Origin of the sequence: Candidatus Aquicultor sp. (assembly GCA_036504445.1) — a bacterium.
Classification (GTDB): Bacteria; Actinomycetota; Aquicultoria; order Aquicultorales; family Aquicultoraceae; genus DASXVE01.
Map to the genome: position 1 here is coordinate 1 of DASXVE010000013.1, position 43,022 is coordinate 43,022.

The window sequence follows — 43,022 nt, forward strand, 5'->3', positions numbered from 1 at the left end:
GTCGAGCAGATCGCGGCAATCAGCGAAGAGACCTCGGCGACCGCCGAAGAAGTCGCCGCATCGACCAGCCAGGTAGTAAATGCCGTTGACTCGATTGCGGCTTCAAGTGAAGAGGCGGCCGCATCGGCCGAAGAAGTTTCAGCTTCAACAGAGGAAACCTCGGCCAGCGTTCAGGAGATCGCGGCCCAAGCCCAATCACTCTCGGCGATGAGTGAGGAACTCGATGCCTTGGTCACTAACTTTAACCTCTAGAACGAGCAACAATATAAAAGCGTTATAAAAAAACAGCCCTCATGCGAGGGCTGTTTTTTATGTGCTTTATAGGTATGTGTGCATACACACAATGCACAGTGCTAAGCAACCGGTTTTACAAACGATCATGCAGCTGCGTGAAGCTCCTAAAAATGCATAAACATGCGTACAGCGTAGCTGCCCCATGCCCTCACTATCCGACGTATATAAAGATATGGGCATGGTAAAAGAGTTTTGATGGTCTTCTAAATGCAATGGGTTTGCGCAAGCTATGCCGGCTGCGCCTGTGTGATGATTCGTGTTTTCTTGAATAACAACCGGCTTAACACGAGGGGTACTAGAAAGAGAATGCCCAGCGGAATAAAGATTAGTTTCTGTTGCCCGGCAAGCGTTTTATTAACTGTTTCAAGGGACATATCAATGCCGATGATAGCAACGGCACGGCCCGAGCTATCATATATCGGCGCATAGCCGGAGAGAAATGTTCCCCACTCATCGGTATACGGTTCGCTGTCGGCAAGAGCACCGTCAAATCCTTGAGGGATTATTCCTGATACGTCGTATGGATCACCAAGATGAGATACGAGTTTCGGATCTTCTTCGGCATCGACAATAAATTGTAGTTTGTTCGGGTCGTTTGTATGAGCCATTGTGTAGGCATAACGGATCTTAGGATTTGCATCCCGTACTTCCTGCAACCGTTTCTTTAAGTTGTGGTAGAGGGGTGAACTCTCTGCGCCGCTTTCCTGAAGCTGCCTGTGTTCATCGCCATTGATTGATGCGCCGGCAAGCCGTGCGGTTGATGTAAGTTCATTTTGAAGCCCGTTAAATAATGACTCATATGTTTGTTGGTAAATGAGATACGAAAAAGATGCAACGATAAGATAGAAAGCCGCTATTACGGCGAGCATAAACCTATTTTCCCGGATAAAGGTAAAGCTTAATGCTAAAAAGTGGCGCAAACGCTTCATCATTTCTCCTCACGGCTGGTTTCTAAGATTCTGTCTTGTTTTCTACATCGGCAACTTAACCAGCAGCTTAAGATATTAAACTGTATGTATTAAGCACGAACGATCTTTTTCCGATATAACCAATAATCACCTAATTAGGAGTTACTTGTTGAAAAAGCGGCTGACCATCGATGTTAAAGCAAACGTAATTATTGTCATTATCGCCCTGATACTCTTGGCAACGGCTGTTGTCTTCTTGTTTGCAACAAATAAGCTTATCGGCACGGTGAGTAATATTGCACAAGATTCATCCAGTCTAGAGCGCATCAGCCACTTGCAGCTGATGGCCCGAAGCATGACGCTGCCGGCCCAAGATTTCCTGCTGAATCACAACAGCGATAATATTCGCATGTTTAATAACCTGGCCACCGATTTTGATACTAAGTTGAAAGATACCCGCGGTAAAACACTTAACGGCAATCACCAGGCGCGGGCCGATGCTGATAAAATCAATGCAAGCCTTGCACAAATCCGCCACACGGCAAATCAGCTATTCCACACCACCGGTAGCTCAAGAGACGCTATGGTACTTAAAGATACGCTCGATAAACAAATTAACAAGCTCGTTAATGAGGTGAACGAGCTGCATGCGCTGAGCCTCAACAACATATCAACGAAATCCTATGACAGTAAACAAATCGGGCAGCAGATCAGGATTATACAGATTTTTGTTGTTTGTATTGCCCTTATTACCTTGCTATTCGTACCAATCTACATGCACCGGTTTGTGGCCAGCCCGATGCGGCGTTCGTTTAACCTTATAGTCGATCTTGCATCGAGTTTGGCAACATCATCAAACGGACTCAACGAAAACGCTACTTCGATTAATGAAACCGCAAAGGAAGTTGTACAAGTTCTCGGCGAAGTTGCCGAAGCGGCGGGTGAGCAAAGCAATAGCGCAGAAGAGCTCTCGGATATTGCGACAAGTATTAGTTCTGCGATTGATGCGGCGGCTGAAGGCTCAGGAACGCAAGCAACGCGCATAGGTGAAACGGTCGAGCAATTACGCAAGCTTACCGAAGCCATTGACACTGTTACGCAGAATGCTGAACTTGTCTCTAACGTCGCCAACGACGCAACTAAAACCGCGACTCATGGTAAAGGTGCGGTAATAGATATCATCACCGAAATGGAGCGCATCAAAGATACCACACTCTCCTCTGCAGAAAAAATTCAGGCACTCGGTGAGAAATCAAAACAAATCGGTGAGATCATCGAAGTAATCGATGACATCGCCGGGCAAACCAATCTTCTTGCGCTTAACGCTGCAATTGAGGCAGCCAGAGCCGGCGAGCACGGTAAAGGCTTTGCCGTCGTAGCCGATGAGGTGGGAAAACTTGCCGAACGCTCTACTCGGGCCACAGGCGAGATTGCAGAGCTTATCAAAGGTATCCAAGATGAAACGATTGAGGCAGTTGCATCCATGGAACATGGAACTGCTGAGGTTGAGGCAGGCGTAGAGCTTGCCGGAAAAGCCGGAACGTCGATTGAGCAAGTTATGACCTCTATAAATGATGTAGTAAAGCGAATCAGCCAGGTTGCGGAAGCCGCACAGCAAATGGTCGAGCTTAACAAAGAGGTCGGCGGCGAGATCGACCAGATTGCGGGTCTTGCCGATAATACTAAGGCAGCAACCGTTCAGATAAAAAGCGATATATCAAACGTGACCGACGGTATCGCAATGATTGCAACAATAACCCAAGAAGCCGCTTCTTCAACTGAGGATGTATCGGCCAATATGGAGCAGCAAAATGTAGCGATAGAAGCGATAGCAGATTCCGCGGCCGAGCTTTCCTCAATGTCATCAAGGCTTGAAGAGCTTATGGCCGAGCTGAACATTTAAGCACTGGACAGAACACCTGGCTACGCTCTCCGCCAAAAGCACCAAAACACCCTGGTCTTTTTCAACACCTCCTTCAAATTTACAGAAGACATGCCCTGTTTGAACGCGCTATGATTTGTGCATATACTGACCTTAGTGAATGTAGCTGTGACATCGTGCGTCATGCCGCACGAGTCTCAAATAATCGGACTGCTTATGACAAGGCGAAGGCTCCCCGAAGACGTGGCAATTCCAATACGCATTACACTCGTTTACATAGTCATCAGCGCTGTCTGGATTTTTTTCTCAGACCTCCTGGTTGTTGCGCTCACCAGCAACCCGGCAACGATAGCCCGCCTGTCAACATATAAAGGATTCTTCTTTATCTCCGTATCGGGGCTGCTCCTGTTTTCACTAATACGAAATAACATTCGCGCGCTGGAAGAGTCGACGGCACGACTTAAAGAAAGCGAGGAGAAATTCCGCGAACTCGTTGAGCATACAAGCGATTGGGTGTGGGAGCTCGATGAGAACATGCTTTTTACCTATAGCAACCAGAAAGTTGAAGATGTTCTGGGATATACGCCGAACGAGGTCATAGGCAAGCATCCGACCGATTTCATGGCACCTGATGAGGCGCAACGGGTGTCAACCATAATAGAGGATCTTGTTGTTGAGAAAGCGCCTTTTAACCTTATAGAGAATACTTTAATCCATAAAAACGGGCTGCCGGTTATTGTGGAAGTCAGCGGGCTGCCTATCGTTGACAGCGAAGGCCGGCTTCGGGGATGCCACGGCATTAATCGCGATATTACCGAGCGCAAGCAAGCCGAAGAAGTACTCAGGGAGCGCGATCTTTATGTGCGCCGTGCGTATGCTGACGCACTGGGCGCTGTAACCGGTGGGCGCCTCATCATCATGACGATTGATGAGATACGTGCAGTGCTTGGCGAGCCTATTACAAATTCCCAGACTATCGATTCATATAAAGACCTGGCGTACGTCCGCGCACAACTCATAGCAACACTTGAATCGCAATTTTCGGATAAGGAGCGCGCGAACGAACTATTGCTCGCTGCAAGCGAGGCAATCACCAATGCCGTTAAACATGCAGGCAAAGGCACATACCAAGTTCTTAAGCGCAACCGAACTATACAGCTCATGGTTGAGGATGCCGGGCCTGGGATCGATTTTACGCTCCTACCGAAGGCCACATTGCTTTCAGGCTTTTCAACAAAGCAATCTCTTGGGATTGGATTTAGCGTCATGCTGGAGCTAAGCGACCGCGTACTTCTCTCCACCCAGCCGGGCGGCACCATAGTCGTCCTCGAGAAGAGGCTGACAGCACCGGAGGAAGGTGAAGATATCGATCAATACAAAGCAGTCGACTAAGGTTTTATTTATTGCTTATCGTAAGCTCGGCCGACACCGTATTGATTGCGCACGGTGTCTTAAAAGACTGGGAACGCAGGGCGATTCCCCGCAGCAAAGAACACCCTCTTGAGCCGCCTATCCGTGCCGGGCGTACACCCTCAATATAGATGGGATAGACGCTTGCGCTACGCAGCTTGCCATCGGATAGTTGCATGATAAGCAGCATAGATTGCCTGCCAAGAGAATTCCCCGGTGAGAAAATAAAGTTGCCCAGGCTGTAGGCAACCATTTTTCCTTTGTAGATTTCTATCCCCTGCACCACGTGGGGGTGATGCCCGAGAATTATGTCAGCCCCTTGATCGATAAGCTTGTGAGCTGCGTTGATTTGATCGCGAGAAGGTGTGGTGCTGAGTTCTTTCCCCCAATGTATCGAGATGACGACAACATCGGCCGACCGGCGCGCCTCGTGGAACGCAGCCGCAACGCGGCGGCTGTCGCGTATCGACGCAACGCCGCATGATGAAGCGGTTACGCCAAAACCGGGAGGCATAACGTTTGAAAATGCCAGAAAAGCAACCCGGGTGCCTTTGAGCGTAAGAAAGACCGGCCGATATGCGTCTGCGATACTCTGACCGCTGCCGGCTGAGATTAGCTGGTTATCCTTGAGCATCTTAAGCGTATCGAGAAGCGCTACGGCACCGTAGTCTTTGCTGTGGTTATTAGCGGTAGAAAGCACATCAAAGCCTACCGCTTTCAGAAGCCGGGCGTGTTGCGGCCCTCCGCAAAAAGTATACTTCTTACCGGGGATCGGCGTTCCCCGTGTAGAAAGAGCGCTCTCAAGGTTGCCGAACGTAAGATCGGCGTTCTGCAAAAGGCGGGTTACTGCGCTATGCGGAAATGCATGGGCCTTATTGTAACGCACATCTTTTCGCATAAAGCTAATATCACCTACCGCGCATAGTGTGAGCGGTAGGCTGGGTGCTGTTGTGTTTGCTAGCGGTTTCACCACGGTGTGCTGGGCCGGTGGCACTTCGGCTGTATGCTGCACCGGCAATCGGACTGATACCGAAACAACCCTTTTATTGTGCTGCTTTTCAGGATGCGCATAAAGGGCTAGGGCTGAGCAAACTATAGTAATCAGCATACCGCCGGCAATCACTGCAACAAACACTACCATCTGGGGCCTATTCAAACGACTGGTTCTATTTCGTCTCGATGTTGTTCGCCTAAGGTTGCTTGAAGCCATAGAGAAATAGTAACAGAAAACACCGCAGTATTCACCTGGAAGGTAGCTTTATCGTCTGCTAATCAATATAGGTTGTTCCTACACGCGGATGCGGCTTTGCAGAAGGCTCTTCGTTGGGATATCCTAAGCTGATGCCACAAATGATTTCTCGATCCTCAATGCCGAATTCTTTCTGAATCTGCTCGCCGATATATGGAGGAACAGTGATCCCGCACGCCCCAAGACCTTCAGTGCCGGCCAGCAGCATGATCAGCATGACCTCGCTCATCGCTGCGATATTGGCAAATGAGTATTCCCACCTGCTCTCGTTCGGTATTTTTGGGATCGTAACAAAAACTAAGTTGGGGGCATCGCCGAGGTTCTCATAGTACTCAAGCGCCTTTTTTTCGCTGTCAGGATCCATCATGGCGAAGAGGTCACGCAAAATGACCGTATTCTGCGTGAGTAAATCGGCTACACGGTCGCGGGCATCACCGCTGGCGATAACAAACTCCCATGAACGAAATGCAGCCACAACAGGTGCCCATCGAGAATTCTCAAAAATTCGCTCGAGCGCCTCTCGCGGCACAGGCATTTTTTTGAATTTCCTAATAGCCCGTCTGCTCCGGACTGCTTGTGCGAGTTCCATTTCTAACTCCTTAACTAGCGTTTTGACTCTTTCCGTCTTTTTCGATTAAGTAATTGAGGATCAGCCAGCGCATACTGCGATCATTTAACATCTTGGTAAACTTCTCAATATGCGGTTGCCACGTTTTGCATGGGGAGAATCGGTAGCAAATTGTGGCACCATCATCTTGGTATTGCACAATTTTACATGCCGATAGCTCTGACAAGGCCTGTTTTACCTCGCTTACGCTGCGGCCGACCGATGAAGCGATATCTTCAGGGGATACGAGATCATTTGGGTTGAGCTGCAGGTATGCAATCATATCCCACTTCACGAGGGTGTCTATTACGTTATCGAGTAGCTCTTGTATGTCCTTGGAGATTGGCATTAGGCTCTCCTCTCGCGCGTTTGTTTCTTGTTCTGCGCTACCAGTCGTTTCTTGGCGATCGTAACACCGTCTTTGCCACTGCTTTTAACCTCGTACATAGCTGAATCCGCGTGCTCGATGATCTCTACTATGCTCGTACCCTGGCTCGGATAACTTGCCGCGCCAATACTTACGGTTAGGCCAGGTTCTACAGGGCCATTATTGTCCGGATATGACTCCCGGCGAACGTTTTCTATAATCTTTCCCGCAACAACTGCCGCTTCCTCAAGCCCCGTGTTAGGCAAAATCACCACAAATTCTTCACCGCCATAGCGGGCGGCGACATCTGTCTCCCGACATGAGATCCTAATAGCGTGAGCGATCTTTGCAAGAGCTTTATCACCATTCAGGTGCCCGTAAAGGTCGTTATGCGCCTTGAAATCATCAACGTCAATAATAAGAAGCGACATGTCGTGTTGCTCGCGCTGTGCTCGCTTTATCTCTTCATTTATGCGCTCATAGAAATAACGCTGGTTGTAGAGTCCGGTAAGATGGTCCGTAAGAGACGATTCTCTAACCTTTTCTAAGAGGAGAGCATTATCGATAGCCAGTATAAACTGGCTGAAGGTCGTCTGAAAGATATCTTGTTCGTCGAAGAGTTCTTTGGTTTCGCTGTCTTTTACTAAAAGCACGAAGAGCCCCTGTGAGCCTTGTTGTACCGCGCCAACCGAAAGCTTGAGGGGCCGCAGTAAAGTCCCGGCTGTAAGCGATTCTTTCTTGATCTTTAAGAGATGCTCGAAAAGCATGGTTGTTGTAACGCCGACGTTCGATATAACAAGCGGCTGGCGAATACCCTGATCGAGCATCACGAGAATATGCTCTGTTATGCCGAAAATCCTGCCGACCGTTTCCTGGAAGTATGAGCTTAGTTTTCTTAGGTCGTTAATAGACCCAAGCACCCTGCTCGCACTTATTAATACGGTAACTTTGTTATCAAGTTCATCGTTTAACCGCTGAATCTGTTTTCTATTGCTCGAAACAAGGTTAATGGTAGAGCCGATAAGTATGGCACCGAGCCATACCAGACCTACCCTTAAAACAACCGGGCCATAAAGATACGGCTGCCCGGCAACTTGCTCGATATAACAATAATCGTATGCGGACGTAAACAGTGCCATAGCAACACCGCCTGCTAGGCCAAGCCGTAACGACGAAAAAGCGACAACTGTAAGATATGAATAGATCAAGTAGCTTTCGAGTGGGCCAAGTAGCGAGAAGGCTTTTATCACACAAAGGGCATCTGCAACCGCTATAAGCAAACATGCCCATTTATTAACCAGTTTATAGTTTGCTATGATAAACATTAGGCCTGTTACCATACATGCTGCAAGCCACGATAATAGGACAAAAGTGCTGCTGGAGCTGCTGGATAAGCCGGCGATTAAAACGATTAGCACAATGGCGACCCTCAACCCGATAAAGAGCGATTCGGTCGCAAAACGCCTATCTGTGGTTTTCTGCATTAGTTCGGTAAGCGTTTGTTTCATTGCCCGTCCTACTAAGCCGATCTTACATCGGCATCCTCTTTACTGTCGTGGTGATTCATCGCTCGCAAAAGAGCCTCCACAAGCAGGGGGTCGAATTGTTCTCCTGAACATGCTTTCATCTCGGAAAGCGCTGTTTCGAAACTGCAACCTGCCCTGTAGGGCCGGTCGCTGGTCATCGCGTCGAACGCATCGGCAACAGCAAGAATGCGTGAACCGATCGGTATGTCTTCACCCGCTAAGCCATCGCTATACCCTGTCCCGTTAAAATGCTCGTGATGGTGACGGATAATCGACGCAGCGCGCGCTAGGTTTGGGATTCTTCCGACAATCTGGGCGGAAAGTGCCGGGTGAATCTTTATATGGTCATATTCACTATCAGTCAGAGGACCGGTTTTATTGAGAATCTCTTCCCGGACACCGATTTTGCCGATATCGTGCAGGAGCGCCGCGACATGCAATTCATCCAGCTCATCGACTGAAAGACCTAGCTCCTGCCCGATAAGCAAGGTGTACTTAGCAACATTCTCTGAATGTCCTCGCGTGTACGGGTCCTTCGCTTCTATCGCCTCGACCAGCGCTTTAACGGTATTAAGATGCAGTTCGCGCAACTTGTTATTGACATGTGTGAGCTCATCTTGCGTCGAACGAATTTTGCCAACCATCAAGTTAAATGCATGTGCTAAATCTGCGACCTCATCTCTGGCGGTCATGTCTACTATATATGTGTAGTCACCGTTGGAGATCGCATCGATAGCTTTTGAAAAGACGGCGACGCGCTTACGCACCCACGTAGTGACGAGAGCCGCTCCTGCCAGTGAGAACAATATTACGCACAATGCGAGTGCAAACATGAATGCTTTCAGACGAGTCCTGACTTGCTTGTCCTGTTGCATCGATCGTGCGGCATCCGCACGTGCAAGGTCCAATATCTTTGCCATGGATCGTTCCGGTTTAGTAAACGATGTTTTAAACCTATGTAGCGCCTGGGCATCGAACCGGGATTCCCTTTTTGCTACTACAAGTTTATTCATTGTATTTTTAATCTTCTTAGTGATTTCTGGAAGTTGTGCGATTTCATGATGACATGAATAGCAGTTGCCTTTAAGCGGGGGCTCAACCGGTTTTGATTTAGCCAGTTCGCTTAATCGATTATATGAAGCCTGCGCTTTTCCGGCTGAATCATTCTTAATAGCCAGATCTAGTTCGTGCACCGTTATAATCAATGATGTCGCACGTTGCTTGAGCTCTAGATCTCTCGCCAGCCGCCTAGGTACATGCGCCTTAGCGCCCGGTTGCTGCGCTGATGATGCTTTAATCTCAGCGCGCGCCCTGCGTAACTCATCCTTGGTAAGCGTATCGATCTTGGCGGAGATACGCTTGAGGTTCTGCATATTTTGGTTGACAGCGCGTTGATAGCGGTGAGCGGATGAATCGTCGGAGAGTCGAGCTTTATCAAGCTGCGCCAGGTTCTTCTGCAGCAAACCAAGCTCCGGCTTAAGTGAAATGAATGCTTTATGGCATGTCTTGCAGTCGCCGCTATGTATCGCTGAAGCCTGGTTGTCAATGAGAAGTTTTAGCTCATCGAAGGTTCCCCAGAACGTTTTCTCGTTACTACCGCGTGCAAGAAGTACCGCATACCCTCCTGTTTCGACCTCAGTTATTTGACTGTCGATACGCTCGATATTTTTTAGTACGCCAAGAGCCCTTGCTTGTTGCCCTTCAACCGTATCCGCATCGCTAAACATCCGAATGCCGATAAGGCTTGTTAGGACAACGAATACGATGATGAGACCGACAAAAACCGCCAATTTTTTGTACATATTTCCGGGGCACCTTTCGCTAAGGGTTTCTTGCTTTAAATATCGGTTCCCGGAAATAAACATTTAGCGTTGATATAGAGGCAGCAACTATTATGGGGTACGCTTGGGGTTATTAATGAAGAGGAAATGGGGGCGGATTCAGTTAAAGGCCTTGTTCTATTCTTTCTACCGCTAAGTCCAAGGACTGTTGCCCGCTGGTCAGCTTCGTAAGACATGCTTGCGACAGCTTAGCGTTCTGATCAACCAAAGCCGTAATGAGGTTGTCCATTGCCCAGCTATAATCACGAATCGCTTTCTTTAAACTCATATCGGCGACTTCATGTTCGTGCGGCGGCATGAGCTGTTTGGTTTGGTTTAGAACCGTCTTCATCGAGGTGACCTGGACTTGGACCTGCTGTCTTAGGGCTGGATTGGTGATCGCTGCATCGTCATTCAATAGATAGAGCAGGTTCTCGTTTATAGTCGCGATCTTATCGTAGCTATCTAAGAACGCGCGTTCATATACAAGCGGGGATAGCGGTTGCGGATCGGGCTTAGCGTTGCGCATAAGGATGGAAACGAGCAAAAGGTTCGCCGAGATTATAAAAATGCTGCCGATGAGGAGCGTTTTGATAAGCCAGTGCTGCCGCACCGGCTCGGTCGTCTGGGCTTCTTCATATTTATCGTCTATCTCTAACTCCGACAGGTTTTGTTGATCGATCTCGTCCATACGCATCCCTTTTGCAAATAAACCTACAACCCTACCTTACACAATTTAGCGGCGCGTGGCTAGCAGGAAGGCAGTGCGACCTAGCCCTTCTCTCCCCCGTACAACATAACCGGCAACGTTAAATTGCATTTAGTGCAGCAGTATATATGCCGATATTTTTATACATATGAAGGGAGAAGCCGTATGAGTTTGCACTTCGTAAAGCGCTTTTTCACACTTGCTATCGCAATAATCGCTGTAGTGCTAACGCTAATATTCGTGGGCTTTTATATGCGTACCGAGAGCCTCACCGAAAGCGTGATGTTAAAACAAGCGCGCGCATTATTTAACGAGATGGTGCTTACCCAAAGATGGGTTGCAAAGAGTGACGGCGTATACGTCAGGGTTGCGCCCGGCATGCATCCCTCGGCAAACGAAGCTAAGATGCTTGGCCCGGAATTCCAGATAAAAGATACAATCGGTCGAACCTATATTTTAAAAAATCCGAGCATTGCAACGGTCGAAATATCGCAAATGGCCAACAATTCGGATTTATTTGCGCTTCATCCTACAAGCCTGCGGCCTTTAAACCCAAAGACCGGCTCTCCTGATGCTTTTGAACGAGCCGCGCTCAAAAGCTTTGAGCAGGGCAAGCAAGAGTTCTTCTCGATCATTCACAGGAAGGACGGCGCATTTTACCGGTATATGGCGCCGCTACGCTATGAACAGAGCTGCAATAAATGCCATGCACGTCAGGGCTATAAGCTCGGCGATATACGCGGCGGAATCAGCATCACCATCCCGATGTCGGCAGTTCACGGCGAGATGCGAGCAAATCGGCTATACATGATACTAGCCGGCATAACGGTGCTGGTTTTACTGTGCGGAGCTCTCTATTTCCTATCAGCGAAGTTCTTGAAAGCGCTGCGAGACACACAAGGCAAACTTGTAAAGATGGCCGCCACAGACGAGCTCACCGGCTTGCCAAACCGGCGTGCCGGTATCGCGCGCATGGAAGAAGAGATTTCTCGATACCGGCGCTCGGCTGAGCCGCTTTCCTGTCTGCTTCTTGATATCGACCACTTTAAACGAATCAACGATAACTACGGCCACCAGGCCGGCGATCTCGCCCTTACGGAAATTGCTCGTATCCTAAGAGGATGCCTTCGCCATTACGACTGCGTATGTCGTTACGGCGGCGAGGAATTCCTTTTAATACTGCCGGGAGCCAACATACAAGCCGCCCTCAGTGTTGCGGAGAAGATCCGGCAATCCCTTGCCGACACCGCCATTAATTACAATGACGCTACAGTTAAGGTGACGGCAAGTATTGGTTTGGCTGAGACGACCGGTGGAATCCTTGCCGACATCGATACGATTATCAACAATGCAGACACGGCCTTGTATAAAGCTAAAGCACGCGGGCGCAACCGCATTGAAGTGTTTATGATGCAGAGCAACACCGCACCGGTCGAGAAGACTCCGGTTGTGCCGGTCATAGAAGAAGCACATGAATACCTTGAAGCAGGCAGTGATGTAGTAGATATCCTTGAGAGTATTACCGATGCATTCTTTGCTCTTGACTCTGAATGGCGCTTTACATACGTCAATAAAATAGGTGAGCGTATGCTTCAGAAATATAAGGACGAGTTGCTCGGAAAGGAATTATGGGACGAGTTCCCGGTGGCCGTCGAGCTTAAATTCTACCGGGAGTTTCATCGCGCGCTCGAGGAAAATGTGCAGGTTAAGATGGAGGAATTTTACGAGCCGTTCGATCGCTGGTATGAGGTGAACGCCTATCCTTACCGCGACGGCCTCTTTGTGTACTTCAGCGACATTACCGAACAGAAGCGCGCAGAGCAGCAACTTAACTTTATGGCGTTTTACGACTCGCTTACCGGTTTGCCAAACCGCACGCTCTTAGATGATCGTCTGAGTCTGGCATGCGCGCATGCCCACCGCAACAGTGATAAATTCGCCGTGCTGCATATCGATCTCGATAACTTCAAGACAATCAACGACACGTTGGGGCACATCGCGAGCGACGAGCTATTGCGTGCCGCAACAAAACGTCTCCTAACGCACTTAAGAGAGGGAGATACTGTGGCACGTGTTAGCGGTGATGAATTTGTCGTACTGCTCCCACAGGTAAACCACGAAGAAGACGTGGCAATAATTGCCCAGAAGTTGCTCGAAACGATACGTCGTCCCATCTCGGTAAGCAACCAGGATGTCTATGTAACAGCGAGTATCGGCATCAGCCTGTATCCGCACGACGGCATTGACGGGCAGGCGCTGTTGCGTCACGCCGATGCTGCTCTTGGGCTCTCAAAAGATCAGGGTAAGAACAACTACCAATTCTACTCGCCCGACCTCAATGATAAGGTTCTGAAACGCTTTGCAATGGAAAACCTCATCCACAGAGCGCTTGATAATGATGAATTCATGCTTTACTATCAGCCGCTAGTCGATTCTGAAACCAACACGATCGTTGGCATGGAAGCGCTCCTGCGCTGGGAAAACCCCGAGCTCGGCACCGTATCGCCACTCGACTTCATCCCGATTGCCGAGGAAACGGGGCTCATTATATCAATCGGCGAGTGGGTGCTTCAAGAGGCGTGCCGCCAAACGAAAGTATGGCACGATGCGGGTTATCCGCCGATAAAGGTCTCGGTTAACCTTTCACCCCGCCAGATCCAACAGCAGAACCTGGTTGAAACGGTCAAAGGGATTCTCGCCGAGACCGGTCTTGAGCCCCAATATCTTGAGCTTGAGCTCACTGAGGGCACAGTAATGAAAGACGCCGAGAAAGCTATTGCTGTACTCGCTCAGTTTAAGGAAATGGGCATACGCATAGCGATCGATGATTTCGGCACCGGCTATTCGTCGTTGAGCTACCTCAAACAGTTCCCTGTAGATAAGCTCAAGATAGATAGGTCGTTTATTAGCAGCGTTGATAAAGACCCGAGCGATGCGGCAATCATCTCTACAATTATTGCGATGGCACATAACCTTAACCTAGGTGCGGTAGCCGAAGGAATTGAAACCCAAGCGCAACTCGAATGCTTGCGTTCGCTCAATTGCGGTGAAATGCAGGGCTTTTTGTTCAGCGAGCCCCTCACCGCCGAGAAGTTTGCCGAACTCCTTAAAAAAGCCAAGCGCATGTGCGCCTAATCAATTGATCCATACTCTTTTTGTTATACTTGTCTCAGGGATATCCCACAACATTCCCATTACAGCAGTTCATCTCATTCTGCCGGCTGACTTCAACGCAATAATAATAATTGCTATACAAAAACCTCTTTTATGGGGGATAATGAATGAGTCTCTTTTACTCGGGCCCGCTGCCAGATGGTCGTGACGTGATCTCGGTACGATAAAGTTAGCCTGTATGTAGGGAGGACTCTGATGCATTACGCGATCATCTGGAGGTGAAATATGGCTCAGGGCAAAGTAAAGTGGTTTAATAGCCAAAAAGGATATGGCTTCGTTGAGCAAAGCGAAGGCGACGACCTCTTTGTTCATTACAAAGCGATTGAGGGCGCCGGCTTTAAAAACCTCAGCGAAGGCGACGTTATCGAATACGAAGTCGCCAAAGGCGCAAAAGGTGATACCGCGATCAACGTGAAGATTGTATCACAGAACCCCGCATCTCAAGATCAACAGCCCCAGATGCGCAGAACAGCTTCTTCCGTGAGAAAGCCGCACGGTGAGGTAGGCGTAGGTCGAAATCTTGACGATCAACTAAAAGCGCTCCGCAAAAGCAGTAAAGAGAATCAGCAAGATTTGACGAATAGATTAAAGCGTAGATAGTGCTGGACATAATGTATATCGTGTGGCGTGACTTCTGTCACGCCACATACGAGTGAGGTAGTGTGGGGCTGCGGCACCGCGAGAGAAAGGAGCACATGTGGCGATGAAGCTTTACGTGGGAAACTTGGCTTACGGCACCGATGAGGACACTCTTAAAAAACCTTTGGCCAGTATGGTGAGGTAACATCAGTCAATGTCATCACCGACAGAGATACTGGACGAAGCAAAGGATTTGGCTTCGTTGAGATGACGGATTCGGATGCCGCCAAAGCGGCAATGGACGCGCTTAACGGCACCGAGCTTGAAGGGCGCACAATCAAGGTAAGCGAATCTAAACCGCAAGAGCGTCGGCCGGGCGGCGGCCGCAGGTATTAGATAAAGATGCCATAGCAACGGCTACTTCTTGATAGGCTGCTGGCATAGCAGTACAAGCATCTTTGAAACCTCAGCTCGAGTCGCGAGCTTATCCGGCCGAAACGTGCCATCGATATAACCGCCGATAATTGCGTTGTCTTTTGCTGCAATTATATATTGCCAGCCCCACGTGCTTGCCATCGTATCGGTAAACACCCTGCGGTACTGAGTGGCAGGCGTAAAGCGTCCCGCCCTAATAAGTATAACTGCAATTTCTTGTCGCGTTATCGCTGCCAACGGCTTAAACATGCCATCGGCGTAACCGGTAATGATTCCGAGTTCCTTAGCGCGTTCGATATATCCGCTAGCCCAGAACCCACTTGAAACATCCGCGAATGACGATGCAGCAGCTGTTGGCGATTCGCCGATTGCCAGGATGATGGCTTTAGCTAGTTCTGCCCGTGTGATCTTGCCCGCCGGGAGAAACGTGTTATCCGGATAACCGCTGATTACGTGCATCGCCGTAAGTTGGTCGACGTAGCTTCTGTACCAAACATTAGCGGGTACATCGGTAAACTCTGTTGCTTGCCGTGGTGCATACTTCACGACACGGTGGTTGCCGGTATCCGTTACATATACATTGCCTGCGGTGTCGATAGCAATGCCGCGCGGATTCTTCAAAACGGTTCCCGAGAGATCGGTCGCGCCCCACGACGCGATAAACGTGCCGGTCGAGGAGAATTTCTGAATGCGGTTGTTCCCCCCGTCGGCGATGTACACATCACCGGCAGCGTCGATAGCTATGCCGTACGGGCGGTTGAGTTCGCCCTCATCTGAGCCGCGTGCGCCCCAATGTGTAACACTAACGCCGTCCGCGGTGTATTTATATACTGCACCCAACACGCTATCGGCCACATACACGTTGCCCGAGGTATCGAGGGCGATACCTGTCGGCATAAAGGTAACGTCGGTGCTCGTCCCAACCACACCTTGACGGCTCCATGACGCGATGACAAGTCCGTTTGCCCCATATTTTATAACCTTATGGTGGTATGTATCGGCAATATAGATGTTGCCGGATACATCAACCGCAACGCCGAGTGCTTCGGCCGGCGTGTAATTATCCCCATCAATAGTTATTTTCCACAGATACGATCCGCTCGGGTCGAACACGCGCACACGGTAGCGGTCGAGTACGTAAAGGTTCCCTAGCGCACCAATAGCGACACCGCTCGGGTCTTTAAACGATGTATCTCCGGTATCGTTGATCTGCCATGAAACGGCGGTCACGCCATCGGTTGCGAACTTCTGCACGCGGTTATTGCCGGTATCGGCTACATACGTATTGCCTGCCGAGTCGACCGTAATACCGTACGGTGTGTTAAACGCACCCGGCGAATTATTCTTCGACCCCCATTTTTCTACAAACGTACCGCCGGCCGTAAATTTTTGTACCTGGTTATTGTCGGTATCAACAACGTAAACGAATGCGTCGGCCGGATCGAGCGCTATGCCGCTCGGGTTTGTAAACTGCCCGTTATCCGATCCTGTTTGGCCCCAATGTGTTATCAGTCCGCCGGTACTGTCAAATTCACGCACGCCCTTCCCGTTTCCGGTGCGATCGACTACATAAACATTATCGTCATCATCGATCTCCAGCCCTTCAGGGTGCGAGAAATGGGCGGTATCGGTTGTCGAATCGCTACCCCATATAGCCTTAAACGAGCCGTTCGACGAAAACAACTGGATGCGATTGTTATTAGTATCAGCCACATAAACTGTGCCTTTGGAATCGATGGCGATATCTTCAGGAGACTTAAAGTAACCGGCGCGGTTGCTGTACCCCGTGCCCCATGTTGTTATAAATACGCCGTCACTTGAGAACGTCTGAATGCGATTGTTGTCGGTGTCGGCTACGTAGACAACGCCGCCGCGGTCGATCGCGATGCCGGTCGGCCGCCGGAATTTTTCCTGCTCTATGCCGTAGGTTCCCCACTTTGCGAGAAATTTCCCGTCTGCAGTGAACTTCTGAATGCGGTTGTTGCCCTGGTCGGCAATGTAGACATTACCGCTGCTATCGATAGCGATGCCTTTCGGGCTGCTGAATTGCCCATCCTTCATGCCAAGGGTTCCCCAACGCGCGATAAGGGTGCCGTCTGAAGCGAATTTCTGCACGCGGTTGTTAAGACAATCGGTCACATATACATTTCCCAGAGCATCCGTTGCAATACCGAATGGCTGATTGAGCTGCCATGTCTGCGGCCAACTCGCCGTAACCTCATATGTCTGTGCTGCATACGCCTGTCCTGAGTACAATATTAATAGTAGCAGCAAAATTACACACAGCGTGAAGATATTACGCCGTGTGTTACAGAATTGCGAAGTATTTTGCATTATGTAATCCTTTCCTATATATACATGGTCGGCGAATACGGTAAGCCGGAACGCAGTATATATGGCTTTGTGGCTATACGGCTTCAAGCCAGGCGATAGCATGCCACCTTTTTAGTGTATAGAATCCTAGTGTTTATTTAAAGACCAACGGCAGTTTGTCTTGAGAAATCGTCTTCGGTAGAGAATTAAAAACGGGGGAATAATAACACGTGGTGCAATATCTCATCATGGCAGGTGGTCACTATATCAGCGATATCATGGCAGTATCTCGTTGCCGGTTTTCTGGTCTTTCACGGTATCGGCCATGTAGCAGGTTTCTGGGTTGCAAGTGGTGCTTCACGTCTTGTTAATCGTCTTGACGATACCACGATAAAAACGCTTGGGGGCATGCTGTGGTTGGTAGCTCTTGGCGGCTTCGTTGCTGCTGGTCTTGGTGTGCTAGATATCGGATCAACACACGAAGCCTGGCGCGACCTGGCCATCGCCGCCTCGCTCATCTCAATGCTTACGATGGTTCTCTTCACCCGTTTGTCGCTGTTTGGCGCATTCCTGGCAGATATTGTTATTATAGTGGCGCTTGTTTGGCTGCAGTGGCCGTCTGACGTGCTGATCGGCCGGTAGGATGTTATGTGGGCAAACAGGCTGTGCTAGCTTACCAGATTGAGGTCATCCGAAGGCTGATCGGTGGCAACAAAAATCTCTACCCTGTTTTTCCCGTTGTGTTTTGCTGTATAAAGCGCATTGTCTGCACTCTTGATCAGCATGTCTTTTGAAGTTGCACCGCTTGGGTACGTTGCAACACCAATTGAGATAGTAAGTTTGCCTGATGGTTGGTTCTCTTCGCTCTCAAACTTCGCAAGCTCGGCCCCGAGACCTATTCTGACCGCTTCATTGGCAAGCAGTACCTCATAATCTTTGTTAACCAACATGACGTGAAAGGGGACCGAATCTAGTATGCCGTGGATCTCCGATCCGATAGGTAGCGGCAACATTACACGATATCGGTAAAATATATGTACCGGCTGAGATTTTAAGCAAGCCGAGTAAGCTTACCGAGATGGAGTTTAATATTATCAAGACCCACTCATCGCACGGTTGATATTTTGCGCACTATTGAATTCCCCTGGCCGATCGCACAGATCGTGCTGCGGCATCATGAGCGAATCAATGGTTCGGGATATCCGCACGGCTTACAAGAGAACGAAATTCTTGTAGAAGCAAAAATACTAGCGGTTGCCAATGTTGTCGAGGCAATGGCCTCTCACCGACCGTACCGTCCAAGTTTAGGGCTTAATTGTGCGCTCGATGAAATCGCGCAAAACAGGGGCATTCTCTATAATCCCGAGCTGGTTGATGCATGTTTAATGCTTTTTAAGAAAAGCGAAATCTGTTTTGACCAGGTAGCGGTATAACCCTCTCCACAGGAACCTGCCTGCCGCTCATAAAACCTCTTTTCGTATTGTTAACTGCATTATTACGGTGTTGCATAATTAATCGTTCTTTGAAAGCCGCATAAAGAACGATTAATTATGCAACACCGTAGAAGTATTACTAAATCTAGCATTAGGATAAGCTGCTAGCAAGCAAAAGCCTCGGCGCTACCATTAAGTTCACAACAAAAATTGCTTTGTCGATGATCTTTCCGGGCTAGAAGATAGCGGATGGCCTTCGTATACCTCTTGAGAGCGACCTTCTCATTTTACACTCAAATATTTAAAGTGCCCATTGATTGTGTAACAATAGCAAGCATGAAGGTTCTATTACACACAAAACGCTCAGCAGATAGCACGGATTTATTATCGTGGCAATCACATATAGCGCTGTTAGCAACGCTTCTTATGGGAACTATTGCGCGAATATACCACCTCAGTACGGCCAGCCTCTGGTTTGATGAAGCGTTCTCCGTGCGCGTATCGAGCATGAGCTTTACCAACATGCTGCAAGAGATTATCCGCACCGATTTCAATCCGCCACTGCACTTTATCATTTTGCATTACTGGATGAAGCTCTTCGGCAACTCGGAAGCTTCGATACGGTGCTTGTCAGCGATATTTGGCATCGCCGCAGTGTATATGATGTATCGGCTGGGCAAATACCTCTTCAACAAAGAGATTGGCATTATGAGTGCCCTACTGTTAGCCTTATCAAGACCTAATATCTATTTTTCTCAAGAGGCGCGCGGGTATAGCCTGATGCTCTTTTTGACTTTGATGTCTTTCTATTTTCTCTTTCGACTTATCGATAAAAGGACCACCTCTTCCTCTGTTCTTTATTTGTTATCGAGCGCGCTTCTGTTATACACGCATATGTTCGGTGTGTTGATCGTAGTTACACAAACGGTATATCTAGTATTCAAGGCTGTGTTGTATGATCTCAAACACGATCGACGCTTCATACAGTGGTTGGTTCGCGCTTGGCCAATCTACCAGATGATATTACTCGTAGCATATGCGCCGTGGGTTATGGTATATATTCATAAACTCACAGAGGCACGGTCGATGGCACAGCAACCTCTAGGCTGGACGCTTGAACAACCCTCACTTGCAATGCTTTCTACGATTTCAACCAAGCTGGCGGGATCTTCGTGGTTGCTAATAGCGATTATTGCCTGCATTGTACTGGCGGCACTATCAATGGGTCTGGGTAGGCTAAGCCCCTCGCATCGTTATTCTATACTAACCGGGCGTTTCATATCTAATGGCTTAGATAGCGCATGGGTTGATAACGAAAGATTGCTTTTGTTGTTGATGTGGTTTCTCGCGCCTATCCTACTTGCGGCCGTGGTGTCCATAACTTTTGTGCCCATCATTCACTATAAATATTTGCTTGGAATAACGCCCGCGCTCTACCTGCTAACCGCCGTAGGGACTCAGAGCGTGAAGCCTGTAGCAGCCAAAACAGCGATCGTTGTGATTATTGTGGCGCTTTCTCTCGTTAATATTTGGGGCTACTACACGACGCCCACCAAGCCGGACTGGCGAAGTGTTGTGGCTAGCATAGAAAGGCGTGCTGCGGCCGGTGAGTTAGTCGTTGTCTCGCCGGCTCCCAATATTGAGAACGGCTTCAGCTATTATTTGAAGCGAACGGATCTAGTAGTTGCGCCATTCCCAAAACAAGGGATGTTAAGCGACACGCAAAGGACAGATGAATTGAGGGCTGTAGTAAAAAGCAATCGGGATTTCTGGGTGGTCGTACTTATAGCTCACGGTGAGAACGGGCTTATCGGAAACCGAATGGCGCTAACCCAAATACTGAAGTCCAATTATCACATTGCCGATAGAACGGATTTTGACGGTATCGAGCTCTACCACTGTCAACAGAGGTAGAAGGAATTGTAATAGCCAAAGGGCTCTCTATATCAAGATTTAAATACGTTTTGGGATAAATCGAAACATTACGGGGACGAATAAAAATTCAAAAAGAACAACAAGGTCACTGTTTCTTAAAATTATCATCAGATTATCATCAAAAAAGGGCAACAAGATCGTTAAGCCCCTAATAAAATTTGTCTAGTAGGAGCATCTGTACTTGTTGCCAACTGTTTTTACAGTTACATTATTATTGTCCTTGAAGCGTCTCTGCGGCTTTCATAGCGCCACTTTCTTTTGCTTCTTCCGCAGTGCTATTAACTTGCACTGCTGGCGCTACAGTTTGGTTTTTAATTCCCAGATACGCATCTACTGTTTTCACGTCCAAGCCCAAGCTGCTGGCAATCTGGGACGCCGTCTGTCCCGCATGTTTTAGAGCGCGGGCTTGTGCTGCCGTTGAAATATGCACTGTATCTTTGTTTTCCTGAGTCTTTTGCGGCTGTGGGGTCGGTGTTTTAGCCTGAGTCACGTTAGGCTGTTTCGCTGCGGCTTGTGCCACTGCGCTGGACCCCGAAGAATTAATTCCTAGAGCTGAAGTTGTCATTTCATTACCTCCTTTTTTGATAGTATCGGCACACTACTAGATTATCTACACACATTCCACAATTTAGCACCAATCTGTTGGCTTGTCACAATGGTTGGTGTGCTGGCTTCCGTTTTATATGGAGGTACTCCCGAAGTTACTGGGCAAAATTAAAAACCCCGGCATTTCTACCAGGGATTTTCTTTCAAGTGTGGAGGATAACGGGCTCGAACCGATGACCTCCTGCGTGCAAGGCAGGCGCTCTCCCAACTGAGCTAATCCCCCAAGTATTTAATTATGCGAGCTGGCCTAATTGGCTCGTCGCACTTGAACATTCTATAGTATTTCGCGGCAAACTTCAACTTTTGCATGAAAAACAGTAGTGTTGTGTTTTAGTTCATCAAAAACCGCTTATCAAAATTAAGCGCTACCATAGCGCGATTTCGGTGTTTTATTTCAGGATCTCGGCGGGGGTTTCTTTTACTAGCCGCCGCGCGGCTTCGAAGCCGATGATTTTGGTAACGATGGCAAGCGCAGCGGTAAAGTCAGGTATACGACGCGTAGCCGAGTGCGCATCCGAGGCGATAATATCGACAAAGCCGAGGTTTAGCAGCTCGAGTGCGACATCGCGGCTCTGCCTCCCAAGTTCACCAGAAATACTGTTTGAGTTGACCTGGACCATACATCCTATCGCAATATATTTCTCAATCCGCCGCGGTTTTTGCTGGATATCATAGATGCGCTCGCAATGCGCTAAAATGGGCACCCAATCATCCAGGCGCAACTGGAAGATGATATCTTCCGCAAAAAAAGGAATGCCGTCAAACGGGAACTCTAAGAGAATATATTTACTGTTGGCAAGCGGCAATGCGCGACCGTCTTTGAGCTGAGCGGGAAGATCCGGGTCGATGCGAAGCTCCATGCCGGGGTATAGTGTAACCGGCACCCGTGCCGCTTTGAGCGCTTCAACCACTGCGTTGAAAGCCGCCTTGACCACACTGACCGGTTCGTGGTGGAAATCGTTGTGGTGCGGCGTCGTAACGATATGAGTGATGCCGTGCTCAAGAGCGACTCGGGCCACATCGACAGCTCCATCAACCGTAGCGGGCCCATCATCAAGCCCCGGCAGAATATGGTTATGCGTATCAATAAAGCCTTCCAAGCCTCTCGCCTCCAGCTCTCAGCGGCACAGTAGTCTGCTTCTTACCTGTCAAACACGGGCGCCAAAGCACATGTATATTCCCGTTGTGTCAAAAGCAAAAAACCGGCTTGAAGCCGGTTCTGGTGGGCCTAGCTGGAGTCGAACCAGCCACCTCACCCTTATCAGGGGTGCGCTCTAACCTACTGAGCTATAGGCCCATATCCTTTAATTATAGCACAACCAACACTTGTTCGTGTTTGCCGCGCCAGGTACATATTGTACACGGCCGTGTTTAAAATTTCAAGGATCTTCAGGTGCTTGAAGCACAGTATGTGGCTAATAACTTGCTGAAGCAAGCGCCTGGGTGCCGGTGGGTTTGTAATCGACAAACGCCGTACGATACTGCCGGGCAGTGTTGCTTAACCCGTTAAAACTTTGCTATTGTTGGCATATAGATGTTGGCAACACTTTTGGCGGTGATACTTTGTTTGAAATGGAAGTCCACGGCGTCAATCTAGACGTGCTCACAAACCAGCCGGTCATTATATTAAAAGACACGCAAGCTAATCGCTACCTCCCTATCTGGATAGGGCAGTTCGAGGCAACGGCGATCCTGATGGAGATCCAAGGGATACATCCGTCCCGACCTCTTACTCACGACCTATTAAAGACGGTTATAGACTCGCTGAGTGCCACGGTTACAAGCGTTCTGATCAGCGACTTAAAAGAGGGCACCTTCTATGCACAGATACGGCTTGCCGCCGATGGTAATAGCCTATCGGTCGACGCACGACCCAGTGATGCAATAGCGCTGGCGGTACGAACCAATGTGCCGATCTATGCTGACGCCGATGTGCTTGAGCAAGCGGCCATCGTCAACGATTCGGGCGAAGAAGAAGAGGTCGAACGCTTCCGTGAGTTTCTTGAGAACGTAAAACCGGAAGACTTTAGAGAGTAAATTAGAACTTAATTTCTCCCATAACGTTCATGTGTTTGATGGTTCCGCGAGGGATAATGTGAAAATCATTGTGGCGATAGCCTCGACCGTGATTTGTTAGGTCATAGTCCTGCACAAGAACAACATAATCTTCGGTTTCTTGCCACACGAGGCCTACGGTAATTTTGGAGAGCCGAAATATTTCGAAGTCATCGGGGATCTCGACACGAGAGTACGCGGTAATATCTTCCCACCACACTGCTGCAATTTTTTTAATCTGGATATCTTCTTCGGGAAATTCCAGTTCTTCGTCTAAATGAAACGACTCGGGTTCGGGCGAATACGTTGCTTCTGAAACAGCTTTTCCCCTAAGGTTCGATGGTTGATTCTCCACGCGCACGTCTCCTTTTACTTTCAACACTGTAGCTTTCTGAGGTGTGACTGTTAACGTCCCTGGGAAAATTCTAAACCGTCCCAATACCTAATGTCAAACATTTTTGTTAAGATACGCCTGGTCATGGGCATAATTGCTTAGTAACTGACAGCTTGTTTGTGTGCTTATTTGCTTAGTAAGAGACCGGCCGCATTGCTCAAATGAGCCTTACATGTTTTATCTACGATATGGTCGGGAATAAAAATGGTGCACTGCAAAACAGATGTATAAGCCCGATATGGGTGGTATAAGACCAGCGGGAAGGCGGTTTCAAGGTATGCAGATAACCAGAATGACTGTCGATGAGACGCCGGTTATTGAGGTTGGGGGGCAGATTGATCTCAGTAATTGCCATCAACTTCATGATGCAATCAGCGAAGAAGTCGCCGCGGGGAACTTCTTTATAGTTGTAAATCTCAATAAGATTAGTTATATAGACAGCTCATGCCTCGGGGTCTTGCTTGGGGGGTTAGAGCGGGTCAAAAAACGGGGCGGAACGCTTGCTATTGTCGGGAACTCACTCGTTGATAGAGTGCTCACACTGACCGGTTTAACACGAATATTTCCCTTTCACTCCTCCGTCCACGAAGCAATCGGTAATTTGAAAAAAGCAAAGGCAGCTAGGTAAAAAGTCATGAAGGCCCTTGATCTTCACCCCTGGCAGGTCACACCTACAGAAGCGGCAGAAATTCAAAAACGTCTGCGCGCCCGTATTCACATCAAACCGGCCGATATTACTAAAGTCCGCTATGTGGCAGGCGCGGATGTATCGTATTCCCGCGGCTCCAATGAAATCTACGCCGTCGCGGTTGTTTTCTCGTTCCCCGATCTAAGGCTGGTAGAAGAGCACGGCGCAGTTAAAACCACTAACTTTCCATATATCCCGGGGTTTTTAACGTTTCGCGAGGGCCCGGCCGTGCTCGCCGCTTTCGAACAGGTTGAAACCGTCCCCGATGTAATTATTTTCGATGGCCAAGGTATCGCGCACCCCCGCGGTTTTGGTATCGCTTCACATATCGGCGTACTGCTCGAAACACCTTCTGTTGGTTGTGCAAAATCGCTACTTACAGGCACATATAGCGAGCCAAGTAATGATCGCGGTGAAACCAGCTCGCTCACGAAGGGCGACCGGCAGATCGGGGCGGTACTTCGCACCAGGAAAGATGTAGCGCCGGTATTCGTCTCAATCGGTAACGATATCGACCTACCAAGCGCGGTGGATGTCGTACTGGCGTGCGCGCCGTGCTACCGCTTGCCGGAGCCGATTCGACGGGCCCACAATCTCTCAAACGGACTACGTGTGAGGAGCGCCAAAAACCTCGGGTGATATGGCGTCCTCGGGAAGATCTTGCGTGTGAATTGATTGAATTGTATAGAGTGGATAAATAATTTCACCCCGGTCTATCAGGTCAACTCGCACTAAGCTCTCTAACGGCTCACCGATAGTTATGCTCTCAGCCAAAAATTGCCGCTCCTCACCATTTGTTAAGATTATGGTTGAGATTAACATATACGCCTCCGGTATCATGAAACCAGTTGATAGAAGCATTATTCCCGATTGTTTAATTATTAAAAACACTTGTGTGATAAGCAGTAGGGGTTCTATTTATATCTTATTTATCCTTTAAGAACACCGAGGGGGCGCATCCGTGCGACCTTGCGGGCGATTCCGGTTGCGTGGCATACCTCAACAACTTTGCTTACGTTTTTGTATGCCAGTGGGGCTTCTTCTGCAAGTAAGCTCATATTGCCTGCAATGACTGTTATGCCGCGCTTCTTAAGTTCTTTTTGAAGTTCCTGGCTTTGCACCTGCTTTTTAGCCTGACTGCGGCTTAATTGCCTGCCCGCGCCGTGACACGCCGAGCCGAAAGTCTGCTTCATTGCAGCCTCGGTGCCACAGAGCACATAGGATTCGCTTCCCATATCCCCCGGCACAAGAACCGGTTGGCCGGTGTCACGATACGATTGCGGTACAAGTGGGTTTCCCGGGGCAAAAGCGCGCGTTGCCCCTTTACGGTGGACGCAAACGCGCTTGATCGAGCCATCAACCTCGTGCTCTTCAAATTTGGCGATATTGTGGGTCACATCGTAGAGAAGCCGCATTCCCAGCGATTCGGCGCTTTGTTTAAGAACGCGTTCGAACGACTCGCGCACCCAGTGTGACAGCACTTGGCGGTTAACAAACGCATAGTTGACGGCGCACGCCATTGCCGCATAATATTCTCTTCCCTCTTTAGAGTTGACCGGGGCACAGCTGAGCTGGCGATCGGGTAGGTCGGTGCCGAGCCGCTTTACCACGCCCTCCATGACCCGGATGTAATCGGTGCAAACCTGGTGGCCGACGCCGCGAGAGCCGGAGTGAACCATGACGACGAGTTGTCCTGGAAATAGCCCGAACACACCGGCGGTATGCTGCTCGAAAATTTCGACGACTTCTTGGATTTCAAGAAAATGATTGCCGGCGCCAAGCGTGCCGACCTGGTCGACGCCGCGCTCATAGACGCGACCGCTTACAATTTCAGGGTCGGCTCCGGCAAGACAGCCGTTTTCTTCGGTGTGCTCGATATCCTCGGGCCAGCCGTAACCGTGTGTAACCGCCCACTTTGAACCGTTAACCATAAGACGTGCCATTTCTTTTTGATTCAAGCGAATCTTACCGCGGCTTCCCACACCTTTAGGCACCGAGCGCGCGAGTTCTACCGTTAACGCCTCCGTATATTGTGCGACATCCGCGGCGAGAATCTCCGTCTTAATCAGGCGCACGCCGCAGTTGATATCAAAACCGACCCCGCCCGGTGAAATCGAGCCGTTCTCGGCATCCATAGCCGCAATACCGCCGATCGGAAAACCGTAGCCCCAGTGGATGTCGGGCACTGCTATCGACGCCTTAAGTATGCCGGGCAGCATCGCCACATTGGCAACTTGCTCGAGTGCTTTATCCTCGTTGGCTTTTAATAATAATTCTTTGCTCGCGTACACGATGCCGGGAACGCGCATACCGGTTTTGTACTCAACCGGTATCTTCCAGGTGTATTCGGAGAGCTGCTCTAATTGTTCAAAAATGTCAGCCATTATGACCTCGATTACTATTTACTGCCGCGCTCGGTTATTGCCCGGGTGAAGTAAATATAGGAGTTTTACAACAACCCTGCAACTAATACAGGAAAATTATCCGGGAGCGATTACACGTCAAAAATGACTTGGGCGGACCAGATACCATCGGTGTACTCGACTTTAAGCATGTGGTAGCTCGTAGCCTTGATCTGGGTTTTTATCTGGTGACGGCCGAGATCCAGCGGCTCGCCGTAGGCGATGGCCCGCAAGCGGTGTTCCTCGTCCCAGTCGACGATGTTGACGCGTTTAAAAACCTTATAGCGCACCTCAAACTGGTAAAGGAGCTCGTTGAGCCATTCGACAAGTAAGTCCTCTCTATCCTCGGCTTCGATTTCGATCTCCTCAGATAGAGAGGACTTTACATTATCAAGGTCTGTTATAAGGCTGAACATGCCGACGGCAATGTTCTCAAACACTTCTTTCAGCGTATGACCATAGGCACGCAAACCAACATCAGCTGTGTGATCTAGAATTTCAAATGCTTGCATGAGCTCCCCGGAAAGAAGCGCTTCTACCCTATTCTGCTACTTCCACTTCTACTCCATTGCCATCGCCGTCGTCTTTTTCAACAACCAGGGCAACGGCACTTACGGTGTCGTTATCATTAAGATTCATAATCCTGACACCCTGGGTATTTCTACCCATCTGGGAAATCTGTTTAACCCGCATCCTGATAATTATGCCTTCGCTTGAGATCACCAGTAACTCGTGGTTTTCCTGGACCATCTTGGCGGCGGCGATTTGCCCGCGCCTCGATGTGTCTTTAAGCGTTTTTACACCTCGCCCGCCGCGACCTTGCAGCGGGTAATTACTCATCGGCGTGCGCTTTCCAAAACCGTTTTCGGTCACGATAAGGAAATCGGATTCATCTCGAGCGATTTCTATCGCAAGCACTTCGTCCTCGTCGCCGAGCGTCATTCCTTTAACGCCGGTTGCAGTACGGCCCATCGGGCGCACATCGGTTTCGCGGAAGCGAATCGACATGCCGGCTTTCGATACCAGAATGATATCGTCGGAGCCCCGGGTGATTTTCACGCCGATAAGCTCGTCGTCCTCACGCATGGTTATCGCCAGGATGCCGTCACGACGTGAGCTATTGTACTCGACAAACGGTGTTTTCTTTGCGATGCCGTTTTTGGTGGCCATGATGAGATATTGATCGCTCTCAAATACTTTTGTTGAAATAACGGCGGCGATTTTCTCGTCCGCGGTAAACGGCAACAAGTTCACGACTGCTTGGCCGCGGGCCGTCCGGCTTGCGAGCGGCAGTTCATGCACCTTCAATTTATATACCTTACCCTTATTCGAGAAGAATAAGATGTAATTATGTGTCGATGCGATGAAGAGGTGCTCGATAAAGTCGCCCTCTTTGAGGTTCGCCCCGGCGACACCCTTGCCGCCCCGCGCCTGTCCCTTGTAGGTTGTGGCCGGCAGGCGTTTTACGTAGCCTGAGTGGCTTATGGTGATTACCATATCCTCTTCGGCGATCAAATCCTCGATTTCAATCTCGGTCGCCGCAGAAGTGATCTGACTGCGCCGTGCGTCCGCATATTTATTGCGAACCTCGGTGAGTTCGTCCTTGATGATACCAAGGAGCACTTGTTCGCTCTCCAAGATGCTTCTGAGATATTTAATGCGCGCAAGCAACTCTTTGTGCTCGTCGATGAGTTTTTGCCTCTCAAGAGCAGCTAAGGCCCGCAAGCGCATCTCAAGAATTGCCGATGCTTGAATTTCTGAGAGCTCAAAGCGCTCCATAAGGCGCCCTCTCGCTACATCGACCGTCTTCGAGGAGCGGATAATCTCGATAACCTCATCGAGATTATCGAGCGCTATAAGTAGGCCTTCGACAACATGAAGCCGGTCTTCGGCTTTCTTGAGTTCGAACTTGGTGCGCCTGGTCACAACATCTTTTTGGTGCTCGATATAATATTTGAGCACTTGTGGTAGCGTCAAAACGCGCGGCACACCATCGACGAGCGCGAGCATGATTACACCAAAGCTCGTCTCGAGCTGGGTGTGTTTATAGAGCTTATTAAGCACTACCTGCGAAATCGCGTCGCGCTTAAGCTCGATAACCAGTCGCATGCCGGAGCGATCGCTCTCGTCACGAAGGTCGGATATTTCTGTTATCTTTTTGTCGCGCACGAGTTCGGCTATTTTCTCGGTCAGCCGAGCTTTATTGACCTGGTACGGTATCTCGGAAATTATGATCCGCTGTTTACCCTGCTTGGTCTGCTCGGCGTGGGCTTTACCGCGAATTTTAATCGAGCCGCGCCCTGTCTCGTATGCTTCCCTAATGCCGGTTCGACCCATAATGATGCCGCCGGTTGGAAAATCGGGGCCTTTGACGTGCTGCATGAGATCGGCGACTGTGCTCTCCGGATTATCGATCATCGCAATAACCGCGTCGATTACCTCACCTAAATTATGCGGTGGAATATTGGTCGCCATACCAACAGCGATACCGGATGCGCCGTTGACTAAAAGGTTTGGATAACGGCTGGGAAGTACGATTGGCTCTTCGAGTGTCTCATCGAAGTTCAGCGTAAAATCGATGGTATCCTTATCGATATCGCGCAGCATTTCCGCTGCAAGCTTCGAAAGCCGTGCCTCGGTATAACGCATTGCGGCGGCCGAGTCGCCATCGACCGAGCCGAAGTTGCCGTGGCCGTCGATCAGCTCGTAGCGCATCGAGAAATTCTGAGCCATCCGCACCAGTGAATCATATACCGCCGAGTCGCCGTGCGGGTGATACTTACCCAACACTTCTCCGACGATACGGGCGCATTTCTTATATTGGCTGCCCGGGCGCATACCCATGTCGTGCATCGCGTACAAGATACGCCGGTGCACCGGTTTTAATCCGTCGCGGACATCGGGAAGTGCACGACCAACGATGACGCTCATCGCATAATCGATATATGAACTTCTCAGTTCATCTTCAATTTCAATTGTTTCTACTCTGCCTGCTAAGGCTTCGACCATCTTGTATTACTCCTTCTGGGGCCGGCAGGAAGCCGGCCAAAATTAACTATAATATTAAAACAGTATTCGCATAAGCGTTGTTGGTGGCGGCCGCACGACGTCACCACGGGTACTGCTTAATTATATATCGAGGAAGCGCACGTCTTTCGCGTGCTTCATGATGAAGTCGCGGCGCGGCTCGACCTTGTCCCCCATAAGAATCGAGAACATCTCGTCGGCTACAACGGCGTCTTCCATATTTACCTTCATCAACGTACGCTTCTCCGGGTTCATGGTGGTTTCCCATAACTGCTCGGGGTTCATCTCACCAAGACCTTTATAGCGCTGTACGTTGGGGCTTTTGTTTAGTTTTATGAGGTATTCCTCGAGTTCACGATCTTTGTAGAAATATTTTGTCAGGCCATCGTGTGTGACTTTATAAAGCGGCGGCTGCGCGATATAGATGTAGCCGGACTCGATCATCGGCAGCATGTAGCGATAGAAGAACGTTAGAATCAGGGTTCTAATATGGCTGCCGTCGACATCGGCGTCGGTCATAATAATAACCCGGTGGTACCGGGAACCGCTTATGTCGAATTCCTCGCCGATACCGGTTCCGAGCGCCGTTATGATGGCCAATATCTCCTCGGATGAGAGAATCTTGTTCAGCCGCGCTTTCTCGACATTTAAGATTTTACCTTTGAGCGGCAAAATCGCCTGGAAACTTCGATCTCTCGCCTGCTTCGCACTACCACCCGCTGAATCGCCCTCGACGAGATAAATCTCGGAGAGCGATGGGTCGGTGAGCGAACAATCCGCTAATTTACCGGGTAGCGACGTGCTTTCAAGTAGACTTTTCCTGCGGGTGAGTTCGCGTGCTTTTCTCGCAGCGAGCCGTGCCCGGGCCGCATCGATAACCTTATTAACGATAATCTTTGCCGTCTGCGGGTCTTCTTCTAAAAATTCATCGAGCCGTTTTGATACCGTTGACTCGACGAGGCCGCGCATCTCGGTATTGCCGAGTTTAGTTTTGGTCTGGCCTTCAAACTGCGGCTCGCGCAGCTTAACGCTTACGATTGCCGTTAATCCCTCGCGAATATCTTCACCGGAGAGATTTTCTTCTTTTTCTTTCAGTAAACCCTTTTTGCGGGCGTAATCGTTGATCGTACGCGTGAGCGCCGAGCGAAAACCCGCAAGGTGTGTGCCGCCCTCGTGCGTGTTGATGTTGTTTGCAAAGGTAAACACGCTCTCCGCATAACTGGTGTTGTACTGCATGGCGACTTCGACTTCGTTGCTGCCGTCGTTATTGTCAAAATAGATGACTTTTCGATGCAGCGGCTCTTTTGTTGAATTCAAGTGCTTGACGAAATCAATAATGCCGCCGGAATACTTGTATTCTATGATTTCATGCGGCTCGACACGCTCGTCGGTCAGTTCTATGCGTAAGTCTTTATTGAGAAACGCCATCTCGCGCATGCGCTGCCGGATCGTGTCAAAGCTAAAGTCGACTTCCTCAAAAATGGTCGGGTCGGGGTAAAACGTAATTGTCGTACCGGTCGCCTTTGATGTACCGGCTTCCTCGACTTCTGTTACCGGCTTACCGTGTTCATATGTTTGCCGGTAGACCTTACCGTCGAGGCACACCTCGGCCGTCAGTTTCTCGGATAATGCGTTTACAACCGAAACGCCGACGCCGTGCAAACCGCCGGATACCTTATATCCTTCACCGCCGAACTTACCGCCGGCGTGTAGGACGGTTAAAACGATCTCGAGCGCCGATTTTTTATATTTCGGGATAATGCCGACCGGGATTCCGCGGCCGTCGTCGACAACCTCGACGCTATTTCCCTCTTTTATTTTAACCGTAATATTCTTACAGTATCCGGCAAGCGCCTCGTCGATACTGTTATCCACAATTTCATAGACGAGGTGGTGTAGGCCACGTGGGCCCGTGCTGCCGATATACATGCCCGGACGTTTTCGTACCGCCTCTAATCCTTCTAATACTGTGATGTCTTTAGCGGTATATGCTACACTCACTAAATCTCCCTCTTTTCCTTTTCTGACCGGTTTTGTACGCAAAGAAACGGCCATAAAAGCCGTTTGCATAACTAAAACATTATAGCATATTTAGTGAATTTGTGCTGAAAAAATCCATCCGTTAGCCGCCTTGCGCACGCCATCGCTTAAGCTTTTTATCCTTTTCCGCAAGCCGTTTCAGGCGGTCGCGGAGCTCGTCTTCCGGCAGCTCATCCACTATGTCGTCGATAAAATCCTGCTCGTCATCGGAGAGCTTAACCGCGGCAAGCGGCGGCGCGTCTTTCATCTCGGGCTCTGCCTGTGTAGCAGGTTCGGTTTGCCGGCATGTGAAGCGGATCTCGCGCACAACCTGCTCGCCAATTGCGGCATTTATTTTGCGGCGAATATTGCCTTCGAGCGCCTTTAATTCTTGCGACCACGCGGGGCTTTTTGTCGCCACATATAGCACGCCTGAGCGGATGCGCAGCGGGCGGGCGCATTCGCATACCGGGCGCCCGACAATCTCATCCCAAACGGAAAGGGCTTTTAGCTCGGTAAATTTTCCGGCAAGCGGTCCGCCCCTTTCCAACTCATCGAAAGCATCGCTTAATCGCTTCATTTATTTAATCCTCATAATATGGGCCTGGCCGATATCGATTTCGGTTATATATTCCGCATTTGTGCTTGTTATAATAACCTGAACGCCGTCGTTAATTTGTTTAAGAAGCGCGCGTCGCCGTGATTGGTCGAGCTCCGAGAGAACGTCGTCTAAGAGCAGGACCGGCTCCTCCCCCGCTCGCTCGTGCACAATCAACATTTCGGCGATTTTCAGCGCCAGTGCGGTAGAGCGTTGCTCTCCCTGCGATCCGAACGAGCGCAGATCGACGGTGTTTGCATACATACCGACGTCATCGCGGTGCGGCCCGACCAGCGTTATCCCCCGCTCGATTTCGTGTTTTCTTCGCTCTTCTAGTGAAGATTTAAAGCGCTCGGTAATTTCATCAAGTGTGTTGTGATCGGTTAACAGCTGATTCTCGTACGTTAATGAAAACACCATATCACCGTCGGCGATATTTTTATACGCCTCGGCTGCGTGCTCTTCAAGTGTTGAAATTAGGGCGCGCCGCGCCGCAATCAATTTAATACCCGCGGGAATGAGTTGTTGGTCCCAATAGTCGAGCACATCTTGTTTCATGCGCCCGGCCGCTATTTTTTTAAGCAACATATTCCGCTGCTTTAGTATTTTTCCGTAGTGCCCACGCCAGTATCCATAATCCGGTTTGATTTTTTCAAGAACTTCATCAAGGTATGCGCGCCGGTATTCCGGCATTTCCTTCACGATTTTGAGGTGGTCTGGGGTAAAAAGAACCGTTAAAAGGGGCCTTTGTACCCCTTTCCCTTGCCGATAACTAACGCCGTTTACTTTAACCTGTTTTGTGCCGGTTTTGAAAATTGTCGTTTCGGCCGCGACCTCGCGGTCGCTCCGCGATACCGCCGCTTTTACGTGTGCAAATTCTTCGCCCCATTTTACCAGGTCTTGATTCGTGGTTGTGCGGTATGAACGGCCGTTTTCAAGCACATAAATTGACTCCAATAAATTTGTTTTCCCGGCGGCATTTTGGCCGACAACAAAATTTAAGCCGGGTTCAAGCTCGCTCGCAAATTCGCTATAATTTCTATAATTTCGAAGTTGAATTTCCTTTATGCGCATAACAATATTGTAAACTATCTGGGCGTGAAGCGTGAGGGAAAGCACGCGCCGGGCGTGTTGATAGGCGAAGATATATAAAGCTAGCGGGATTTGTGTTTATTGCTGTATTGAAACTTCTATACTCTCACCATCAATGGTGACAATATCACCGTCTTTAACTTTGTAGCCGCGCCGCAGCTCGGTCTTACCGTTTACCGCGACGGCTCCGTCCTGTATCTCGAGTTTAGCTTCTCCGCCACTGCCGACAAGATCGGCCAGCTTTAAGAGCTGCTCCAGCTTTGTGCCGGGCGTAACCGTGATGTTTCTCATGAAAAAGCCGCCTTTAGCCGATGCGCACCGGCATCGCTAAGTAGATGAAGTCTTGTGCACTTCCCGGGCGCAATATTCCGGGTTTTAACGGGTTAATAAGTTCTAAAAGCACCTCGTCGTCGGTTATCGAATTAAGCCCGTCGATAAGGTATTGCGCGTTAAAAGCAATTTCCATCGCGCTACCGCTCATATCTGCGGTAATGCTTTCGCTTGCCGAGCCGATATCTGCGGTAATCGCCGATAGCTGTACTGCCCCCTCGCCGAGTTTTATCTTTACAAGCGCGTTGTTTTGCGCCAGCAGAGCAACTCTGCGCAGCGCGTGCGCGAACTCTTCTTTGTTGATTTTTACCCGAAGATCGCAACTCTCCGGCAATAATTGTTGATATGGTATGAAATTTCCTTCGATGAGGCGCGAGACAATCGTGGTATTACCGGCGGTAAAGTGAATCTGGTTTTGTGTAATCCCGATTTGCAGAGGAATATCACCGCTAATTTTTGCAATCTCATCCATACAGCGCGCCGGGACGATTACACTAACGCCGCTTACGACAACACCGTCAACCGCCGCTTCATATACGGATAGCCGGTAGCTATCGGTCGAAACCATTTTAAGTCTACCCTTGTCGAGAACAACCAGGATGCCGCAGAGAACCGGCCGCGTCTCGTCTTTTGAAACGGCGCGAATCACCTGTTTGATTGCTGTCGTTAATTTATTACTTGGAAGCGTTACGGTTTTCTCTTCTTTAAGCTCCGGAAACTTCGGAAAATCCTCGGCCGGCATGGTTTTAATATCAAACGCCGAACTTCCACAAATCAGGCGAATAATGTTGCTCTTTGTATCGATATCGATATCCACCCGACCATCCGGAAGGTTCTTTACTATATCGCTAAGAAGACGTGCCGGAACAACAACGCGCTCTTCCACGTCGCTTTTTACAATAATCCGGTGCCTGATGGAAAGTTCGAGATCTGTTGCATACAGATCGATGTGATCGCGCTCAACAGAAAGCAGCACCCCCGTGAGAACGGGAAGGATACTTTTTGCCGACACCGCTCTTTGAATTGATTGTATGGCGCTATGTAAATCACTTTGCGCTATTGAGATTTTCACATGTCCTCCTTATTAATATGTAATTAATAATTGTTTAGTAATAGTAATAAGTGGTGTTCAATCTGTTAATAACCACTAAGCCAGCACGTTATTGCTATCGAGAGCTTGTTAAGAAACCCTATGAACAAATTGTGTAAAATGTGGAGCGATTAGATCATCCACAGATATACACATAGTTTTACACAGCTTTTACGTCTTCTGTTTGATGCGGTTTGTTAATTCTTGAACCTGATTATAAACGTCTCTTTGTTTATTAATCATCTGCGCGACTTTATTATTCGCATACATAACCGTTGTGTGGTCGCGACCACCGAACTCCTCGCCGATCTTGGGTAGCGACAAATCGGTGAGCTCGCGCGCTAAATACATTGCGATCTGCCGCGGGTAGACGACGGATTGCGAGCGTTTGTTGCCGGTGAGCTGGGCTTTAGAAAGGTTAAAGTACCGGCAGACCTCTGATTGAATTGTCTGAATCGATATTGGGCGGCTTGCCCTGTTTGGAAAAATATCTTTTAAAACATCTTCCGCCAACGTGAGGTTGATCGGTGTCTTTGTTAAGGATGAAAATGCGACGATGCGAATCAATGCCCCTTCAAGCTCGCGGATGTTTGATTGAATCTTTGATGCGATAAATTCAAGAACGTCTTTTTGTATCGTCAATTTTTCAAGCTGCGCTTTTTTAGAGAGAATAGCGATTCGTGTTTCAAGGTCGGGTGGTTGGATATCGGTGATTAATCCCCACTCAAAACGCGAGCGCAACCGGTCTTCAAGCGTTGCGATATCTTTAGGCGGACGGTCGCTCGATAAGACGATCTGTTTATTGGCGCTGTGAAGCGTATTAAACGTGTGGAAAAACTCCTCCTGCATCCCCTCTTTGTGTTCGAGAAACTGGATATCATCAACGAGCAAAATATCGTTGTCCCGGTAGCGCTTCTTAAAACCGGAAATTTTGTCTTTATCGCGGATCGAGGCGACAAAATCGTTTAAGAACTTCTCGCACGAGACGTAGTTAATCTTAAGCGATGGATGATGGTTAAGTGAATAGTGAGCGATCGCCTGCAAAAGATGGGTCTTTCCCAACCCGACACCGCCGTAGATAAACAACGGGTTATATGCTTTTGAGGGGGTTTCCGCCACAGCGAGCGCGGCCGCGTGTGCGAAACGGTTACTGCTTCCAATAACGAACGACTCAAAGGTATATTTGGGATTAAGCAGGGTTTGCTGCACTTTATAGTCGCTTTTGAGGGGCTGGGCCTTCTCTTGCGGAATTACCAGCTGCTCCTCTGTTTCATCCACAACCACCTTTATATGGATTTCCTCACCGAGTACCTGAAAGAGCGCATCGGTAATCAAACTGTTATAGCGGGATTCGAGCCATTCTTTTGCAAATGCATTCGGCGTGTTAATGATAATCGTGTCACCCTCAAAAGACTGCGGCGTCGTATGCTCAAACCAGGCCTTATATGTGGGCGTGTTGAGTTGCTTTTTTATTATTTTAAGGGCTTGCGCCCAGATAATTTCGAGTTGATTTTGCACAACAGTTCACCTATTATGGCCTGAGTATCTCGTCTAAGAATTCTGTACCTGCCGGTGTGAGGACCCTCTTGCCTTGCTCGTCAGAGTATATTAAGGATTTTTCTTCCAAGTATATCAAATCTCTGTATGCGGTGCTAAGGCTAATGCTGAGTTCTTGTGCAATCTTCGACGGACCGACACAGCCGAGTTCCATAATGAGGAACAAAACCTGCTGCTGTCGTTTGTTTAGGTCGACCGATTGTATATCTTGTGGGCGTGGGATGTTTACAGACGCTGTCGCTTGACTTGGAATTTTCAGCGTAATAACCGTTCCCTGGTTGAGATTATCCTCAATAGTGATTGCGCCGCCGAGAAATGAGAGCGCTTCTTTTGTGATGGGCAGGCCGGAGCCAACACCTTTTATATACCGTTTCATATTGGCCGTGGCGGTAGAGAATCCCGGCTCGAACGCCTTTTCTTTTTGTTTAATACCAGGCCCCTGATCGGAGATGCGGATAGTATTGCCGCCATCAAACACACTAACCACAACTTCTGTAAAATAGGCGTGGATTAAATTCTCGATGATTTCGCGAAGCACGGTATACGGCATATTTCCACCGATTTCTTTGGCCGCCTGGTACGTTTTTGTGGCCAGCGCATCTATAAGACCCTGATAGTCTTCAGCATCAAGTTCGTGGACGCGAGGCGCCGCCCTGAGCGAATCATACACTGCAAGACGTGCCATAATCCGCGCCACACCGGTATTGGCGGTTTGCGCACGTTGTATCACACGCCGGTCGTGCTCCACCCCGTCTTGGTGGGCAACCTCGCGGTCGTGCTCTAAATTTTCGACAAATCGTTGAAAGTAGTTTTCCATCTGTATTTCCACTATATCAGGAATTAAGTTATCCCCAAAGTTATTAACAGTCTGTGGATAAAATAATAAACCAATGGGTATGAATTTTACACCGGGTTTTCGTGATGAAAAACAAACCGCTATCTTTTCGTGCGTAAATTGGAAAGCCAATGATAATATTCTGCCAGCAATTTTATAGAAGTTATCCACAGAACTTTCCACATGTGTGGAAAAGTCGCAAAAATTGCGAAAACCGGACGGTCATAATCATAACAGACGTGGAGAAACCCAGAAATTTACTTCCAACAAACCCAAAATTTTTTCACGGCTGAAGCTGACCTGTGGAAAACTACCGCGATCAATTTTCGCGGTCGGACGCGCATCGCGTTTTACACACGAAAAGGGTCGAACACACAGGTGAGGTACTTAAATATTTTTTATACTATAATGACCTGCTGGTTTATGCGATAATAAGGGCTCGGATGCCCTGTGCGCTCGCCCTTATATTCCTACTAATACACGGTGTATTCAAAAATATAAAACGGCGAATTGAAGTTATTCACATTATCCACAGGTCGGGCACCCCGGCGGGTATACTGGTTTTCTTGACAGTGCTGATGAGCAACAATATAATAATTGCTGTTCTTTTAATATAAGGAGATGACATGAAGAGGACGTTTCAGCCTAATAATAGGAAGAGAAAAAAGACCCACGGCTTTAGAATTAGAATGCGGACGCGCTCCGGCCGCAAGATTATTGCAAACCGCCGTCGGAAAAACCGCGAACGCCTTTCTGCTTAACCGATATGCGCCGGGAGCAGCGCTTAACAGCGGCGAAAGACTATCAAGAGGTATATAAGGCCGGCACATCGAAGGCCAACAGAGACCTCGTAGTCTATTTCATGCGACGGGACGGAGGTACGCTGCGCATCGGTTTTTCGGTATCAAGGAAAGTGGGATCTGCGGTTACTCGTAATAGAATACGCAGGCTTCTGAAAGAAGCAATCCGCGGTAACGCAGCGAATATTAAAAAGGGTTATGATGTTGTTATCATAGCGAGGCAGCCAATCAAGGGAAAGTCTTTTCACGAGGTTGAAAAGACTTTTATTGATATTTTCGCAAAGGCAGGGCTTATAAATAAAGATCATGAAACAGATTGCGATAGCGCTGATTAAAATATACCAAAAAGCAATATCACCACTAACACCACCATCGTGTAGGTTTTATCCGACGTGCTCGCATTATGCCCTCCAAGCGATAGAGAAACATGGATTAATAAAAGGCGGGGTCATGGCCACAGGCCGCGTGTTACGCTGCCACCCGTTCTCTCCGGGAGGATACGATCCAGTAAAATAGATAAGGAGGAACAAGCTTGCTACAGCCCATTATAGATGTGCTTGCGAGCATCTTAACGTTTTTGCACAACAATGTGGTGTCGGATTATGGTGTCGCCATCATACTGCTGACTGTGTTAGTGCGAATAGTTATATTGCCGCTGACAGTGCGTCAGACACAGCAAATGTACGAGATGCAGCGGTTACAGCCGAAACTGCGTGAACTGCAGGACAAATACAAAGACAACAAGGAAAAACTTCAGCAAGAAATGATGAAGTTTTATTCGGAGCACAAAGTAAACCCGCTAGGCGGATGTTTGCCGCTGATCCTGCAGCTTCCGATATTTTATGCGCTATTTCGGATGCTAAGTGTAAACAAAGCAATTTTGGCTTCAACATCACTCGGGTTCTTTCAATTAGGGCTTGCGCCGAGCAAGAGCTATGCTATGGGGTTTATGCCGTTTATCCCATATCTGATACTAATACTTCTCTTAGCGGCCACCACCTATATACCGCAGCGGATGATGACGACCGACCCACAACAGCAAAAAATGGGCCTCTATATGATGCCTATCATGGTTATCTTTGGTTGGAGCCTACCAGCCGGGGTCCTAGTATATTGGGTGACAACAAATATTTGGACAATTGGACAGCAATATGTGATGGTCCGGCTCGCGTCAACAAAAGCGGAGGTTAAAAATGGCGAGAACAATTGAAACCGAGGGCGGCACGGTCGAGGAAGCAATCCAGACGGCGCTCAGCGAACTCGGCGTCGATCGCTCACAAGTCGAGATAGAGACACTCGAAGAAGAGAAAAAAGGCTTCTTTGGGAGGGGCGGCGGTAAAGCTAGGGTAAGAGCGACTATTGCCGAGGATGAACATATGGCTGAAACCGAAAAGAGTGAGAAGCAAAGCGACGCCGACCGCTCACAAAATGAAAGCGGGCTTGATAAAGCGGTCGCACTGATTGCAGACATTATGCACACATCACACGTAAGCGGTGACATTGTAGTTGTTGAGGGCGAGGATGTGGTGCAGATCAATATCTCGGGGAGCGACCCAGGGGTACTCATCGGCAAGCACGGCGAAACACTTGCCGCAATTCAAACCATTGTAAATGTGGTGTTGAAAAAAGCCGGTACCGATAAGAAAGTTATTATCGATGTAGAGGGCTACCGTCAGCGCCGTGCCGAAGCACTGACCGAGACAGCGCGAATCGCCGCGACCAAGGCGCTTCGCATGGGGCGTGCAGTAGCGTTGGAGCCGATGAACTCATATGATAGAAGAATGGTACACTTGGCGCTTCAAGATAACGACCAGGTGCACACGGTGAGCGAAGGCGAGGAGCCAAGCCGGCAAGTGGTAATTACACCAAAGGTATAATCGAAGCAGTATTACCAATATTACAAAAAACACCCGGCAAGGCTTAGCCGGGTGTTTTTTAATAAGTAAGACCATAAGCACAAATGAACATTTGTACATAAATAGTTAACAAGCGCCCGTTCATTATTAGTTAACAGCTGTTAACTAATAATGAACATACCTGCCAGTAAAATAGGTGAGTAATATGGAAGGCAAGGGGTTTTAAGCCGTGATACGGTTGTATATTAATGATACGGTTGCCGCAATTTCTACCGCAATGGGTGAGGGTGGAATCGGCATTATTCGCATCAGCGGCGACGATGCAATAAAAATTGCACAAAAGATAGTATCTTGTAGAAATACAACAGCGACAGCGCTTGAGCACAGGAAAAGCCATAGTATGTGCTTGGCCGATGTCGTCGACCCGGTGGATGGAAGCCGAGTCGACGAGGCACTTATCACGGTCATGCGTGCGCCGAATACCTATACTAAGGAAGATGTCGTCGAGATAAATTGTCATGGCGGTATTATGGCGGTGAGAAAAACACTACAACTTGCGTTAGCAGCCGGTGCACGTGCTGCCGACCCCGGTGAATTTACCAAGAGGGCGTTTCTAAACGGCCGGATCGATTTAACACAAGCAGAAGCGGTTATCGACACGATTCAGTCCCGAACGGAGATTGCGCTAAAAGCTGCCGCCGACCAGTTGGAAGGCGGGCTCTCAAACAATATAAACGAGATTGCCGAGCGTGTAGCCGACGTGCTCACACAAGTCGAAGCGGCCGTCGATTTCTCGGATGAGGACATCGAAACCCTACCGCTAACCGAGCTGCTTGATTTACTACAGAAAACCCACATTCACATCGACGAACTGCTCGCGACTGCAGTGCGCGGTCGCATGATTAAAGAGGGCATTCGCGTGGCGATCGTGGGAAGGCCCAACGTGGGTAAATCGAGCCTGCTCAACGCGTTACTCCGCCGCGAGAGGGCGATTGTTACACCGATTCCCGGAACGACGCGCGATGTTATTGAGGAAACGGTGACGGTCTCTGGAATCCCGCTTATTCTGAAGGATACCGCCGGAATCCGCGAGTCAGACGATCATATCGAACGCATCGGTGTTGAACTTACAAAGAAAGCCATGCAAACAGCCGAGCTGGTGATCTGTGTTGTTGACGGCAGCAATGATTTTACTGAAGACGATGACGCGCTTATTGGCGAGCTGCCGTGTACCCCATCGATTCTCGTTGTTAATAAGAGCGATCTTCCGCAAGCGCAAAGCGCGCGCGCAAGGTACAAGGATAACAAAATAAACGCGATCGTAGAGCTTTCGGCGTACACCGGGGACGGCATCAACCAGCTTGAGAGCGCTGTCGAAAAACTTTTATTTGACGGAGACATCGCTGCACCTGGTACCACAATCATTACAAATGCACGGCACGAACAACTTTTAGATAAAGCCCTACATGGACTCGATGAAGCGATAGCGCTTCTACGGGACGAGCAGCCGGAAGAAATTATTGCGATGATACTTCGCGACATCTTGCGCGATTTGGGTGAGATAACCGGGGAAACGGTAACCGAGGATATCTTAAGTAGGATATTTAGCCAGTTCTGCATAGGTAAGTAAACAAATAATGAACAAGATAAAAAAGCAGAAGGGCTCGTTTAGTAATGCAATGCGCCAAATGTTCTTGATACAAGAACATTTGGCATTTTATACGTAACACGCGCGTTTCACAGGAAAATGCGCCATTTAGGACGGAATAACAATGGTAGAAGACAGAATTTATGATGTAGTTGTTATCGGAGCGGGGCATGCCGGCTGTGAAGCCGCACTCGCTGCGGCGCGCATGGGTGCGGTGACGCTTCTTTTAACAATTAGCCTAGATACAATAGCAATATTGCCGTGCAACACATCAATAGGAGGGCCGGGAAGGGGCCAGCTGGTGCGTGAGATTGATGCGCTGGGTGGCGAGATGGCCCGTCGTGCGGATGCGTGCACGCTGCACTCTCGCCGGTCAAACACTGCAAAAGGGTTGGCCGTTCAAGCGCCCTTTGTTATTGTTGACAGGCGCCAATACCAACTTTCGATGAAGTTTCTACTTGAGCGCACGGAAAACTTATCTATCCGCCAAGCGTTAATTGTCGATATACGGCCGACGGATACAGGTATTGCCGTTACCTCGGCGTTCGGTGAGCGATTCGCCGGGAAAACCGTAGTTCTAACAGCGGGCACATTTCTTGGTGGCGAGATCGCTTACGGTAAGGTTCGTGAGCCGGCGGGCCGCCACGCGGAAATCGCAGCGCCGGAGCTCTCAGTGTGCTTATCGAGGTTGGGAATCAGGATGGGGCGCTTTAAAACCGGCACGTCACCCAGGATAAATGCGGCAACCACAGATGTTGCTGCCCTGGAAGTACAAGCGCCGGACCCCACGCCTGAACCATTCTCGTTCTGGACCCGGGAGTTCACACCGCAATCGTTAGTTTGCTACAAAACAAAAACAACAGAGGCAACCGGAGCGCTGGTCGTAGATAATATGGAAGCTTCGCCATTGTTTACCACAGAGGGCCGTCATACCGGCGCGCGCTATTGTCCATCAATCGAAGACCGGGTGGTTCACAGCCCTGATCGCTCCCACCATCCGATCTTCTTGCAGCCCCAAGACGATACCGGCCAGGAATACTATATCCAGGGCTTATCTACATCACTGCCGGCAGATGTGCAGGTAGACCTGGTTCACTCTATTAAAGGTTTAGAGCATGCTCGCATTATGCGACCAGGCTATGCGGTTACCTACGATTTTCTCCACCCGGATCAGCTTTCGCAAAGCTTAGAAGTAAAAACAATACCGGGATTGTTTACTGCAGGACAGGTTAACGGCACCAGCGGCTATGAGGAGGCCGCTGCCCAGGGCTTAATCGCCGGTATTAACGCCGTTCGCAAAGTGCGCTCCGAAGAGCCGTTTATCCTGGATCGCAGCCAGGCGTACATCGGTGTACTCATCGATGACCTGGTTACAAAAGGCGTA

At 49.1% G+C, this 43,022-nt stretch carries 40 protein-coding genes, 2 tRNA genes and 2 pseudogenes; 19 read left to right on the forward strand and 25 right to left on the reverse strand.

Translation table 11 applies throughout. The annotated features are described in order from the left end of the window. A partial coding sequence (locus tag VGK02_02630) for a hypothetical protein (GenBank protein HEY3373943.1) occupies nt 1-252 on the forward strand: 252 nt, incomplete at its 5' end. Between the two features lie 269 nt (nt 253-521). Here the strand turns inward: VGK02_02630 and VGK02_02635 are convergent. Then, a complete protein-coding gene (locus tag VGK02_02635) occupies nt 522-1,223 on the reverse strand; it encodes a PDC sensor domain-containing protein (protein HEY3373944.1) in 702 nt (233 codons plus the stop codon). A gap of 148 nt (nt 1,224-1,371) precedes the next feature. Between VGK02_02635 and VGK02_02640 the strand changes: the two genes are divergently transcribed. Both VGK02_02640 and VGK02_02645 read left to right on the forward strand, forming a co-directional pair. Next, nucleotides 1,372-3,105 (forward strand): methyl-accepting chemotaxis protein, encoded by a 1,734-nt coding sequence (locus VGK02_02640; protein ID HEY3373945.1) that lies wholly within the window; start codon nt 1,372-1,374, stop codon nt 3,103-3,105. Nucleotides 3,106-3,300: 195 nt separating this feature from the next. Then, nucleotides 3,301-4,476, forward strand: coding sequence for a PAS domain S-box protein (locus VGK02_02645; protein ID HEY3373946.1), 1,176 nt, complete (start codon nt 3,301-3,303; stop codon nt 4,474-4,476). 4 nt (nt 4,477-4,480) lie between these two features. Here VGK02_02645 and VGK02_02650 read toward each other — a convergent pair whose 3' ends face one another. The 6 genes from VGK02_02650 to VGK02_02675 form a co-directional block, all read right to left on the reverse strand. After that, the gene (locus VGK02_02650; GenBank protein HEY3373947.1) at nt 4,481-5,635 is read right to left on the reverse strand and encodes a CapA family protein; all 1,155 of its coding nucleotides are present in this window, start codon (nt 5,633-5,635) and stop codon (nt 4,481-4,483) included. Between the two features lie 127 nt (nt 5,636-5,762). After that, nucleotides 5,763-6,332, reverse strand: a complete 570-nt coding sequence (locus tag VGK02_02655; protein ID HEY3373948.1) for a nitroreductase family protein — start codon at nt 6,330-6,332, stop codon at nt 5,763-5,765. A gap of 10 nt (nt 6,333-6,342) precedes the next feature. Further along, a complete protein-coding gene (locus tag VGK02_02660) occupies nt 6,343-6,699 on the reverse strand; it encodes a hypothetical protein (protein ID HEY3373949.1) in 357 nt (118 codons plus the stop codon). Further along, complete coding sequence (locus VGK02_02665) at nt 6,699-8,225, reverse strand: GGDEF domain-containing protein (protein HEY3373950.1); 1,527 nt, start codon at nt 8,223-8,225, stop codon at nt 6,699-6,701. Before VGK02_02665 ends, VGK02_02660 begins: the two co-directional genes overlap by 1 nt. A gap of 11 nt (nt 8,226-8,236) precedes the next feature. Further along, nucleotides 8,237-10,045 carry an HD domain-containing phosphohydrolase gene (locus VGK02_02670; GenBank protein HEY3373951.1) on the reverse strand — a complete coding sequence of 603 codons (1,809 nt, stop codon included), beginning with the start codon at nt 10,043-10,045 and terminating at the stop codon, nt 8,237-8,239. A gap of 142 nt (nt 10,046-10,187) precedes the next feature. Then, complete coding sequence (locus VGK02_02675) at nt 10,188-10,754, reverse strand: hypothetical protein (protein ID HEY3373952.1); 567 nt, start codon at nt 10,752-10,754, stop codon at nt 10,188-10,190. Nucleotides 10,755-10,937: 183 nt separating this feature from the next. Here VGK02_02675 and VGK02_02680 point away from each other — a divergent pair, with 183 nt between their 5' ends. From VGK02_02680 to VGK02_02690, 3 genes and pseudogenes are all read left to right on the forward strand, one after another. After that, complete coding sequence (locus tag VGK02_02680) at nt 10,938-13,907, forward strand: diguanylate cyclase (GenBank protein ID HEY3373953.1); 2,970 nt, start codon at nt 10,938-10,940, stop codon at nt 13,905-13,907. A gap of 264 nt (nt 13,908-14,171) precedes the next feature. Further along, a pseudogene (locus VGK02_02685) lies at nt 14,172-14,378 on the forward strand (cold shock domain-containing protein). Between the two features lie 339 nt (nt 14,379-14,717). Then, nucleotides 14,718-14,921: pseudogene (locus tag VGK02_02690) on the forward strand (RNA-binding protein). A 21-nt stretch (nt 14,922-14,942) separates the two neighbouring features. On the opposite strand, the gene VGK02_02695 reads toward VGK02_02690, so the two are convergent. After that, complete coding sequence (locus tag VGK02_02695) at nt 14,943-17,294, reverse strand: S-layer homology domain-containing protein (protein ID HEY3373954.1); 2,352 nt, start codon at nt 17,292-17,294, stop codon at nt 14,943-14,945. 234 nt (nt 17,295-17,528) lie between these two features. Between VGK02_02695 and VGK02_02700 the strand changes: the two genes are divergently transcribed. Next, entirely contained in the window at nt 17,529-17,915 is a 387-nt protein-coding gene (locus VGK02_02700; GenBank protein ID HEY3373955.1) for a hypothetical protein, read from the forward strand. 26 nt (nt 17,916-17,941) lie between these two features. On the opposite strand, the gene VGK02_02705 is transcribed toward VGK02_02700, so the two are convergent. Beyond that, nucleotides 17,942-18,286: a diguanylate cyclase gene (locus VGK02_02705; GenBank protein HEY3373956.1), complete on the reverse strand. Its 345-nt coding sequence runs from the start codon at nt 18,284-18,286 to the stop codon at nt 17,942-17,944. Between the two features lie 75 nt (nt 18,287-18,361). Between VGK02_02705 and VGK02_02710 the strand changes: the two genes are divergently transcribed. Together VGK02_02710 and VGK02_02715 are read left to right on the forward strand one after the other, a co-directional pair. After that, the gene (locus VGK02_02710) at nt 18,362-18,706 is read left to right on the forward strand and encodes an HD domain-containing phosphohydrolase (protein ID HEY3373957.1); all 345 of its coding nucleotides are present in this window, start codon (nt 18,362-18,364) and stop codon (nt 18,704-18,706) included. Nucleotides 18,707-19,042: 336 nt separating this feature from the next. Next, nucleotides 19,043-20,620, forward strand: coding sequence for a glycosyltransferase family 39 protein (locus tag VGK02_02715; GenBank protein ID HEY3373958.1), 1,578 nt, complete (start codon nt 19,043-19,045; stop codon nt 20,618-20,620). Between the two features lie 232 nt (nt 20,621-20,852). Here the strand turns inward: VGK02_02715 and VGK02_02720 are convergent, their stop codons facing one another. The 4 genes from VGK02_02720 to VGK02_02735 form a co-directional block, all read right to left on the reverse strand. Continuing rightward, nucleotides 20,853-21,206: a hypothetical protein gene (locus VGK02_02720; GenBank protein HEY3373959.1), complete on the reverse strand. Its 354-nt coding sequence runs from the start codon at nt 21,204-21,206 to the stop codon at nt 20,853-20,855. A 191-nt stretch (nt 21,207-21,397) separates the two neighbouring features. Beyond that, nucleotides 21,398-21,470: transfer RNA gene (locus tag VGK02_02725), tRNA-Ala, on the reverse strand. Between the two features lie 166 nt (nt 21,471-21,636). Continuing rightward, nucleotides 21,637-22,347 carry a CpsB/CapC family capsule biosynthesis tyrosine phosphatase gene (locus tag VGK02_02730; protein ID HEY3373960.1) on the reverse strand — a complete coding sequence of 237 codons (711 nt, stop codon included), beginning with the start codon at nt 22,345-22,347 and terminating at the stop codon, nt 21,637-21,639. 120 nt (nt 22,348-22,467) lie between these two features. After that, nucleotides 22,468-22,544 (reverse strand) — tRNA-Ile (locus VGK02_02735). A gap of 275 nt (nt 22,545-22,819) precedes the next feature. Between VGK02_02735 and VGK02_02740 the strand changes: the two genes are divergently transcribed. After that, nucleotides 22,820-23,284 (forward strand): bifunctional nuclease family protein, encoded by a 465-nt coding sequence (locus VGK02_02740; protein HEY3373961.1) that lies wholly within the window; start codon nt 22,820-22,822, stop codon nt 23,282-23,284. Nucleotide 23,285: 1 nt separating this feature from the next. Here VGK02_02740 and VGK02_02745 read toward each other — a convergent pair whose 3' ends face one another. Beyond that, nucleotides 23,286-23,657 carry a hypothetical protein gene (locus tag VGK02_02745; GenBank protein HEY3373962.1) on the reverse strand — a complete coding sequence of 124 codons (372 nt, stop codon included), beginning with the start codon at nt 23,655-23,657 and terminating at the stop codon, nt 23,286-23,288. A 316-nt stretch (nt 23,658-23,973) separates the two neighbouring features. Between VGK02_02745 and VGK02_02750 the strand changes: the two genes are divergently transcribed. Then, entirely contained in the window at nt 23,974-24,324 is a 351-nt protein-coding gene (locus tag VGK02_02750) for an STAS domain-containing protein (protein ID HEY3373963.1), read from the forward strand. A 6-nt stretch (nt 24,325-24,330) separates the two neighbouring features. Continuing rightward, nucleotides 24,331-25,023 (forward strand): deoxyribonuclease V, encoded by a 693-nt coding sequence (nfi, locus tag VGK02_02755; protein HEY3373964.1) that lies wholly within the window; start codon nt 24,331-24,333, stop codon nt 25,021-25,023. Here the strand turns inward: nfi and VGK02_02760 are convergent. From VGK02_02760 to VGK02_02810, 11 genes are all read right to left on the reverse strand, one after another. Next, the gene (locus VGK02_02760) at nt 24,991-25,206 is read right to left on the reverse strand and encodes a hypothetical protein (protein ID HEY3373965.1); all 216 of its coding nucleotides are present in this window, start codon (nt 25,204-25,206) and stop codon (nt 24,991-24,993) included. The genes nfi and VGK02_02760 overlap by 33 nt on opposite strands. A 107-nt stretch (nt 25,207-25,313) precedes the next feature. Then, nucleotides 25,314-26,768 carry an RtcB family protein gene (locus tag VGK02_02765; GenBank protein HEY3373966.1) on the reverse strand — a complete coding sequence of 485 codons (1,455 nt, stop codon included), beginning with the start codon at nt 26,766-26,768 and terminating at the stop codon, nt 25,314-25,316. A gap of 110 nt (nt 26,769-26,878) precedes the next feature. Next, the gene (locus VGK02_02770; protein HEY3373967.1) at nt 26,879-27,298 is read right to left on the reverse strand and encodes an archease; all 420 of its coding nucleotides are present in this window, start codon (nt 27,296-27,298) and stop codon (nt 26,879-26,881) included. A 28-nt stretch (nt 27,299-27,326) separates the two neighbouring features. Continuing rightward, nucleotides 27,327-29,795 (reverse strand): DNA gyrase subunit A, encoded by a 2,469-nt coding sequence (gene gyrA, locus VGK02_02775; protein HEY3373968.1) that lies wholly within the window; start codon nt 29,793-29,795, stop codon nt 27,327-27,329. Nucleotides 29,796-29,915: 120 nt separating this feature from the next. After that, the gene (gene gyrB / locus VGK02_02780; GenBank protein ID HEY3373969.1) at nt 29,916-31,814 is read right to left on the reverse strand and encodes a DNA topoisomerase (ATP-hydrolyzing) subunit B; all 1,899 of its coding nucleotides are present in this window, start codon (nt 31,812-31,814) and stop codon (nt 29,916-29,918) included. Between the two features lie 121 nt (nt 31,815-31,935). Next, nucleotides 31,936-32,412, reverse strand: coding sequence for a DUF721 domain-containing protein (locus VGK02_02785; GenBank protein ID HEY3373970.1), 477 nt, complete (start codon nt 32,410-32,412; stop codon nt 31,936-31,938). Continuing rightward, nucleotides 32,413-33,504, reverse strand: a complete 1,092-nt coding sequence (gene recF, locus VGK02_02790) for a DNA replication/repair protein RecF (protein HEY3373971.1) — start codon at nt 33,502-33,504, stop codon at nt 32,413-32,415. Between the two features lie 96 nt (nt 33,505-33,600). Then, complete coding sequence (locus VGK02_02795; GenBank protein ID HEY3373972.1) at nt 33,601-33,813, reverse strand: RNA-binding S4 domain-containing protein; 213 nt, start codon at nt 33,811-33,813, stop codon at nt 33,601-33,603. Between the two features lie 13 nt (nt 33,814-33,826). Beyond that, on the reverse strand, nt 33,827-34,924 hold the full coding sequence (gene dnaN / locus VGK02_02800) for a DNA polymerase III subunit beta (protein ID HEY3373973.1): 1,098 nt from the start codon (nt 34,922-34,924) through the stop codon (nt 33,827-33,829). Between the two features lie 189 nt (nt 34,925-35,113). Continuing rightward, entirely contained in the window at nt 35,114-36,460 is a 1,347-nt protein-coding gene (dnaA, locus tag VGK02_02805) for a chromosomal replication initiator protein DnaA (GenBank protein ID HEY3373974.1), read from the reverse strand. Nucleotides 36,461-36,473: 13 nt separating this feature from the next. Next, nucleotides 36,474-37,316 carry an ATP-binding protein gene (locus VGK02_02810; GenBank protein HEY3373975.1) on the reverse strand — a complete coding sequence of 281 codons (843 nt, stop codon included), beginning with the start codon at nt 37,314-37,316 and terminating at the stop codon, nt 36,474-36,476. Nucleotides 37,317-37,960: 644 nt separating this feature from the next. Between VGK02_02810 and rpmH the strand changes: the two genes are divergently transcribed. From rpmH to VGK02_02845, 7 genes are all read left to right on the forward strand, one after another. Further along, nucleotides 37,961-38,095: a 50S ribosomal protein L34 gene (gene rpmH, locus VGK02_02815; protein ID HEY3373976.1), complete on the forward strand. Its 135-nt coding sequence runs from the start codon at nt 37,961-37,963 to the stop codon at nt 38,093-38,095. Between the two features lie 5 nt (nt 38,096-38,100). Next, nucleotides 38,101-38,469, forward strand: coding sequence for a ribonuclease P protein component (gene rnpA, locus VGK02_02820; protein HEY3373977.1), 369 nt, complete (start codon nt 38,101-38,103; stop codon nt 38,467-38,469). Beyond that, on the forward strand, nt 38,441-38,650 hold the full coding sequence (gene yidD / locus VGK02_02825) for a membrane protein insertion efficiency factor YidD (protein HEY3373978.1): 210 nt from the start codon (nt 38,441-38,443) through the stop codon (nt 38,648-38,650). Before rnpA ends, yidD begins: the two co-directional genes overlap by 29 nt. Nucleotides 38,651-38,666: 16 nt before the next feature. Continuing rightward, nucleotides 38,667-39,344, forward strand: a complete 678-nt coding sequence (locus VGK02_02830) for a YidC/Oxa1 family membrane protein insertase (GenBank protein HEY3373979.1) — start codon at nt 38,667-38,669, stop codon at nt 39,342-39,344. Continuing rightward, nucleotides 39,328-40,011, forward strand: a complete 684-nt coding sequence (jag, locus tag VGK02_02835) for an RNA-binding cell elongation regulator Jag/EloR (protein ID HEY3373980.1) — start codon at nt 39,328-39,330, stop codon at nt 40,009-40,011. The genes VGK02_02830 and jag overlap by 17 nt, the downstream gene beginning before the upstream one ends. Nucleotides 40,012-40,219: 208 nt before the next feature. Then, entirely contained in the window at nt 40,220-41,620 is a 1,401-nt protein-coding gene (mnmE, locus tag VGK02_02840) for a tRNA uridine-5-carboxymethylaminomethyl(34) synthesis GTPase MnmE (GenBank protein HEY3373981.1), read from the forward strand. Between the two features lie 142 nt (nt 41,621-41,762). Beyond that, the coding region (locus tag VGK02_02845) for an FAD-dependent oxidoreductase (GenBank protein ID HEY3373982.1) at nt 41,763-43,022 on the forward strand (1,260 nt) is incomplete at its 3' end.

What these genes read in the sequence shown, in the direction of transcription:
- VGK02_02705 (HEY3373956.1), bottom strand. Translation starts at nt 18,286, where the DNA reads ATGTTGCCGCTACCTATCGGATCGGAGATCCACGGCATACTAGATTCG.
- jag (HEY3373980.1), top strand. Translation starts at nt 39,328, where the DNA reads ATGGCGAGAACAATTGAAACCGAGGGCGGCACGGTCGAGGAAGCAATC.
- VGK02_02720 (HEY3373959.1), bottom strand. Translation starts at nt 21,206, where the DNA reads ATGACAACTTCAGCTCTAGGAATTAATTCTTCGGGGTCCAGCGCAGTG.
- rnpA (HEY3373977.1), top strand. Translation starts at nt 38,101, where the DNA reads ATGCGCCGGGAGCAGCGCTTAACAGCGGCGAAAGACTATCAAGAGGTA.
- VGK02_02670 (HEY3373951.1), bottom strand. Translation starts at nt 10,045, where the DNA reads ATGTACAAAAAATTGGCGGTTTTTGTCGGTCTCATCATCGTATTCGTT.
- VGK02_02660 (HEY3373949.1), bottom strand. Translation starts at nt 6,699, where the DNA reads ATGCCAATCTCCAAGGACATACAAGAGCTACTCGATAACGTAATAGAC.
- VGK02_02715 (HEY3373958.1), top strand. Translation starts at nt 19,043, where the DNA reads ATGAAGGTTCTATTACACACAAAACGCTCAGCAGATAGCACGGATTTA.
- VGK02_02810 (HEY3373975.1), bottom strand. Translation starts at nt 37,316, where the DNA reads ATGGAAAACTACTTTCAACGATTTGTCGAAAATTTAGAGCACGACCGC.
- VGK02_02740 (HEY3373961.1), top strand. Translation starts at nt 22,820, where the DNA reads ATGGAAGTCCACGGCGTCAATCTAGACGTGCTCACAAACCAGCCGGTC.
- VGK02_02650 (HEY3373947.1), bottom strand. Translation starts at nt 5,635, where the DNA reads ATGGTAGTGTTTGTTGCAGTGATTGCCGGCGGTATGCTGATTACTATA.
- rpmH (HEY3373976.1), top strand. Translation starts at nt 37,961, where the DNA reads ATGAAGAGGACGTTTCAGCCTAATAATAGGAAGAGAAAAAAGACCCAC.
- gyrA (HEY3373968.1), bottom strand. Translation starts at nt 29,795, where the DNA reads ATGGTCGAAGCCTTAGCAGGCAGAGTAGAAACAATTGAAATTGAAGAT.
- VGK02_02795 (HEY3373972.1), bottom strand. Translation starts at nt 33,813, where the DNA reads ATGAGAAACATCACGGTTACGCCCGGCACAAAGCTGGAGCAGCTCTTA.
- VGK02_02680 (HEY3373953.1), top strand. Translation starts at nt 10,938, where the DNA reads ATGAGTTTGCACTTCGTAAAGCGCTTTTTCACACTTGCTATCGCAATA.
- VGK02_02760 (HEY3373965.1), bottom strand. Translation starts at nt 25,206, where the DNA reads ATGTTAATCTCAACCATAATCTTAACAAATGGTGAGGAGCGGCAATTT.
- yidD (HEY3373978.1), top strand. Translation starts at nt 38,441, where the DNA reads ATGAAACAGATTGCGATAGCGCTGATTAAAATATACCAAAAAGCAATA.
- VGK02_02655 (HEY3373948.1), bottom strand. Translation starts at nt 6,332, where the DNA reads ATGGAACTCGCACAAGCAGTCCGGAGCAGACGGGCTATTAGGAAATTC.
- VGK02_02765 (HEY3373966.1), bottom strand. Translation starts at nt 26,768, where the DNA reads ATGGCTGACATTTTTGAACAATTAGAGCAGCTCTCCGAATACACCTGG.
- nfi (HEY3373964.1), top strand. Translation starts at nt 24,331, where the DNA reads ATGAAGGCCCTTGATCTTCACCCCTGGCAGGTCACACCTACAGAAGCG.
- VGK02_02665 (HEY3373950.1), bottom strand. Translation starts at nt 8,225, where the DNA reads ATGAAACAAACGCTTACCGAACTAATGCAGAAAACCACAGATAGGCGT.
- VGK02_02750 (HEY3373963.1), top strand. Translation starts at nt 23,974, where the DNA reads ATGCAGATAACCAGAATGACTGTCGATGAGACGCCGGTTATTGAGGTT.
- VGK02_02695 (HEY3373954.1), bottom strand. Translation starts at nt 17,294, where the DNA reads ATGCAAAATACTTCGCAATTCTGTAACACACGGCGTAATATCTTCACG.
- VGK02_02675 (HEY3373952.1), bottom strand. Translation starts at nt 10,754, where the DNA reads ATGGACGAGATCGATCAACAAAACCTGTCGGAGTTAGAGATAGACGAT.
- VGK02_02645 (HEY3373946.1), top strand. Translation starts at nt 3,301, where the DNA reads ATGACAAGGCGAAGGCTCCCCGAAGACGTGGCAATTCCAATACGCATT.
- recF (HEY3373971.1), bottom strand. Translation starts at nt 33,504, where the DNA reads ATGCGCATAAAGGAAATTCAACTTCGAAATTATAGAAATTATAGCGAA.
- VGK02_02770 (HEY3373967.1), bottom strand. Translation starts at nt 27,298, where the DNA reads ATGCAAGCATTTGAAATTCTAGATCACACAGCTGATGTTGGTTTGCGT.
- VGK02_02785 (HEY3373970.1), bottom strand. Translation starts at nt 32,412, where the DNA reads ATGAAGCGATTAAGCGATGCTTTCGATGAGTTGGAAAGGGGCGGACCG.
- VGK02_02635 (HEY3373944.1), bottom strand. Translation starts at nt 1,223, where the DNA reads ATGAAGCGTTTGCGCCACTTTTTAGCATTAAGCTTTACCTTTATCCGG.